Source organism: Tateyamaria sp. GN1-10 (assembly GCF_055693845.1).
The window spans coordinates 4027046-4082396 of the sequence record NZ_JBVFUR010000004.1 but is presented as its reverse complement, the minus strand read 5'-3'; the positions used below and the strand labels follow the sequence as shown (position 1 = coordinate 4082396).

Genomic DNA, 55351 nt, shown 5'->3' with positions numbered 1-55351 from the left:
TTGAATGGCTATGATGGACCCGTCGCCCTCATGTCCTTCAACCCGCACAGCGTGGCGCGCATGGCCACGCTGTGCCCGGACATCCCGCGCGGATTGGTCACCAGCGCCTACACCGCAGAAGACTGGCCGCTCAACGCAGCGACACGCGATCACCTGCGCGGCATCCCGGATTTTGACCGGGTCGGCGCGTCCTTCATCAGCCACGAGGCGGCAGACCTAGCCCGCCAACGTGTCGCAGACTTGAAAGATGCCGGTGCCAATATCCTCTGTTGGACTATCCGGTCGCTCGCGGAAGAAGCACAAGCGCGCGAGGTCGCACAAAATGTGACCTTTGAAGGCTACCTCGCCCCGCATCCCGGTTGAACCGCGCCGCGCGCGGCACACATTCAGTGGTCGAAGTGCAGGGGAAGGCCCCAGGAAAGACTCACGTGTCCGAACAAGAGATTGAAATCCGTGTGTTGCCCAGCCTGTCCGCCGTCTCGGAAACGGAATGGGATGCCTGCGCCTGCCCCGAGGCAGCAAACGGGGGCAGGCCAAACGACCCTTTCACCACGTACCGCTTTCTCAAAGCACTGGAAGACAGCAACTCGGTCGGGCCCGGCACAGGCTGGCAACCGCAATACCTGCAGGCCATGGCGGCAGGGCAGACCATCGGCTTTGCACCCATGTACGCCAAAAGCCACAGCCAGGGCGAATACATCTTTGACCACAACTGGGCACACGCGTTCGAACGGGCCGGTGGGCGGTACTATCCCAAGCTGCAAATCGCAGTACCCCACACACCCGCAACGGGTCGGAGGTTCCTGACCCACCCGGACTTTCCCGAACTGGGGATGCGCGGGCTAATCTCGGGCGCGGTGCAACTGGGGGAAAACAACAATCTCAGCTCGCTGCACGTGACTTTTTGCACGGAAACCGAGCGGGATTTCGGGGCTGACCTTGGTCTGATGGCACGGACCACGCAGCAATTCCACTGGCTGAACGACGGCTACGACACGTTCGACGATTTCCTCGCCTCGCTCTCCAGTCGCAAGCGCAAGAACATCCGCAAGGAGCGGCAGCGGGCGCAGGAGTTCGGCGGCACCATCCACGTGCTGACGGGTGATGACCTGCGGCCTGAACACTGGGATGCGTTCTGGCACTTCTACCAGGACACCGGCGCGCGCAAGTGGGGCACGCCTTACCTGACCCGCCGCTTCTTTGACATCGCGCAGGAGACGTTGGCCGATGACATGGCGCTGGTGCTGGCCGAACGTGACGGGCGCTATGTTGCGGGCGCACTCAATTTTTTTGGCGCTCAGGCACTCTTTGGCCGCTATTGGGGATGTATCGAGCATCACCCCTGCTTACATTTTGAGCTGTGCTACTATCAGGCCATCGACATCGCCATCCAACACGGGCTGAGCCGGGTCGAGGCAGGGGCACAGGGCGAACACAAGCTGGCACGGGGCTACTTGCCGACGCAGACCCACAGCCTGCACTGGTTGGGTGATCCGGGCTTTGCCGACGCGGTGGCCCGCTACCTCGAAGCCGAACGTGAGGCGGTGGAAGAGGAGATCGAAATCCTCACGGACTACGGACCTTTCAAAAAGGTCCAGATCGAGGAACAGGAATGATGGAAAAGCTGAGCGATGAGACGCGGAGCACGCTTCTGGACCCGTTGCTTGCCACCGGATGGGCCGTAACCGACGGGCGCGATGCGATCCACAAGACCTTTGAATTCGCTGATTTTGTGGATGCGTTCGGATGGATGACCCGCGCGGCCATCTGGGCGGAAAAGTGGGATCACCACCCGGAGTGGTTCAATGTCTACAAGCGGGTCGAGGTAACCCTGACCACGCATGACGTGGGTGGGCTGAGCCCGCTTGACGTGAAACTGGCGCGCAAACTGGACAGCTTGGTCGAGTAGCGCGGGCGAGGCCAATGTGATCCAAATGAAAAAAGGCCCCCGGATCGGGGGCCTTTTGCGTCATATTGATTTTGCGCGGGCTCAGATCGCGTCCAGCAGAGCCTCACCGCCGGATACGTCGCAGACGCCGGGATTCTCTTCTTCCTGCAGAACGGTCACTTTGCCGTCTTCGACAACCATCGCGTAGCGGGTCGAACGGTCATAGAGTCCCACAGGTGGGGCCGTGAACGCACGGCCCATCGCCTTGGTGAAGGTCGCATCAGGATCACCCAGCATGGTGATGCCCGCCTTGGTGGCACCTGTCGCCTCGCCCCAGGCGCCCATGACGAAGGGGTCGTTGACCGAAACACAAATCACCTCGTCCACACCCTTGTTGGCAAAGCCATCCTTGGTCCGGATAAAGCTGGGCACATGTGCGGTGCTGCAGGTGCCGGTATAGGCGCCGGGCAGGGCAAAGATCACAACCTTGCGGCCCTTGGTCTTGTCGCTCAGTTTAACCTGTTCGGGGCCTTCATCACCCAAGTGAACAAGTGTCGCGTCGGGCAGCGTGTCGCCTACAGAAATTGCCATTGTTTGCGCCTTTCTTGGAATTGCGTCTGTCTTCCTCTGCGATATAGGCTGCGCTACGGCAAAGGGCGAGGGTAAAGGTGGATGACATGAGCCATGTAGTGGTGATCGGAGCAGGGCAGGCGGGGTCGTCTTGCGTCGCCAAGCTGCGCAATGGTGGGTTCGACGGGGGCGTGACGCTGATCGGGTCCGAGCCCGCTTTGCCCTATCAGCGCCCCCCTGTCCAAGGCCTACCTTCTGGGTGACATGCCGCTGGAGCGGATGTTCCTGAGGCCCGACAGCTTCTATACCGACAACACTGTCGATCTGCGGACCGGGCAAACCGTAACGGCCATCGATACCACCGCCCAGACCGTCACGGTTGGGGATGAGGTGCTGGAGTATACTGATCTTGTGCTGACCACCGGGTCGACCCCACGCCGCCTGCCCGCCGCCATAGGGGGGATCTGGACGGGGTATTCACCGTACGTGACCTTGCTGACGTGGATACGATGGCGCCCTGGTGCAAGGCGGGTAAGACGGCGTTGATCGTTGGTGGCGGATACATCGGGCTTGAGGCGGCGGCCGTATGCCGCAAACTTGGCCTGAACGTGGTTCTGGTCGAAATGGCGGACCGCATCCTACAACGGGTCGCGGCGCCCCAGACCAGCGACTACTTCCGCGATCTGCACAAGGGCCACGGCGTTGACCTGCGCGAAGGCGTCGGCCTGACACGGCTGATCGGCGACGGGACAGTGTCGGGGGCAGAGTTGACGGACGGAACCACGCTGGATGTGGACCTTGTGATCGTGGGGGTTGGTATTTCCCCGGGCAGCGACCTGGCGGAGGCGGCCGGGATTGCCATAGACAATGGCATCGCCACGGATGCCCGGGGCCGCACCTCTGCGCCCCATGTCTGGGCTGCGGGCGATTGCGCGTCTTTCCCCTATCGCGATGACCGCATCCGGCTTGAGAGTGTGCCGAACGCCATTGATCAGGCCGAATGCGTGGCTGAGAACATCATGGGGGCAGGCAAGGACTATGTCGCCCGTCCGTGGTTCTGGTCCGATCAGTATGACGTGAAACTGCAAATCGCCGGGCTCAACACCGGGTACGACCGGGTTGTGACACGTGACGGTGGGGCGGCCAAATCCTTCTGGTACTACGCGGGTGACACGCTGCTGGCCGTGGATGCGGCCAACGACCCGCGCGCCTACATGATCGGCAAACGGCTGATCGAGGCGGGCAAGACGGCGGACCCAGCCGTGGTCGCCGACCCCGAAGGCGACCTCAAGGCGCTGCTCAAGTGAGGATCATCGCAGGCCAGTGGCGCGGCGTTCCCCTGGCCACCGTGGGCAAGGGCGATCCGGGCGCGCATCTGCGTCCGACACCCGACCGCGTCCGCGAAAGCCTCTTTTCCATGCTCACCCATCGCGGGGTGATCGAGGGGGGCATGTGCTGGACCTCTTTGCTGGGACAGGTGCCTTGGGGTTCGAAGCGCTGTCACGCGGTGCGAAGGCTGCGGTGTTCGTGGAAAATGGCTGGGTCGGTCAGAAGCTGATCGGGCAGAACATCCAGAAGCTGGACGCAGGCGATCAGGCGCAGCTGATGCGCGGCGATGCAACGCGGCCCATGGCCTGGGCGGGCGCGCCGTTCGATCTGGTGTTCCTCGATCCGCCCTACGGCAAGGGGATGGGAGAGAAGGCGTTGAACGCGGTTCGGGACTGGTGCGCGCCCGGGGCCGTGATCGTTTGGGAAGAAAGTGCCCCGATGACCGCGCCTGCAGGCTATGCGCTGCTGGATCAACGCCGGTTTGGCAGCACATATGTGACGCTGCTTGAGGGGCAGTAAGGCGGAGGTGCCCTCCGCCCGGCGCACCACAGGTACGCCTTACAGATGTTCTTCAGCGCGCCATGCAGATGCCGCTCAGGTGCAGCAAGCTGCCCCTTACGCCGATGGTAAGGCGGACGTGTCGTCCGCCCCGTGTTTAGCCATAGGTCGGGTGAAATGTGCCTGCTGGCGACAGGGTAAAGATCTCGCACCCATCCTCGGTCACACCCACCGAATGCTCGAACTGGGCTGAGAGAGACTTGTCCCGGGTCACGGCGGTCCAGTCATCGGACAGCGTTTTGGTCTCCGGGCGGCCAAGGTTTACCATCGGTTCGATGGTAAAGAACATGCCCGGCTCCAACACGGCCCCCGTTGCCGGACGGCCATAGTGCAAAACGTTGGGCGGCGCATGGAACACGCGGCCCAGCCCATGCCCGCAGAAATCGCGCACGACGGACATGCGGTGGCTCTCGACAAAGCTCTGGATCGCATAGCCGATGTCGCCAAAGGTGTTCCCCGGTTTCACGGCCTCAATTCCGCGCATCAGGCTGTCATGGGTGATCTCGATCAACCGCTCGGCCTTGCGGGGCAGTTTGCCGGCTACGAACATGCGGGATGTGTCGCCATACCAGCCATCGACGATCACGGTCACGTCGATGTTCAGGATATCGCCATCTTTCAACACCTTGTCGCCCGGAATGCCGTGGCAAACCACGTGGTTCACGCTGATGCAACTGGCGTGCTGATAGCCCTTGTATCCGATGGTGGCCGACTTCGCGCCTGCGTCTTCAACCATCTTGGTGATGATGCGGTCAATCTCGCCTGTGGTCTGACCCGGAAACACGAGGGCGGACATCGCGTCCAGAATCTCGGCCGCAAGCCGACCTGCCGCGTGCATCCCGGCAAAGTCCGAAGGGTCATAAATGCGAATGCCGTCCTTGGTCAGACGGCCGCGGGTATCATGGTCCAAAACGCGCTCCATCGGCGATGACGAATACAACATACTGCACTGCGGCAAAAAGGGCCAGTGGGTCAGATGATCACGGCCAAGGGCGCACCTACCTGCACACCCGCGGGCGTAATATGGGTGCCCAGACACAGGGTTTCCACCCCCGCCCCGGACGCAGCCGCATAGGCTACAGCATAGCCGGGATCGATATCGCTGGCGAGGGTGAAGCGATCACAATCGGTGCGTTGCACCAGATACAGCATAATCGCCCGATGCCCGGCGTCCGACATGCGGGAAAGTTCATGCAAATGCTTGGCCCCGCGTACGGTTACGGAATCAGGAAACTCGGCCAGACCGCCCTGACGGGACAGAGTGACCGACTTTACCTCGACATAGGCATCCGGTAACCCGTTTCCCTGCAACAGAAAGTCGATCCGACTGCCCTCACCATATTTCTGTTCGGGTCGCACGGTCGTGTACTCTTCGAACCCCGGCACAACACATGCCTCAAAAGCAGCGCGCAGGGCCTTGTTCGGCACCGACGTGTCCACGCCTGTGAAATGCCCGCCCTCATGTTCGACCAAGCGCCAGCCGAATTTCAGCTTCTTCTTGGGGTCGTCATTGGGCTCCAACCAGATCCGCATTCCTGGCTCTGCCAACCCCGTCATCGAGCCGGGATTGGCGCAATGGGCCACAATTTCACGCCCATCTTCCAACCGACAATCGGCCAGAAAGCGTTTGTAGCGGCGGATCAGGGTGGCGGGCACAAGTTCGGTTTGAAAGCGCATGGGGGCAGGCCTATACCGTGACTGACCGCTCAACAAGACGGGTCAAGAAGGAAGCACAAGATGCCGAACCCCACAGCCGCCATGCTGGTGATCGGAGACGAGATCCTCTCGGGCCGCACCCGCGATGCCAACATGCACCATCTTGCAGGCCAATTGACCGAACACGGCATCGACCTGAAGGAAGTGCGCGTGGTCAGCGATGACCAAGACGCGATTGTTGCAGCGGTCCGCGCCTTGTCAGGCGCGTACGACACCGTATTTACGTCCGGCGGCATCGGTCCGACCCATGATGACATCACCGCCAACTGCATCGCGGCGGCCTTTGATACGCCCATCGACATCCGCGACGATGCCCGTGCGATCCTGGTGACACACTACGCCAAATCCGGCACTGAATTGAACGCCGCGCGCCTGCGCATGGCGCGCATCCCTGACGGGGCAACCCTGATCGACAACCCGGTCTCTGCCGCACCGGGGTTCACGATCAAAAACGTCCATGTCATGGCGGGTGTGCCATCCGTGTTTCAGGCCATGGTTGCCTCTGTCTTGCCCACGCTGACGGGCGGCGCGCCCCTCATTTCGAAAACCCTGCGGATCGAGCGGGGTGAGGGCGATATCGCGGGTCCATTGGGCGAATTGGCGGCGGCCCATCCGGATCTCAGCATCGGGTCATATCCCTTCATCCAGAACGGGCGCTTTGGGGCCAATGTTGTCATTCGCGGCACAGACGGGGCCGAAGTGGACGCGGCCCTCAGCACATTGTCGGACCACTTCCCAGCATGACGGACGCGACCGCCTTCTACGCTGCCATTAATGGTACATGGCCTGCGGCAAAGATAACGCGCGCCGGACCGTGGGCCATCTGCGATGGTCAAGGTGGCGGCAAACGGGTGTCTGCGGCAACGGCGGAAGGGCCGGTAATCAAATCTGACCTCGCCACGGCTGAAATAGCGATGCGGGACATTGGCCAGACACCGCTTTTCATGGTGCGACAGGATGAGGACGCGCTTGATCATCTGCTCGATGCCCACGGCTACACCATTGTCGACCCCACCAATGGCTACATTGCACCCGTTGCGATACTGACTGACATCCCGATCCCGCGCGTCACCGCCTTCTCCATCTGGGAACCGCTGGCGATCATGGAAGATATCTGGGCCGCAGGTGGCATCGGTCCCGCGCGCCTTGCCGTGATGCACCGGGCCAAGGTGAAAACGGCCATCCTCGCCCGGCACAAGGACAAACCCGCGGGCACCGCATTCGCAGCCATCCACGATGGCATCGCCATGGTGCACGCCGTTGAGGTGCTGGCCCACCAGCGCCGACAGGGCGTCGCGCAGTGGATCATGCGGCGCGCGGCGTTCTGGGCGGCGGAAAATGGCGCAGATCGGATCGCCGTGCTGACCACAGCGGCGAATGGTCCCGCCAATGCGCTTTATCGGGGGTTGGGGTTCCGACAGGTCTGTGGCTATCATTACCGGACAGCGCCGGAGAACACATGACAGACCAGCCCACCGCCCTCGACCTGCCCATGGTCGATCCCCTGCCCGAGGCCACGCAAAAGTATTTCGATGTGTGCATGGACAAGCTGGGCATGGTCCCGAATGTGTTGAAAGCGCATGCGTTCGATATCGACAAGCTGAATGCCTTTACCGGGCTCTACAACGACCTGATGCTGGCCGATAGCGGGCTGTCAAAGCTCGAACGCGAGATGGTGGCTGTCGTCGTCAGTGCTACGAACCGCTGCTACTACTGCCTGACGGCCCATGGAGCAGCGGTGCGCCAACTGTCGGGAAACCCGGAACTGGGCGAACAACTGGTGATGAACTGGCGTGTAGCGGATGTCACGCCACGCCAACGCGCCATGCTGGAGTTTGCGGAAAAGGTCACCGTAGCCTCCGCCCGGATCGAGGAACTGGACAGACAGGTCTTGCGCGATCACGGGCTAAGTGATCGTGACATCTGGGACCTGATCAACGTGGCGGCCTTCTTCAACATGTCCAACCGCGTGGCGAGTGCTACTGCTATGAGGCCGAACCCCGAATACCATGGGCAGGCGCGTTGAACATGCGGGTCTGCTTGACTGCTTTGGTATGCCTACTCGCGGGACCTGCCCTTGCCCTGCAACTTGAACTGCCCTCAAACGCCCGCCAGACGGCTGCGCGCGACAGCGTGTTGGATCGCGTGTCGGTCGCCACCGCGCCCTATGCGGACGGGCAGGTGGCAGCAGAACGCATTGATGGTCCCGTGCAGCGGCGCAGCTACCGCATTCCATCCCCAGGCCTGACGCCCCTGCAAATCCTGGCCCCACTGCGCGCGCAATTGGCCGATGCGGGCTATGACACTTTGCTCGATTGCGACGCGAATGCATGCGGCGGTTTTGATTTTCGCTTTGGAATTGATGTGCTGCCCGCGCCCAACATGTATGTGAACGTGCGTGCTTATCACTTCCTAAGCGCGCGCCATCCGCGCACAGGGGATGCCGTGTGGCTGCTGGCCAGCACGGCGCCTGATGCGGGGTATCTGCAAGTGGTGCAGGTGGGCGCGCAAGAGGCTGCCGTACCAACGACCCCATCCCCGACTGCAGACATCCCCGTGGCTCCAACCGCAAATCTGGGTCAATCTCTTCTCGCGTCCGGATCGGCCATTCTGCGCAGCCTCGACTTCGCAACTGGCACCACTGACCTTGGTGAAGGGCGTGCGCCCGAGCTCGAACAGATCGCCCAGCTGATGGAGAACCGCCCCAACCTGCGCATCGCCATCGTCGGGCATACGGATACTGTCGGCGGGCTTGAAGCGAACATCGCCATTTCCCGCGCCCGGGCGAGCGCGGTCCGGGATCGCCTGATCGAACGCTATGATGTCTCACCAAACCGGATCGAGGCAGGCGGCATGGGGTATCTGTCACCGGTGGCAAGCAACCTCACCGCAGCGGGGCGCGAAGCGAACCGGCGGGTTGAGGTGATTGTGGTGGGGGAGGAAAACTGAGGGGCCACTCTCTGGGCTAAGCCTTACCTTCAAATCGTGGATTGAACCCAGAGCTGTCCAGCAGTTTCATAACTTCTGCTTGCCATGCCCCGAGCAGGTTCCTGGCGATTACCGAAATTGGTCGATAGCGAGGAGAGTAGATCGCATAGTAGTACCTGATCGGCTCTGCCATCGGACGAATTGCAATGCCCCCGACCATCGGCGCATCCTCGTTCATCAGAAAGACCGACAGCGGGTCCAACACGGTGCAGCATCGGCCCGCGGTGACGAAGTGCAGGATTGGCAAGAAAGTCTGGCTTTCAATCGTTGCCCGCAGCGACAAGTTCTCAGCCGCGAACCGGCTCGCAAGATCCTGGGTCTGCCGATGCGATTGCGGCAAAGTGCCCAGTGGTTGATCGTTAAGGTCCGCAAAACTGATTTCGGATTTGCGCGCGAGCGGGTGGTTCTCCGGCACGGCCACAGGGCAGTCCGCACTTATGACAACTGAACGATACAGGTTTTCCTCGGGTTGGGTGTTTGCGGCATCGGCAAAGCCAAAATCGATGGACTGCGCACGCGTGAGTTCAGCGATCTGGTTGGACGTTCGGGCCTGGATCGAGATGGAGATGCCTTCAGTATCGCTTACATTTGAAGCAATGAATTTCGGAAAGATCAGCGAGACCGGGCCTGGCATGGCAGCCACTTTCAGAGTCCCGCTGTGACCGTCTGAAAGACTGCGCATGGTCTGGCGTACGCGGTTGAGTTGCGAAAGAATTGCGTCGGCCTCGGTCAGAAGATACTGGGCTTCCGGCACCGGGATCAGTTTTCTTCCTCGTCTTTCAAAGAGTTGCAGTCCAAGTTGATCTTCGAGCGCCTTTATTGCGGCGCTCACTGCGGGCTGCGTCCGGCCCAGTTTGGTTGCTGCGTCGGACAACGAGGCGGATGTCATGACGGCTTGAAATGTCGATATCTGGGTAAAGTTCATAGTCGATGTATAAGCTAAATCTATCAAAACACAGATTAATAAAATTGGAATTTATTTATTCGGCTGTCTACGCTTCTTCGCATGACACGCTTTCAGAAGTCTGTTCACAGGGAGTATATAATGAACAAATCATCAAAACTTTTGGCTTTTGCTGTTGCTGCAACGTTGAGTGCAGGCACAGCCTTTGCACAGGACCCGACATTTTTCCGGATCGGCACTGGCAGTGCGGGCGGCACCTATTTCCCGATTGGGGGCACCATTGCCAACGGCATTTCAGCGCCTCCGGGATCGCGGCCCTGCGATGAAGGCGGCCAATGCGGCGTGCCCGGCCTGATCGCAATTGCTCAGTCGACCACGGCGTCGGTCTTCAACAATACCGCCGTGCAGAACGGCGAGTTGGAGGCAGGTATGGCCGCCGCCGACGTGACGCGCTCGATGTATCTGGGCGAGGGCAAGTTCGACGGTAAGCCGCATGAAAAGCTGCGGATCGTTGCGAACCTCTATCCCGAAGACCTCCATCTGGTTCTGCCCGAGGGCGCAAGCATCTCGTCGCTGTCCGATCTCGAAGGCAAGCGCGTCGGCATCGCGCAGGCCGGTTCGGGCACGCAGGTCGCCGTCGAGATGATGCTCGCCGAATGGGGCCTGAACCGCGACAATTACGACGAGGCCGAATTGAACAACTCGCAGTCCGCTGAACGTCTCGCCGACGGTCAGCTGGACGCCTACTTCTACGCAGCGGGCTGGCCCGTCTCGGCGATGGTTCAACTGGCCACAACGAAGGGCATGGAGCTTCACACCTTCACCGAAGAGGACCTCGCCAAGATCAACGAGGTTATCCCGGCCTACATCCCGTCGATGATCCCGGCAGGCGTATACGAGGGTATCGACTACGAGGTGAAGACGCCTGCGGTGTCAGCGCTTCTCGTCGTGTCGTCCGACCTATCCGAAGAGCTTGTTTACGGCATCACTGCTGCGCTGTGGAACGACAACACGCGCAAGCTCCTGGACAACGGTCACGCGAAGGGCAAGCAGATTACACCGGACACGGCGCTTGATGGCATCGCCGCTCTGGGCGTGCCGCTGCATGCCGGTGCAGAGAAGTTCTATAAGGAAGCTGGGCTTCTCCAGTAACCTCCCAACAGAAACGGGCGGCCACGGCCGTCCGTTTCTTTCTTGATCAACGACATTCGACCTGAGGAGGGCGCGTCATGAGCGATCCGCGATCAGAAGACGCGCGCGAGTTGACTGAAGCTGAGCTCGCGGCGATCGAAGAAAAATATGATGAAGGTGCTGCGACCCGCTCGGTCTCACCGGCCTTCGGCAAATTCCTTCGCTACGTCGCCCTCACCTTTGCCGTGTACCATTACCTTACCGCAGGTTTCGCGCTCCCGCCGGACTATTGGCACATGGGCTGGCATCTATCGGGTCTCTTTATTCTAACCTATTCCTTCTATCCGTTGATCAAAACGAAGACCTCATTTGATCTGAATACCGGCACCTTGCGCCTTGGCGGCGTGCCTTACCTTGACATCATCCTGATGATCCTCGGCGTCGCATCGGCGCTATACCTCGGCTTTGCGTGGCGCGGCGTCGCCTGGCTGGGGGTTGAGGAGATGACCTTCCGGATGGGCAATCCGAACGGCTTTGACATGCTGTTCGGCTGCATCCTGATCGTGCTTGTCCTCGACATTGCGCGACGCACCCTGGGCTGGATCTTGCCTTTGATCATCAGCGTTTTCATCTGCTACGCGCTGTTCGGACCAGTCTTTCCGGGCCTGCTCCAACACCCGGGTGTGAAGTTCAACACGTTCGTTTCGTCGATGTACTTCCCGCAAGAAGGCATTTTCGGTGTCACGCTTTGGGTCGTGTCGACCATCGTGTTTCACTTTGTCCTCTTCGGCGTGATCGCCCAACGTACCGGCCTCGGGCAGCTCTTCATCGACAACGCCACCATCCTCGCAGGCCGCTACACTGGCGGTCCGGCGAAGGTGTCGGTCGTGTCCTCGGCCTTCTTCGGCACGATCTCGGGCTCATCGGTCGCGAACACGGTTTCAACCGGTGCGCTGACCATCCCGAACATGAAACGCCTCGGCTATCCGGGCCATTTCGCGGGCGGCGTCGAAGCTGCGGCCTCGGCGGGCGGTCAGATCACGCCACCCATCATGGGGGCTGCGGCCTTTATCATGGCGGAGTTTCTCGAGGTGCCCTACACCACCATCGTCATCGCCGCGATCTTCCCTGCTTTGCTGCACTATGTCGGCGTCTTTACTGTTGTCCACCTGATGGCCCGCCGCCTCGGGCTGAAGGGTCTGACCAAGGACGCACTGCCGCAGCTTGGCGCGGTCTGGCGTGACGGCTGGGCCAACATCGTCCCGCTGGTCGGGCTGCTGGTCGTGCTGTTCTCGGGCTACACACCCTATATGTCGGCGTTCTGCGGCATCTCGTTGGCCATCATCGCCGGGATGAGCCGGATGAAAGTGCCGATCACACTGGTTTACGCCGCCGCTTTCATCGCCTTCGTCGCCTGGAAATACTTGGGCGGCGGATTTGACCTGACCATGTCGATCATCCTGATCGGCGGCGCGGTCCTTGCGACACTCAATCCGCAACATCGCACCACGCTCTCCGAAATGGCGGACACGTTCGAGACCGGCGTAAAATATGCGCTTGCGGTCGGTGCAGCCTCGGCAGCGGTGGGCATCGTCATCGGTGTCATCAACACCACGGGTGTCGGCTTCCGCATCGGCTTCATGGTCACCCAGGCGGCTACCAACCTTGGCAATGACCTGATCTGGCTGTTCCAGTTCGGCGCTTATGAACTTTTTACTGTCGAAGACCTGACCCTCTTCATTAGCCTCGTCTTTATTGCACTGGCCTGCATCCTGATGGGTGCAGGCGTGCCGACAACTGCGCTCTACATCATGCTCGTATCGGTCGCCCAACCGGCGCTGGCGCAGCTTGGCATCCCGCCGATCGCATCGCACATGTTCGTGCTCTACTACGGGGTGGTGGCCGAGATTACGCCGCCGGTCTGCACCTCGGCCTACGCCGCCGCAGCCATCGCCAACTCGAACCCGTTCCGAACGGGGATCAGCGCCTTCACACTCGGCCTTGGAAAGGTCGTCGCGCCAATGGCATTCGTCTATGCACCCGTGCTGCTTTTCGTGTCGTCCACTGGCTTCGACCTATGGGAATTCACCTATACCGCCGCAAGCTGCATCGCAGGTGTCATCTCCTTGTCGGCCGCGGTCGTGGGCTACTGGCTTGCCCCGATGGGCGGTGTCTTCCGTGTTCTGCTTGCCATCGCTGGCCTCGTGTTCATCGCGCCGTCCCTCCAGGCCGATTTGGTCGCGCTTCTGATCGCTGCGCCAGCAATCATCAGTCAGGTCATCGCACGAAGAACCGCCAATGCCGCAGCCTGACAACAGAACGCCTGTCATTGTCCTCGGCGCGGGCATTGTCGGTATCTGCACAGCGCTGTCGCTGCTTGAAAAGGGCGTGCCGGTCACGCTGATTGACAAGGGCGAGCCCGGCCAAGAAACCTCGATGGGCAATGCAGGGGTGGTATCACCCTGGTCGATCATCCCGCAGTCGCTGCCCGGCACTTGGAAATCGATCCCAAAGCTCATGTTTGGCTACGGGCGACCTTTGTCCATCCACCCAAGGTCCCTGCTGAAAATGATCCCGTGGGGCCTCAGTTTCCTGCGCGGTGGGCGTGAAGAAAATGTGCGTGCCCGCGCCGAGGCTATGTCCCATCTTTGCGGACCATCCATCGAACTGTATCAAAGGCATTTGGCGGGAACTGGGCACGAGGGGCTGATTACTGACAGCATGTATGTACATGCGTTTCGTGATGGCAGCCGCGCCAATCTTCAATCCATCGACTACCTTATTCGGAGCGAGATGGGGGCCGATCTGGAGCTTGTTGGAAAGGACCGACTGGCAGACATCGAACCCGAACTCGGTCCGGACTTTGGCGCCGCCATCCTGATAAAAGGACAAGCGCGTATGCGTTCGCCGGGTAGACTGGGCCAGGTCCTGGCGCAAAAAGCGCGCGAGATGGGTGCCACGTACAAACGGACAATGGCCAGGCGCATCCATCGCTCTGACCCGCGCCACTGGGAAGTTCAGTGCGATGACGGAACGGTCCACGCAGAGCGCGTCGTTCTTTGTCTGGGCGCATGGAGCCCCGGTCTCCTGGCCGATCTTGGCATGTCCGTTCCGCTGATGGCCGAGCGCGGTTATCATGTCGAGTTCTGCGATCCCGGCATCGAGATCAACAATTCAGTTATGGACGTAGATGCGAAATTCGTGGCCAGCAGCATGGAGAATGGTGTGCGTGTTGCCGGTCAGGCCGAGTTTGCACCTGTCGACGCACCACCAACGAAACGACGCAAACAGCAATTGATTGACGTTGCCGCGACCGCGTTCCCGAACTTGCGCACGGATGACACAACATTCTGGATGGGCCGACGCCCATCCTTTCCAGACAGCCTTCCCGTACTTGGGCCGGTCACGGATCAGCCAGGGCTTTTCGTGAATTTTGGGCATTCGCATTACGGGCTGATGATGGCTCCCAGGTCCGGTGACATACTCGCCAGGACGGTCTGCAACGAACCTCAGAACATCAGACTGGACGCCTACGCGCTGGATCGCTTCTGAACCGCGCAAACCCGGTCTCCGATCCCGGCAAAAGTTACCATTCGATTTGGTGTTATCCGCTACTGCGATTGCAAGGGGGCGGGTTTATGGACGGCAACGCCGATCATAACCAAAGCCACACCAAGCATGTCGGTGGCGCTCGGAATCTGCCGCAACACTATCACGCCAATGATCGTGGCGGTCGCAGGCAACAGGGCCAACAAAAGTGCGAAGCTGGCGCGGGGCAGGCGGGCCATGGCGAGTTGGTCGCAGACATACGGGATGACCGAGGAACAGATACCAACGCCGATCCCGACCAAAACCAGTAACGGCGCACCGAAGGCCTCAAGCGCCTGCAAGAACCCGATTGGCATGACGAAGATGAACGCCGCTGTCATGGCGGCCCCCAGACGTTCCACGCCGCCTGATGCGCCGCCTTCGGAAATCTTGTGGCCGAGGATGATGTAGAGAACAAACAGGGAGCCGTTCAGCACAGCCCAGAACAAGCCCAGAAGGTCAGACGTAAGGGCGGGTCCGCCCACCGCCAGAAGCGACGGCACGTCGATCAGAAGGGCCAAACCGATGATGGCAAAGGCGAAGGCAAGACAGTTTCGCCCGGTGCGAAGACCCCAGAGTGCGATCCCGATCGTGCCAACGAACTCGATGGCGGCGACCAGCGAGATCGGCAGCCGGTCGAGCGCCAGGTAGAAAGAGCTGTTCATCACCGCAAGACAACCGCCAAGCGCGAGCAGAAGAACGCGCTCGCGGGGCGTCGATGTCTTGAAGGTGTGCCATGGCTTCGTGATGGGGGCAAAGATCAGGGCGGCCGAAGCGATGCGGAACCAGGCGACGCCCAGCACCCCGACGACCGGAAACAACAGGACCGCAAAGGCGGGGCCAAGATAGTGGAAAACGGCTGAGACGCCGAACCATGCATGGGGCGGAACAGCCTCGGACATGCGCGACATGGCGCCCGGGGCGCTGGTCAGGGTGGGTTTTGCTGGGATGCGGTCCGACATGATATCATGCTGCAAGGTAAGAGCGGCCTGCGATATGGAGACCAAATATGTCAGCAGCAGAAATGCCCCCAGGAATGAAGGAAAAAATGCCCAAAAACCTTCGATCTGGCGAAACAGGTCTCGACAGCATCGACGCCGCGATTCTGCGGGAGCTGTGCGCAGACGCGCGCATTCCCCGCGCAGAACTGTCCCGCCGTGTGGGCCTTTCCGCCCCCAGCGTAGCGGACCGTGTGCGGCGTCTTGAGGATGTGGGCATCATCACTGGATATGGCGCGCGCATCGACCCCGCCCACCTTGGCTATGGCCTGACGCTCCTGATCCGCGCAAGACCTCTCCCGGGCGAGATGAAGAATATGATTGAGGCGATTCAGGATACGCCTCAGATCGTCGCCTGTGATCGCGTCTCCGGGGAGGATTGCTTCGTTGCACGCGCGCACGTCCGCGACGTGGCGGAAATGGAAGCGGTCATCGACCGGATCGTGCCATTCGGAGCGACCAACTCGTCCATAGTACAGTCCTCGCCAGTCGAAGAACGGTTGGTCGAGCTGTGTCGCCACGAGCTGTCATTCGGTGCAACCTGATGGATGTGCAGATTAGGCTCGGAGCGGTCGTTTGACGGCTTTGGTTAGTTGACTGGATCCAGCCCAAAGCGGACCTTGATTAAACAAACAACATTCAATGGCTTTATGCGCTTTTTCAGATACGAAAATGATGCTGTCATGATATCATGTGTCTACTGCGAAGGTCTAAGAACTAGACCTTCGCGTTCACGAAGTTCACGAGACACCATATTTGTAACCGCATGATGCTGTGAACCCGTCTTCGCACGCTCGTACAGAGTGTCAATGATCGTTTGTCGGAATGCAGGTTTCTCATTCATGTGAAGCAACCTTGCTCCCGCCAACCGCGCGCCTTCAAAATCGGGAGTATTTAGAATCGCATCCTGAAGAAGTAATCCTCCGAAGCCTTCTTGAGATCGCAGAATAAACGACGAGCATCTCTTCAAGATTTCTTTTTCCCAGAAGCAAGCCCTGCGCATGCTACGCGGTACTTGAACCTTTCATGAAACTCGCCTTCCAAAACGCTCTCTACATGCCTGTTCCTGATGTCATTCCTAGAAAGACCACGAAGGATTTCTTCTTCGAGACCTCGAGAAAACTCGACGCCGGAAATGCTTAGAAGCTCCAAAATAGAGGTGAGTGTGAAAGATTCATAGAGTTTCTCAACAACTGATGCTTTCAGCCCAATCCGTTTTGCTATCGCAAACGCGCGCCTTTGTCTATCGGACGACTCTGGTAACGAGGTAATCCAGAGCTGTAGAAAAGTCGTACTCGGTTTGGATTGAGACAGTATTTCTGCTATAGTCTCGTCGTCAAAAAGTGCCCCCAAAAAATGGTCTATTACTTGGATGGTTGTAAGCGCGCCATGTGCTTGAATGCGGCCAAACAGTTCAAATAACTTGAAAAAGAAGTCTGATTTTGGGGACATCTTTTCAAGACGCGAAAGATTTGCTAGCGTCTCACCAATGTAGTCGGGGCCGAGCTGCATGGATGGCGCGGCATCTGAATTTGTGAGGATTGGTTCTAGAAGTACTCTTTCCAGAACCAAAAAAATCTCATTTTTTTGGGAGTCAAAATATTGTTCTGGATGCTTTTCGATGAGATCTATGAAGTCACGGACATGCTGGGCCCGCGCCGTAGCAATAGATCGCCATAGTTCACTCTTATCTTCGATCGCGCGATCATTTTTTCTAAGAAAAGCTTCCTGCTCTATTGTTACGCGACAAGACCTCATAGTTAACACCTATGCCTGGCAAGAAACTGACGTCTTGCCCACTCAAATCAAGCCGCCCAAAATCAGCACCGGCATACATTTCTTGTGGTAAGAAGCCAGCCAAGCGGGCCAATTCGGCAAGGCTGGTTACCTCGGAACTAAGGATATCCTCAACTGTACGGAGCAACTTAGTCATGGAGTGGCACTAACATTTCGGACACAGTCATCTCAGAGAACACGTCTGATAGATTACCCACCCTCAGACCCTCGTTTAGCAGCTCAGTGCGGATATAGCTTTCTGCAGCTTTCAGACGAATATCGTGCCCACTTCTCCTTCGAGCAGCCTTTTCCTCTTGGTCGTCTTTGAACCTAATGTCCCGAATGTGAAGGTCTTCCCTTAGACATCTAACCTCAATCGCGGCTACTGGTGGTAAGCCTCGCTCAATATCTTTTTGGCGAAGCCGTTCATCCCGCTTGTCAATGAGTTGGAAGCGAGGTTCTTCAACAGCGTTCCAAAGTGACCCTTGCAGTGTGCCTTCATAGTCGCCTGACACACGCCAACAATGAAATCCATCCTTCGACTGGCCATGCAGCGTATGCATTACATGAATTACTTGAGTATCTGCGCTTGTTGCATCGCTGGAAATCGCGGCCTCACCCGAAACGTTTAGATCGACCTTTGGCTTGGATCCGAAGATGCCTATCGCGCCACTTATACCGCCCTTCACTTTTTTGGCCTGTTTGCGCTCTTGTGTAATCGGAGCTTTTGGCGGCGTCATAGCGACAGTCCGAGGGTCAGCTTTGAATAGATCTTTACTGCTGGACAGGACTATAACCACTTCACATTTCTTCAGTGAAATTCGAAATCGTACATTTGCCTCAGGTTCTGATCCTAAGCGTTCCTCCTGAAATGCAACATTAGCATGGAGAGAATACTTACCTGACTGCCCTTCTACGGGATCAAACCAAGCATTTATGACCGCCATTTGGCGGAGGGATTTGTGGGTGTTGTTCTCCAAAGTAGATCTCGCACATCCAAATTTCTAAACTACAGAACACATATAGGTGCCGTGTAGCAAGCTTTACTAGTACCTTTGCACCAGCAGGGAAGGTTGGCCGTCGCCCATTGGTGCGTAAGTGATAACTTACGGAACGACAACGCGACCCAACAGATTTAGGATGGGGGTGCGGTGCACCAGTCAGGTGTGAATTCAGTCCTGCGGAAAGCTGTCTTACCGACTTTGCAAAGTCTGCTTTCTGCGCGTAGCTGCCGCTGTCCACAGCGCTGCATCCTGTAAAACGGGTGCAAACCGGAACTCAACCGATAAAAAACCCCGGCGCTTGCGCACCGGGGCAGTTACATAACCGAGGGAGGTTGGTTAATTCTTACCAGTCTGTCGGGCCTTTTTCGGCAAAGGCGTGGACCAGGAAATCGATGAACGCACGGACCTTGGGCTGCGTGAAGCGACCGGGCGGGTAAACCGCATAGATGCCTTGCGTTTCCATCGGCAAATCAGGGATCGCATCCGCAACCAGGCCTTGCTCCAGCGCGTCGGCATAGAGGAAGCTGGGTAGATACGCGATGCCAAGGCCCGAGATGGCCGCATTCAGCAACGACTGCCCGTCATTCACGCTCAGCCACCCGGCCGTGCGGACCTGGCGCTTTTCACCCGACGGGGCGGTCAGCTTCCACACGTTGCCCGAGGATTGATTGGAATAGTGCAGCAGCTTGTGCTCGTTCAGATCGTCAATCTTTTCCGGACGGCCATATTGCTCGAAATACTTGGGCGAGGCGATCATGCGCTTCGTCGTTTCGGTCAACTTGCGGGCCCGCAGGGTGCTGTCTTCCAGCTCACCAATGCGGATGGCCATGTCGAACCCTTCGGAAATCAGCTCAACATAGCGGTTGTTCAGCACCATGTTCACCGTGATGTCCGGGAAATCAGCCAGGAATTCGGACAGGCGTGGCGACAAGTGATTGACCCCGAAATCCGTTGCAACCGAGATACGCAAAAGACCAGAGGGGGCGGATTGCATGGATGTGACAAGGGAATCCGCCTCACCGGCATCATTGAGAACGCGGCGGGCCCGGTCGTAGTAAGCGAGGCCAATCTCGGTCGGGCTGACACGCCGTGTGGTGCGGTTCAACAGTCGGGCGCCAAGCCGAGCCTCCAGCGACGACACGTGCTTTGAGACGGCAGATTTCGAAATCCCCATCTTCTTTGCCGCGTCGGTAAAGCCACCCTGGTCCACGACCGTGGCAAATGCTTCCATCTCGGTAAGGCGATCCATGCCTGCTGCCTCTCAATCCATGCGTTGTTGAGGCTCAGGTATGGTGGCGAATAAAGGCACGATCTGGGCGAGGGTTGGATAATATCGGGGTGATTGCAGGGATCGTTCATGGCATGGAAACGATCTGTTAACCCTCAGGTCGCGATATCCGCGCTCCAGCTTTGGAAGGTTTCGGCCTCTTGCTGCAGCGGGGCATTGTCCGTCCCACCGATCAAAAGGAAGCCATAGCCGGGCGTGTTCCAACGGGCCAGTTCCATACCTTCGGCCTGTCCCATGTTCACCGGTTTCGCATCGGAACCGGCGGGAATGATGCACAAAGCCACAGGCGTGCCGTCAGTGCGGGTAAAGGCAATCTGGATCAGCGGTTTGTCATTGAAGCCCAGCACCTGTGCGCGTTTGAATGTCAGGCCCTCGGCTTGTGGCAATCCGCTCACGTCCAGTCCCAGCGCGTCAGATACGTTCGCCAATTGCAGCGCCGCTTCGGAAGAAGACGGATCAGCAAGGACCAATGTGTCAGGCGTATACAGTGCCTGGTAAGAGGCAACAAAACTCACCCACCCCTTGGGCGCGGGCTCCGGCGTGCCAAATCCGGTGAACATCGCCACGGCCAATCCGGCGGCCAGCCCTGTTGCGAAGGTGCCTACGCCCCATGCCCAACGTCCCCGCGGGGCTGGCGCGGGGGCCACTGCCGGTTCGGGCATGGCGGGCATTGGCGGTGCGTCCTGCAAGAGTGCTTCATAGGCTTCGGCAATCGGAACCAGCGGCACATCAAGTGCGGCAAGCTGATCGACCAAGGCGGCGTCATGCTCCAGCGCGGCTTCGATCTCGGCGTGCAGGGCATCGTCCGCTTCCCCATCCAGGAAAGCGGTCAATTCCTCGTCCGAAAAGGCTCGCACGTCCGTCATTGCACCTTCGCCTTGTCCTCGGCCATCTCGGAGTTCAGCCGCTTGCGGGCAGCGGCCAGTCGGCTCATCACAGTGCCGATGGGAATCTCCATTATTTCAGCCGCTTCCTTGTAGGCGTACCCTTCAACATAAACCAGAACCACCGCCTGACGCTGGGCCTCTGGCAGTGCGTTCACTCTATTCAACACGTCACGTGCCAGAATATTCGTTTCTGGTTCAGGTTTTTTGTCAGGAAGGTCGATTTCTTCCACCGGGACCAATCCGCCCCCCGTCCGCACCTTGCGCGAGCGCAGCTCGTTCAGCCACACGCGTTGTGCCATGCGGAACATCCAGCGATCCAGATGCGTGCCCGGTTCGAACTGATCAGCCTTGTCGAGCGCGCGCAGACACGTGGTCTGCACCAGGTCATCGGCCCAATCCCGCCGACCGGTCAGCGCAACGGCATAGCGCCAAAGCCGGGGATATACGGCTGGGATGCCGTCCCGGACGATACTGACAGAGTTTTGAGACGAGGTGCGAATTGAAATTGTCCCGACGTGCTACACTTGGTGCTTACCCACCATGCCCCGGAGGAGAATAGAAATGAAATCATTTGTCAAAGCCGTGACTTTTGCAACATTGCTTGCTGCGCCTGTCTTTGCACAAGATACGCCGGCACCAGCCGATGCCAAGGTCTATTTCGTCAACATATCCGACGGCGACACGCTGTCGTCACCGGTCACTGTGATCTTTGGTCTGGACGGCATGGGCGTCGCCCCCGCCGGGACGGAAAAGGAGAACACGGGCCACCACCACCTGCTGCTCAACCGTCCACCACTGGGCGAGGGACCGGAAGGGGCGGACGAGTTGGCCTATGGTCTGCCCACCGATGGCAATCACATCCACTTCGGCGGCGGACAAACGCAGGTGACGCTTGACCTGCCAGCCGGTCAGCACACGATGCAGTTGGTGATGGGCGATCTGAACCACGTGCCACATGCAACGCCCATCACAAGTGACGTGATCACGATTACGGTCGAATGAGCATCTTGCTGACCAAGGCGGACATTACGTCCGCCTTACGGGCGTCTGGCAGGTCTTGATCCGCCTTACAGCGTTGCAGCCAGCCGTGTGCCTTGATCAATCGCGCGCTTGGCGTCCAGTTCTGCGGCCACGTCTGCGCCACCAATCACGTGGCAAGAGATGCCTGCTGCTTCCAGTGCATCCGCCAAGGATCGCTCGGGCAGTTGTCCTGCGCACAGGATGATGTCGTCGGCTTCGATCAATGTCGGGTTCTCGCGCGCGTCCCCGAAGGAGACGTGCAGGCCCTTGTCGTCGATGCGCTCGTAGTTCACGCCGCCGACAAATTCGACATCCTTCATCTTGAGAGCGGCACGGTGAATCCAGCCGGTTGTCTTGCCCAGCCGCTTGCCGTGTTTCTCGGCCTTGCGTTGCAGCAAGGTCACCGCGCGGGCGGGGGCGTCGGGTTGCGGTCCCTGCGGGGACAAGCCGCTGCGATGTTCCTCGGTGTCTGCGACACCCCATTCCTTCATCCATTCGGGCAGGTTCTCGGTCGGGCTTTCGCCTTCGTGGACGAGGTATTCCGAGACATCGAACCCGATGCCCCCGGCACCGATGACAGCAACCTTCTTGCCCGTGTCCACCTTGTGGCGCAGCAGGTCGATATAGGAGTGCACGTTGTCGCCATCTTGGCCGGGGATGTCCGGATCGCGGGGCAGGACGCCGGTGGCGATGATGACCTCGTCATATCCCTTGAGCGTGTCGACGGTTGCCTCGGTGTTCAGGTGCACGGTGATCCCGACCTCTGCCACCATGTTGCGATACCAGTCGACGAAGCCCCAGAACTCCTCCTTGCCCGGCACTTGCTTGGCCATGTTGAGCTGTCCGCCAATTTCGTCGGCGCGGTCGAAAATGGTCACTTCGTGCCCGCGCTCGGCGGCGGTCAAAGCGGTGGACAGCCCTGCCGGTCCCGCGCCCACGATGGCGACGGTTTTCTTGGTGTCCGCGGGGGCCACGACCAGTTCGGTTTCATAGCATGCGCGCGGGTTGACGAGGCACGAGCTGATCTTGCCCGAGAAGGTGTGGTCCAGGCACGCCTGATTGCAGGCGATGCAGGGCGCGATGTGAGCCGCCTTGTCTTCAATCGCTTTTCTGACGAAATGCGGGTCGGCAAGCATGGGGCGGGCCATCGACACCATGTCGGCGCAGCCTGTGGCCAGAACCTCTTCGGCCACTTCGGGCGTGTTGATGCGGTTGGATGTGATGAGGGGGATCGAGACCTTGCCCATCAGTTTCTTGGTCACCCACGCAAAGGCTGCGCGAGGCACGGAGGTGGCGATGGTGGGAATGCGCGCTTCGTGCCAACCGATGCCGGTGTTGATGATCGTGGCGCCTGCTTTCTCGATCTCTTGGGCGAGTTGCACGACCTCTTCAAAGGTCGAGCCGTTGGGCACAAGGTCGATCATCGACAAGCGGTAGATGATGATGAAGTCTGTGCCCACGGCCTCGCGCGTCCGGCGCACCACTTCGATGGGCAGGCGCATGCGGTTCTCATCAAGAGCCGCCCCAGCGGTCCTCGCGTTTGTTGGTGTGGGTGACGAGGAACTGGTTGAGGAAATACCCTTCGGAGCCCATGATCTCGACCCCGTCATAGCCTGCTTCCTTGGCGCGGGCCGCGGTGGCGACGATGTCGCTGATCTGCTTTTCGATACCTTCTTCGTCCAGCTCGGCGGGCGGGAAGGGGGAGATGGGGGATTTCACGGGCGAGGGGGCGACGCACATCGGCCCATAGGCATAGCGGCCTGCGTGCAGGATCTGCATCGCGATCTTGCCGCCGTTGTCGTGGACACGGTCGGTGACGATCTTGTGGTTGGCCACCTCTTCGTCGTTGGACAGCATGGCCGCACCGGGAAGCACGGAGCCTTCGAGGTTCGGGCCAATGCCGCCTGTCACCATCAGGCCAACTTCGCCCCTTGCCCGTTCGGCGTAGAACTCGGCGACGCGGTTCCAATCCTTGGTCTCTTCCAGCCCGGTGTGCATGGAGCCCATGAGCACGCGGTTCTTCAGGGTCGTGAACCCGAGGTCCAGCGGTGCGAGCATGTGTGGATAGGCTGTCATGGTGTCCTCCCGAGCGTGTGTTCTCTTGGTTTCAGACATAGATCGTGTGATGTCACGCGCAACGCGGCGTCATGCGAGGACGGGTGTCCCCGCGGGGACAGGTTTGTGCGGTTTTTTGCTCTTGTCACAGCCTGTTGGGGGTGCGTGCAAATATGGGACGCGCAGAGGCCCGGTTTCTTGCCATCGGCATAATGGAACGGACGGTAAAGTGATGGAGGAGGCAACGGGTATGCACGTGCGTGACATGATCGCGGGCGAGGCGGATGCGCTGGGGCGGGTCATGTTTCGAGCGATTCACGATGGATACAGCGACTACACCAAGGCCCAGAGGATTGCGTGGTGTGCCATGCCGCCTGAGGGCGAGGGCTGGGCCGCGAAACTTGCGGCGCAAGATGTTCGTGTGGCCGAAGCGTTGGGCGCACCCGTGGGCTTCATCAGCCGCGACCGCGCGTATGTCGATCTGGCCTTTGTCCTGCCGGAGTGGCAGGGGCGTGGCGTGTTTTCGATGCTGTATGACAGAACCGAAGCGGACGCCCGTGCGGCGGGGCTGCATCGTTTGTGGGTGCATGCGTCGCTGATGGCCCAGCCTGTATTTGCCGCCGGAGGTTTTGCCGTCGTGCGCCATGAGGCGGTCGCGCGGCACGGGGAAATACTGGCCCGCGCAGAGATGGAAAAAGTGTTTGATGGACTGACCTAGAGCAGATGTGTGGCGATCAATGCTGCGGCCATCAGTAGGCTTGTCGGAACCTAGCACGAGATGGATTTGATCTTAGTTTCAAACGCGGGCCCCAAATATGAACAACTGTTCGTCTCTCGGATGCCGTGCCTGTCCGCATAGAACCCAAGATGTCGCCTTGTTGTAGAGCAGCTAAGGTTCGGTTTAGACCTGTTGCGTATGGTCAGACTAATTTGCAATTGTTGGCTATGACGCGTGACCCTAAACTCACCTACCCATTGTTCGTGATCGAAAGTAGCCGCTCCAATGAGTTCACGGGGTACAAAGTGATAAGAAATCGCTTTGACTTCACCGTTTTTGGGAGAGTTCCAAATTCCGCCAAATACACAAACGGATATCTCTTCGATTGCAACGGGCGCCGTTACACCTATGAGGGCGCAGCAGGATGGCCGAGGTTCAGCCCTGCACTCTGCAAAATCCTCGATAACATACTTCTTCCGGGCCTTGTTTCTAAGATTTTGGAGGCAGCGATCTATTTTGGGCCAAAGCCAGTTGCACTGAGCGAGCCTAATCTGGAAGAGTTCAAGTCAATGGTGGTGTCTTCCATTGAGGAATATGAAGGCAAACCCCAGCAACAACTCAGAAAAGCAATCGCGAGCAAAGGTAGCTTTCGTGAGGTCATCGGAAGGATTGAGTGGTGGATTTATCACGGCGACATCCGTGATCCTGACGGTCATCCTGATGATAGTCCCGAATACAGCCCGTGAAATAAGATCACAGCACTAACATGTTCTTCCGATCGAAAGCCGTCATTGGTGCAACCGCAGCAAAAGGGCAGCTTCGTCCGCACAGCCGACTGTTTTTCAAGAATGGAAACGAAAACACCCTCTTCACATCGCTCGGAGAATAGTATTTTCCGGCTCAGGAACTGCCGGAGACACCCAAGATGACCCCCGAAGAGATCGAGAAGCTGCCCTATCGCAAGAATGTGGGGGTCATGGTGATGAATGGGGATGGCCTTGTCTGGGTGGGCCAGCGCCGGGACCGGTACAGGGAGGCCTGGCAGATGCCGCAGGGCGGTGTTGACAAGGGCGAGGATGCGCGGACGGCGGCATTGCGGGAGTTGGAGGAGGAAACCTCGATCTCTGCCGCTTTGGTCGACGTGGTGGCCGAGACCGCCGATTGGCTGCCTTATGAATTGCCCCATGACCTGATCCCGCAGCTGTGGAAGGGCAAGTATCGGGGGCAAAAGCAGAAGTGGTTCCTGCTGCGCTTCAACGGGTCGGATGACCAGATTGATCTGGAGACTGCGCATCCAGAGTTTTCCAACTGGAAGTGGATGACCCCGGCAGAGTTGCCGGAGGCGATCGTGCCCTTCAAGCGCGATGTTTATATGCGGGTTCTGGCGGAATTCGCGCCGCATTTGTGAGTGCTATTGCATAACAGGCGGTGGCGTCCCCAGATCGGTGGCATGGTTTCGATGAAAGGTCTGCCCATGTTGCGCGTTCTGAGTGTTGTTCTGGCCTGTGCCCCGCTGCCCGCCCTTGCCCTGTCCTGTATGCCGCATGGCGTGACCAACGCCTATCAGGAGGCGGCGGAGGCGGAAGAGGGGTATGTGCCGGTCTTGGGTACGCTCGACTTCGACAAGGACCTGTTGCCGGAAATGGACCTGTCAGGCCAAAGCGAGGTGCCGCCGGTGACCCTGATCCCGGCGACCTTCAAGGGCGATGCCCTGACCGTGCGGGGGTGAGTCAGCCCTTTGAGACGGATGTGGTGCTTGAGGTGCAGTGCTTTGGCCCTTGGTGCCCGCAACCGCAGCCGGGTGAGATGCTGGGTTTCCTGCGCCAGACGGACCACAGCTATGTGCTGCACACCAATGCCTGTGGCGGGTTCCTGTTTGGACGTCCGACACAGGAACAGGTCGAGCAGGTCAAAGACTGTCTGGGCGGTCGGTCTTGTGAGGCGCGTAAGCTGCCTTAGGGGTCGATAACCGGGATGTGCGGGGCCAAATCGCGGTCATAGCCGTGGGCCACGCGCGGATCGTCCGCGATTTCGATCCTGCGTCCTATCGGCGTGAAGCCTGAGCGTTGGTAGAACCCAAGGGCTTGCGGGCTGTCCATTGTGCAGGTGTGCAGGTGGAAGCGCTTGATGCCCCGGTCAAAGGCCTCTCTGATCGCTTGATCCATCAGGAACGCGCCTGCTCCGGACCCGATCAGCGCGGGTGTCAGCCCGAAATAGTCGAGCTCGCACTGGCCCTCTACGCTGAAGTCCAATTCCAGCAGCGCTTCGGGCTGCCCGTCTTTTTCAAGTGTGAAGAGACCGGTTTTCTCGTCATTGAGAATGTCCGACAGCTTTTGCTTGTCCATGAGCGTGCGCCCGAACCAGAGCCAAGGCGCGCCAACCCGGCGGAACAGCTCGAGATAGGCGGTCGTGTCCCGTGACAGCGTGGTGAAGGTCAGTCCGTCGGGGCAGGGCACGCCGCGAAATTGCGGCGTGGTCATTTCGAGATCGGTGACCACCATTGCCACCTTGCCCGGTGGCACATTGTAGTGGCCGTTTTCCAGCATCAGAGAAGACCGGCAGACGCAAATTGCTGTTTCATGTCGATCTGCGGGCGGGGGCCGATATGGCTGATCACTTCGGCGGCGCAGAGGTTGCCCATGCGTCCAGCCGTGTGCAACCCTGCCCCTGTGGCGAGGCCATAGATGAACCCGGCGGCGAACTGGTCGCCTGCGCCCGTGGCGTCCACTGGGGTGATCGTCTCGACCGGGATGTCGTGGCGTTCGCCGTTGCCGATGATGGTGACCCCATCGCCGGACTTGGTGCAGACCAGCAGGTCGATCATGTCGGCTGTCTTGTTCAGCGCCGTTTCGAGGTCGTCGATCTCGAACAGGGATTTGATCTCGTGTTCGTTGCCGATGACGAAATCCAGCTCGTTCCCGATCATGTCGAGGAAGTCAGGCCGGTGCCGGTCGACGCAGAAGGGGTCAGAAATGGCGATGCCTGCCTTGCCGCCTGCGCTACGGGTGAGGCGGGAGGCTTGGCGAAAGGCCTCTTTTCCCTTGTCCTTGTCGAAGAGGTAGCCTTCGAGGAACATGATTTCGGCTTGGCTGGCAACCTCTTCGGGAACGTCATCGGGGCCAAGCTCGGTCGAGATGCCGAGATAGGTGTTCAGTGACCGTTCGCCGTCGGGTGTGACGAAGATCATGCAGCGGGAGGTGGGCAATTCACCGTCGGGGATCGGGGCGTTGACGAAATCGGTGCCGCTTTCGGCCATCGACTCTGCATAGAAGCGCCCGAGCGCGTCGTCATGGACCCGCCCGATGAACGCTGTGGGCAGACCCAGCGCACCGACGCCCGCGATGGTGTTGGCCACCGCCCCACCCGGTGTTTGCAGCCGTTCGGTCATGGAGGCGTAGAGCACCTCGCCCCGGTCCTGTTCGATCAGCTGCATGATCCCCTTCTCGATCCCCATGAGGTCGAGAAAGCTGTCATCGGCATGGGTGATCACATCGACAACGGCGTTGCCGATGCCAGCGAGCGTGTATTTGGTCATTCGGTTTTGTCCTCAAACGGGCAGAGATCTTTGATGATGCAGGTGGGGCATTGCGGTTTGCGCGCTTTGCAGTGGTAGCGCCCGTGCAGGATCATCCAGTGGTGGGCGTGCAGCTGGAAATCAGCTGGAATGTTGTCTTCGATGGCGCGCTCAACGGCGTCGACCGTTTTGCCTGGTGCTATGCCAGTGCGGTTGCCGAGGCGGAAGATGTGGGTATCGACGGCCTGCGCCGGGTGGCTCCACCACATGTTCAGAACGACATTGGCCGTCTTGCGCCCCACGCCGGGCAGTGATTGCAGGGCGGCGCGGCTGTTGGGCACTTCGCCGCCGTAGTCGTCGACGAGGATCTGCGACAGCTTCATCACGTTCTTGGCCTTTTGGCGGAAGAGGCCGATGGTTTTGATATGCTCGGTCAGTCCTTCGAGACCCAGATCGAGCATCTTTTGCGGCGTGTCGGCGATCTGGAAGAGCGCCTTGGTTGCCTTGTTCACGCCCGCATCTGTAGCCTGCGCCGACAGCGCCACAGCCACGACGAGTGTGTAGACGTTGACGTGCTCCAGCTCACCCTTGGGTTCTGGGTCCGCCTCTTGGAAGCGGGTGAAGATCTGCCGGATCGTATGGTAGTCGAGCTGTTTTGCCATGGCGCGGGGTTATGGTGGAGATTTGAAGAGTGGGCAAGCCATGGTTGCGGTGTCCGCACCGTCGTGCGGGTGCGGATATCGGGTCATCGCTGCTTGTGCGTGTTGCCCCCTCCGGGATGACCGGGTCAGCCGACGATCAGTTGCTTGAGTTGCAGCGCTTCGTGTTCCAGTTCGTTCAGGCGGAAGTTGATCACGTCACCAATGGTGATCATGCCCATCAGCTTGCCGCCCTTAACCACGGGCATGTGCCGGAAATGCCCTTCGGACATGCGCCGCAGCACCTTGATCAATGTGTCTTCGGGCTCGCATGTCACGACGTCGCGCGTCATGTTCTCGGCCACGGTTTGGGGCAGTGTCTGACCCGGGGTTTCGGCCAGTTTGCGCACGATGTCGCGTTCCGACAGGATGCCAGCGAGTGCGTGACTGGCGTCCACCACGATCAACGCCCCGATGCGCTTGTCACGGAGAATGCCGACGGCGGTGGCAATCGTGTCGGTTTCAGCAATCGCGATCGCGTCGCTGCCCTTGCTTTGGAGCAGGTGTTCGACCCGGGCGGTTTCTGTTGTCATGTTGGATGACACCGACTGGCTTGCATGTTTGTCCTTGGCTTTGTCGCCAACCATTGGGGCCTGATATGATGCGGGCATGTCTGGAGGTCCTTTTTACTGACGATGCAAACAGTGTCTTTTTTCACGGTAGCAAAAAGTGCGGCAGGGCCGAATGAAATTCGCGCTTCGGTAGATCATCGCCGGGATTGCGCAGTAGGTGGTTATAGTTCGCTACTGACTCGAGATGGATATGCGCCACCAAGGTGGTCGACCGCCCCGGTAGGAATGCGCGGTTGGCACCAGATCGTTGCGTCCAGTGTCGTCGAATGCACCGACCAGCAAAGCGATCACCGGGTCGTCGTCGATCGCACCCAGTGTGCTGCCGCAGGTCGGGCAAAAGGCACGGCTGGAATAGTCTGACGAGCGGTAGGTTGCCGGTGCCCCGACCGCGCCGGTCCACGACACTTTGTCCGCGGCAAACTCCACCCAAGCTGTTGTCAGCGCTCCGCTATGGCGTTGACACATCTTGCAGGAACAGGTGTGTGGTTTGAGGGCTGGGCCAGTTGCCTCGAACCGGATGGCGCCGCAGAGGCATCCGCCTGTGTGAACGGCTATGTCAGACATGATGTCCCCCTTGTGGTTCGAGTAATAGCAGTGCTTGAGGCATATTTGGGAGCGGACCTGTACAGGTCCAAGTCAGCGGCGCTAGTTCACCAAATCTGCGATGTCCGCGCGCCCGATTTGCACAGGAAACGGGTCGCATGCCGTGCGCCCATCCCCTACATTTCCATCATGGAACAGATACAGCACAACGACGCCGAAACCGGCTACCACTTCAATGTCATGCGGCGCGCCATCGATCTGATCGACAGCGCTGACGGGCCGTTGAGCCTGGATGCCCTCGCCGCAGAGATGGGCATGAGCCCCGCGCATTTCCAGCGCATTTTCTCGCGTTGGGTTGGGGTGTCGCCGAAACGGTTCCAGCAATACCTGGCGCTGGGCCATGCCAAGGCGCTGCTAAATGAGCGTCTTACCACCCTTGATACCGCACATGCCACGGGCCTGAGCGGGTCTGGACGTCTGCATGATCTGTTCCTGCGATGGGAGGCCATGAGCCCCGGAGACTATGCCAAGGGTGGCGCAGGGCTGACCATCTATTGGGGGTGGTTTGACAGCCCGTTTGGCCTTGCCCTTGTTATGGGCACCGACAAGGGAATTTGCGGTCTGGGCTTCGCTGCCGAGACGGGCGAGGACTGGGCCATGGAGGATCTTGTCCGCCGGTGGCCCAAGGCGAGTTTTGTTGAGGATCCGATGCGGTTGCGCCCCTGGGTTCTGGCCGCTTTCGGGGCTGAGGATGCGGAGTTGAAGGAAGCGCCACTTTACCTGATCGGTGCCCCGTTTCAGATCAAGGTGTGGGAGGCGTTGCTGCAGATCCCGTCGGGGCATGTCACCACCTATTCCGAGATCGCCGAGAGCATTGGCAATCCGCGGGCCGTGCGTGCCGTCGGAACGGCGGTGGGCCGCAACCCGGTCAGCTGGCTGATCCCATGCCACAGGGCGCTGCGCAAATCCGGTGGGCTTGGGGGCTATCATTGGGGTTTGCCTGTCAAGCGGGCCCTGTTGGCCTATGAATCCGCGCGGGTTGAGGCCTGAGTTTCCGTTAACCCGTTGATCACAATGATGGGCAGGATGCTGCTTATCATATTTTCCCCCTATTTATGGGGGCCGTACGCACCTATCTTGCATTCCCATAAAGGGTCATGCCCGAACATGGCCCCGTTTTGGAAGGCAGTAGGACCATAGATATGCTTAGATCCCCAACCATCATCGCCATGGGCGCCATCGTTGCGCTGAGCGCATGTACCGACCCCGCAGCAATAGGCAATGTCGGACCAAGCGGCGAGCCGATCAACCAGAAACGCAACACGGGTGCGGCCATCGGGGCCGCGTCGGGTGCTGTCATTGGGGCCGTGACAGGCAACCGCAACACCGCGATTGCTGGGGCCGTCGTCGGCGGCCTTGTGGGCGGGGCCATCGGCTATGACCTTGACCAGCAAGAAGCCGAGCTGCGGCGCGAGTTGGCCAGTGGCGTGACCATCACCAACACGGGCGACCGTCTGATCGTGTCCTTCCCCGAAGCGATCCTGTTTGCCGTCAACAGCTTTACCGTGCGTCCGGGTCTGAATTCGGACATGGCGGCGCTGGCGCGCAGCCTTGAGCGCTATCCAGCGTCGACCGTGCAGGTCGTCGGTCACACCGACAGCGACGGTGATGCCGCGTTCAACCAGCAGCTTTCCGAGCGCCGCGCCAATGCGGTTGCCGATGTGCTGCTGAACCAGGGCGTGCCGTTCAACCGCGTTCAGACCTTTGGCCGCGGCGAAAGCCAGCCCATCGCGACGAACCTGACGCCAGAAGGCAAGCAGCAGAACCGTCGGGTCGAGATCGTGATCCTGCCCAATTCGCAGTAATCACCAGCGACAATTCAGTATCAGAGGCCCCGGACATGTTCCGGGGCCTCTTGCGTTATGGGGTGATCGCGCCATGTTACCCGCGATAACGATACAAGGGACAGATCATGACGACGCCAACACTCCTCGGCATTTCGGGGTCGATGCGCAAGGCATCCACCAACACCAAGCTGGTGCGCGAAGCCGCCCGATTGTTTGGCGATTGCACCTATGTCGAGGCCGATCTGCACATGCCTTTGTACGATGGTGATGTAGAAGCGTCCGAAGGGGTGCCCGAGGCGGCCCAGCTGATCGCCCGTCAGATCGCAGAGGCTGATGCGGTTGTGATTTCGACGCCTGAATACAACAAGGCGCCCCCCGGTGTATTGAAGAACGCGCTGGATTGGGTCAGCCGGGTCGAGGGGCGTCCGTGGACAGATAAACCCGTCGCCGTGATGTCTGCAGCTGCCGGACGGGCCGGGGGCGAACGCGCGCAGATGGTGTTGCGTGGCTACATGGTGCCGTTCCGTCCGTGTATCTTGCAGGGGCCGGAGATTCATCTGGCCGCGTCATCCAGCCAGTTTGACGATGACGGCCAGTTGACGGGCGAGATCTATGTCCGCGAGTTGACCCAGCTGATGCAATCCCTGCGCGCCGAGATCGGACGCTAGTCCGCCCGCACGGCGATTTCGATCAGGTTGCCGTCAGGGTCGCGGACATAGAGCGATTGCATGGGCCATTGTGCCCCGGTGCGCGGGACAGGCCCCAGCTCGATCGCTGTGCCTGTCTCTTCCAAATGCGCCTGCCAATCGCTGAGTGATGTTTCGGTCAGGAAGCACAGGTCGGCTGTGCCCACATCGGCCTTGTGCGCTTTGGGTTCGAACTCTGCCCCCAACTGGTGCAGGTTGATCTTGTGCGCGCCAAAGAACAGCGCGTGACGCGGGCGTTCGCCGGGGGTTTCGAGCACGCGATGAGTCATGCCGAGAACCTTGGTGTAGAATGCGATTGTTGCATTCATGTCTGCCGCGGTGATGACAAGATGATCGAGGCTGTAGAGAGTGGGTTGTTCCATTTTCCGGTTCCGTCGCGCAGGGTGCACCCATGCAGAGTGCCAAGAGTGATATGCTTCGTCAAAGCGATGTGATGGACCCCGCCCGCGCCCGCGCCATGCAGGTGGCTTTGGGGCGTGTGCCGGACCTTGTGCCCGGTAAGCCGATGCCGCCGTTCTTTCACCAGCTCTATTTCTGGTCCCCCGAGCCGCCGGATCGTCTGGGCCGGGATGGGCATCCGAAGGTGGGTGGGATCATCCCTGACATGGGATTGCCCCGCCGCATGTGGGCCGGTGGGCGGTTGCAGTTCGATGCGCCGCTGTTGCTTGGCGTGAGGGCGGAGAAGGTGACGTCGTGCGAGAGTGCAACCCGCAAGGAGGGGCGGACCGGGCCGTTGGCCTTTGTCACATTGCGGCACGAGATATGGCAGGACGACGCGCTGTGTGTGACCGAGTGGCAGGACCTTGTCTATCGTCACGACCCCGATCCGAACGCGCCGCGTCCCGTGCCGCCCGTTGCGGCCACGGATGAGGATGTCGCGCAGCTGCACAGCTTTGATGCCACGCTGCTGTTTCGCTATTCGGCTTTGACCTTCAACGGGCACCGCATCCACTATGACCAACCCTATGCCCGCGATGTTGAGGGGTATGATGGGTTGGTCGTGCATGGCCCGCTTTTGGCGCAGCATCTGATGCTGCTGGCGGAGGCGGGTTTGGGGCCGCTTGAGCAATTCCGCTTTCGCGCAACATCGCCCCTGATGCATCACGAGGTGGGGACGTTTTGCCGGAAGGGTCGAAAGCTGTGGGTGCGGGGGCCCGACGGGCGGCAGTGCATGGAGGCGGAGGCCTGACGCTGGGGTCTCGCCCGGCCTTTGGGCCGGGCAGCGCCGACCCGCCCCCATGGGGCGGTGCTATCACGCCAACCCGCGGGTCGACGCTGCCCTCAGTCTAAATCATTGACGGCAGCGCGTCGCTAAAGCGAAGCCGCGACCTCGAACCCTTGCGGGATGGTATCGCGTCCGTCGAGGATGAGGTCGGCCATGGTCTGGGCGACCTTGGGGGCCATGCCGAAACCGATCTTGAACCCTCCGTTCGCAATGTAGTGCCCTGGCCTTTCGGGCCATGGTCCCAGCATGGGTGCGCGACTGCGGCTGCGGGGGCGCAGGCCTGCCCATCGGGCAAGCACCTTGGCATCCTGTAGCGCTGGGATGGCGGCGCGGGCGCGGGTCAGGATGTCGTCCAATTGCGTGTCTGTGTCGGTGGGGCTGTCGTAGTCTCGTTCCGTTGTCGATCCGATGGCAGTTGTCCCGTCTGCGTGCGGGATGATGTGAAGCGTGTCGGCGAAGAGTTGGGGGGCGTCTGGTGCGGCGAAGTCCAGAAGGGCCGCTTGCCCCTTGATCCCGGCGCCGACCATGCGGGTGTTGCTTGCGGTCAATTCTTCGAGGCCTGCGACGCCGGTGGCGTGCACGGTGATATCGGTTTCCGGTGCGTCGCCTTTGATCTGGACGCCATGGGTATCGAGCGCGGCGGCGAGAGCCGCGCACGCCTGACGGGGGTGGATGCGGGCGCTGAGCGTGTCGAAGATTTCCATGCCCGTGGGGCTGTGCGCCGCCCAGTTGGGGTTTGCGATGTGTCGGACAGTCCAAGTGGCGGCGTCACCCCAGAGGGCTTTGGCCGTTTCGCTGCGTTGATGGGCGAGCGCCAGTGCCGCATCGTCGGCGATGGGTTGGCAGCGACCTGTGCGGGCGTAGCCGGGAGACATTCCGCTGGTCGTCTCAACTTCTGCCCAGAAGGTTTCTGCCATCAACAGACTTTCCAGTTGGAACTGCTTTTTCGGGTTCCAGTTTTCCGGCACGTGCGGGGCAAGGGCACCTACGATCCCGCCTGACGCACCCGCGCCAAGGCCGTTTGGATCAACCACTTGTACCCGCGCCTCGCGCTGGGCGAGGACCCACGCGATGGACAGGCCAAAGATGCCCGCGCCGCGCACGGTGATGTCTGCCGTTGCCATTCCAGATGCCTTTCGCCAAGGTCGCCGCGACACCTTCTACAGGGGCAGATGATGCAGGACCAGCGGGCAGAGCTTGAGTGGCGCGACGGGACGGTGCCGGTGTCCACGCGCTTTGACGATCCGTATTTTTCCCTCGACAACGGGCTAGCCGAGACGCGGCACGTGTTTCTGGGCGGCAATGACCTGCCCGCGCGGTTCCGAGACGGGTTTCATGTGGTCGAATTGGGGTTTGGCACGGGGCTGAACTTTTTGACCGCGTGGGCCGCATGGCGCGCTGCTGGGGTTGAGGGGCGCTTGCATTTCACCAGTTTTGAGGCGTTTGCGATGGGGTGCGATGCGATGGAGAAAGCGTTGGCCGCCTTTCCAGAGGTTGCGGATTTGGCGGCGCAGCTTGTGGCGTCGGGCGGTGGGTCGGCTGAGTTCGAGGATGCGATGTTAACTGTGATCGCAGGGGATGCGCGCGAGACGCTGCCCAAGTGGGACGGCAAGGCTGATGCGTGGTTTCTGGATGGGTTTTCGCCCGCCAAGAACCCGGAACTGTGGGGTGCGGACCTGATGGCCGAGGTGGCGCGCCATACTGTCCCCGCGGGGACAGCGGCCACATACACGGCGGCGGGTGTTGTGCGGCGTGGGCTGGAGGAGGCAGGGTTCACTGTCACCCGAACACCCGGCTTTGGCCGCAAGCGGCATATGACACGGGCGGTACTGGGGTGAGCCAAGGCAATAACACGCGGCTGGGCATTGCGCTGATGATCGCAGTGTCGGTGGTGTTTGCGAGCCAGGATGGTATCTCTCGCCACTTGGCCGGGGAGTACAACGTCTTCATGGTGGTGATGATCCGGTATTGGTTCTTTGCTGCCTTTGTCATCACCATTGCTGCGCGCAAGGCGGGCGGTGTGCGGGCGGCGGCGCAAACGCGGCAGCCCGTGGTGCAGGGGCTGCGTGGGCTGTTATTGGCCGCTGAGATTTGCGTGATGGTCACGGCCTTTATCGTGTTGGGGCTGGTGGAGAGCCATGCCGTCTTTGCCGCTTATCCGCTGCTGGTTGCTGCCCTGTCGGGGCCGATCTTGGGCGAGCATGTTGGGTGGCGGCGCTGGGCTGCTATCGGGGTGGGCTTCATTGGCGTTTTGTTCATTCTGAAACCCGGCTTGGGTGTCTTTGACCCGGCGGCGGTGATCCCGCTGGCCTCGGCCATCATGTTTGCCGTCTATGGCTTGCTGACCCGCTATGTCGCGCGGGATGACAGCACGGCGACCAGCTTTTTCTGGACCGGGACCACGGGTGCTGTCGCCATGACCTGTGTTGGCGTCTGGTTCTGGGAGCCGATGACCGGCCCGGATTGGGGTTGGATGGGCGCGCTATGCCTGACGGGGGCCTTGGGACACTGGTTGCTGATCCGCACCTACGAGGTGGCGGAGGCAAGCGCGGTGCAGCCCTTTGCCTATTTCCAGATGGTCTTTGCCGCGCTGGTTGGTATCACCGTCTTTGGTGAGGTGCTGGAGATCAATGTGATTATGGGTGCCGCCATCATCGTGGCGGCCGGCCTATTCACCCTGTGGCGCGAACGACAGCAGGGTTGAGCCGGTGAGTTCCTCGCTGAACGGGATCGGCAGAGGGTCCTTACCCAGCCGTGCCCGGTAAATAGGAAGGCTTTCAGTCACCCGCATGACGTAGTTGCGGGTTTCGCGGAAGGGGATGTGTTCGATCCAGTCGATGACGTCGAAATCGTCGCGTTCAGCGCGCGGATTGCCATAGCGCAGCATCCACTGGTTGGGGCGTGAGGGACCCGCGTTGTAGGCGGCAGACATCAGGACAACGTTGCCATCGAAGCGCCTTGCCAGTTGGCTGAGATAAGTGGCCCCGAGTTTCGCGTTGTAGGCTGGGTCAGAAATCATGCGGCCCGTTGTGTGGTCGGCGGACAGGCCAAGGCTGGCCGCAACCTCGCGCCCTGTGCCGGGCATGACCTGCATCAGCCCGCGCGCGCCGACGCTGGATTGCACAACCGGGTCGAATTCGGATTCGCGTCGGGCGATGGCAAGCGACATTTCGGGGGCCATGGGCAGGTCGGCATCTGCAAGGGGGTGCAGCGGGTAGTAGGGCGCGTGGATCGTGATGCCGCGCCGTGCGACGCGCTTGCCGATCATCACCCCGAGATGTGGCTGATCCGCGTCGACGGCGGCTTGGCCGAGCTGACCGGCTTCCGCTCGGTCGAGGCTTTCGGCGAGGTGGGTCCAGAACCGTTCAGCCAGTGAGAGTTCTCCGGAGGCTTGCAGCAGGAGGCCGGCTTCGAACAGGTCGCGGGTGGCGAGGGGGCTGTCCTGCCAAGGTTCAAATTGCTCGGAACCGTCAAGGCCGGGCTCAATGGGGAGGCCGCCCTTTTCGGCGGCGAGGAGGCCATAAAAGGAGGTCTGGTATTGCGCCCCCTCGGCATAGGCGGCTTGGGCTTCTTCGGTATTGCCCATCGCTTCGTGCGCGCGGCCGATCCAGTAACCTGCGCGTCCGCGCGAGATGGGGGAGCGGGTGGCGTTGCGGTGGTTCTGGAAGTGGCCGAGTGCGACCTCGGGGTCTTTGAGCAAACGCAAGGCGATGTAGCCCGACAGCCATTCCAGATCGGCATAAGCGGACCCTTCGGTCAGGAAGTGCCGGGTGGCAAGCTGGTAGGCAAGGGCGGCGTCGCCGTCCCGCATCTCGTCGCGTGCAAGGGCCCGGCGGCGATTGGACCATTCGTCGGGTCGACCGAGGGCTTCAACGGAGCGGGAGCGGTCCATGAGAAGTTCCTTGGCGTCGTCCCAGCGCCCTTTGCGCAGCCGCCATTCAAAGCGGGCGTGGGCGAGGCCGGGATCGTCCTGCAATGCGTCTGGCACAGCTTCGATCAGGCCGTCGACATTGTCTGCCAGCGCGCGCAGGCCGATGCGGGCGCGGGCGAGGGCGCTTTGGCCCTTGTCCACGAGGTCGAACATGCGGCGGGCGCTGGTCAAGTCTTCGGACCAGAGCAGCGAGTCGAGACGTGCGGCGTGATGGGGTTTCAGAAGGTCGGTGTGTGCGGCGAGGTAGCGCGCCTGGGCGGTGTTATCCATGGGCATCGTGCGCCATGCCAGCACGAGGTTCGCCTCTGCCTCGCCCACCCGCTCCGCACGGATCAGGGCGGTGGCGTGGGCGAGCACGCCTTCGGGCGTTTGTGGGCCGACATTTTCGAAGAAGGACAGGATGTCAGCGTCGGGTTGGTCGGCCACGACCTCTTCTGATCGTTCGCGCAGCAGCGCCTCGCCCGGCCAGTCGGGGCGTCGCTCAAGGAAGGCGACGACGTCGGCATAGGTTCCACGTGCAGCGCGCAGGCGTTGCCATTCGATAACATCTGCGGCCACCTCACCATCGCGTGCGGCCAGCGCTGCCGCACTGTCCCAGTTGCCGGAACGCAGCGCTTCCATCGCCCAGCCAAGCGGGCGGGGTCGTTCGGCCAAAGCCGCCACAGACAGTGTAAAAAACAGGGCCAAGGCGAGGGCAATCCGGGTCATGTCTTGCAATTCCTGTCGTCGCGTGGCTAGAGCCTAGAGCATATGTTCTGGGCGTGACGTTTCAACTCACGTTTCCGGGCATATGCGAAAATCATCCCAGGCCCTCTGCCTGCCAAACGTAAAAAAGGAGCGTGAGAATGTTTAAAGGTTCTATGCCTGCCCTCGTCACGCCGTTTCGTAACGGCGCTTTGGATCTGGAAACTCTCAAGAAGCTGGTCGAGTGGCATATCGGTGAAGGATCGCACGGGTTGGTGCCTGTGGGGACCACGGGTGAAAGCCCCACGCTGAGCCATGAGGAGCACGAGACGGTGATTGAAACCGTTGTGACGGCTGCTGCGGGTCGGGTGCCGGTGATTGCCGGGGCTGGGTCGAACAACACGGTGGAAGCCATCCGTTTTGTCGAGCATGCCGCGCGCGTTGGTGCCGATGCTGCTTTGGTCGTGACGCCCTATTACAACAAGCCCACGCAGCGTGGTTTGATTGCGCACTATACGGCGCTGCATGATTGCGCCGATATCCCGATCTTCATCTACAACATTCCGGGCCGGTCGGTGATCGACATGACGCCCGAGACGATGGGCGAGTTGGCCAAACTGCCCCGCATTGTCGGTGTCAAAGATGCCACCGGTGATATGGCCCGTGTGTGCGACACACGCATCACCTGCGGCACTGATTTCATCCAGATGTGCGCTGAAGATGCGGTGGCGCATGGGTTCAACGCCGTGGGTGGTGTAGGCTGCATTTCCGTGACCGCGAATGTGGCGCCAAAGCTGTTGAGCCAGATGCAGGAAGCCTGCCTTGCAGGCGACTATGCAACCGCGCTGGACTTACAGACCAAGCTGATGCCGCTGCATAAGGCGATCTTTACCGAGCCTGGCTTGGTGGGTGCGAAATACGCGATGTCCCGTCTGGGCCTGTGTTCGGACGAAGTGCGTTTGCCACTGACCGGTTTGGCGGATGAGACCAAGGCCATGGTCGACGCGGCCCTGGTGCACGCAGGGCTTCTCTGAAAGTGAAAAGGCGGGCTTCATGGCCCGCCTTGTTTTTATCGTTTGCCGTAGTAGAGGCCCACCACGTGCTCGGCTTCCGCAAAGAAGAGCCAACGTGAGGCGAGTGCACCTGCCACGTGGCTGATCACTGCCAGAAGCGCGAGGCCATGCGAGAATGGCGCGGCCGCCAGCAGCAGGACCGGCAGAACCACCATCAGCACGAATGAGATGATCCGCAGTTTCATGCTGTGCTTGCGCCCCACGACAAATGCAAATTCGCGCAGCAGGTAGTTGGTGCCGGTGTGTGGCGGTTCAAACGCGCGCACGCTTCCCCGATTGCCAAGGCCGGTGGCGGTTGCGAGCGTGGTGCCAGAGCTTTTCAGCGCGCCATCGCCTTGCATCCAAAGCACCACCTGAATGACGCCCGAGATGGCGATCAGTGCCATGGCCCATTTCACCTGTCCGGCCAACAGCGCGCCGCCTGCAAGGCTGTAACTAAGGAACATGACCGGTGTGAGGGGCGAGTTCCAGCGCGGGATGGTCTTGAGCTGGGTGTAGATCATGGAGGTGGTGAACACGGTCAGCAGCGAGAAGATCGCGCCGATCAGGCCCAACAGGCCCCAGCGTTGACCAAAGAACACGAGGCCCGCGCCATAAAGCGCCATGACGATCAAGGCAATGACAGCGCAGACGCCTTCGCGGCTGAGCCATGAGGAGCGCCATTGCGTGAACGCTTTCATCGCCCGTTCGGGGTGGCCGAGGTGGAAAGTGGACGAGATCAGCCCACCCACCGCGCACAGGTAGGCGATGACGAAGAAGGCGAAGGCCGTCCAGCCGGTGACCGCGGGGTAACCGAGGCCGAGGAAGGTTAGGAGGCCGAAACCGATGCCGGAGAAGACCGTGAAGAAGATGACGGAAGGTGCTGGATGCATCAGAGTTTCTCCAACGTCTTGTCGAGCCAGCCGAGGAAACCGGAGGCTTCCTGTGCGACAGGTTCGAGGTAGGGGGCAAGGATGTCGATGTCGCCTGCGCCTTCGGACAGCGTGTCCTTTGGGCGGGGCGGCAGGTACTTGTTGACTGGCTTTGTGCCCTGTTCCGGCATCAGGTCCATGCCGCCGCGCTCTGCGGTCAGTTTGGACACGTTGCTGTCGGGGTCCGCGAAGTCGCCGAAGTGGCGCGCGCCTGCGGGGCAGGTGCGGACGCAGGCCGGTTCGCGGTCTTCCTCGGGCAGGTTTTCGTTGTAGATGCGGTCAACACAGAGGGTGCATTTCTTCATCACCTTCTCGACGGCATCCATTTCGCGTGCGCCGTACGGGCAGGCCCATGCGCAGAGACCGCACCCGATGCAGTCGCTTTCGTTGACCAGAACGATCCCATCCTCGACCCGTTTGTAGCTGGCCCCCGTGGGGCAAACCGTGACGCACGGCGCGTCGTCGCAATGCAGGCAGGATTTGGGGAAGTGGATCAGTTGCGCTTCGCCCTGTTCCGGCTGCACCTCGTAGCTGTGCACGCGGTTGAGGAAGGTGCCCGAAGGGTCCGACCCGTAGGCGTCGGTGTCGGCCAGTGGTGCGCCGTAGTTTTCGGTGTTCCAGCCTTTGCACGAGATCACGCAGGCGTGGCAGCCCACGCATGTATCAAGGTCGATGACGAGGCCGAGTTTGCGGTCTGTGGATGTGGGAAGTGTGGTCATGCGGTTGTCCTCACTGAGAGGGCAGGACTGGGGCTCTGCCCCAGACCCCGGGATTTTTTGGAAACAGGGAAGAGTGGACGGTCGTGCTTCATCCCGATGGGCTCGGCTTTGGAGGCGTCCCAATTGGCGATGAAGTAGATGAAGGTGCCGACAGCGACTGCGATGAACGCGGCGATGGCGAGGAGGGTGCGTTGGATCGGTGTCATTTGCCCACCTTCCATGCCAGTTGCTTTGGCCCTTTGCCCACGGGTGATTTGATGGGTTCCATTGCCGGTTGGGATTCCGCTGGTGCTGGCGCTTTTTCGATGCGGACCTTGAGGTCGAACCAGGCGGCTTGGCCTGTGATCGGATCGGAGTTGGCCCATCTGAGGCCGTCACCCTTGGGCGGCAGCAGCTCGTGGATCAGGTGGTTGAGCAGAAACCCCTTGGTCGCCTCGGGCGCGTTTTCGTCCAGCGCCCAAGCCCCCTTGCGCTTGCCGATCGCGTTCCAGGTCCAGACCGTGTTTTCGTTGAGCGCTGCCATTTCGAGGACCGGCACGGTGATTTCGCCGTGGGGCGAGGTCACCTTGGCCCAGTCGCCGTCGCTGAGGCCGTTTTCGCGCATCAGCTTGGTGGGCAGGTAGAGCGGGTTGTGTCCGTGCAACTGCCGCAGCCATGCGTTCTGACTGCCCCAGGAGTGATACATCGCCATCGGGCGCTGGGTCAGCGCGGTGATCGGGTATTGGTCGCCGTGGTTGTCTGGTGCCGGGTCGTACCATATGGGCAGTGGGTCCATCGTGGCCTTGATCCGCTCGCGCAGATGATCTGGTGGCTGGCGGTCGCCGTGTCCTTCGGCGGCCAGTTGGAAGCGCCGCATCGGTTCCACGTAGAGCGTGAAGAGGTAGGGTTGCGGGCTGTCAAAGAGACCCATGCCTACCGCCCAGTCCTGATATGCGGCGTTCCAGGGTTTGTAGTAGTTGGCCCCATCGGGGATGTGTTCGACGAAGAAGCCGCCGTTTTCGATGTAGCGGTCGAGCTGGTCCGGGTTCACGTCGCCGCGGCCCGTATCACTGCCATCGCCGCGGAACCCTGCGAGTGGGCCGATGCCGGGCTTGCGTTCGTGGTTGACGATATAGTCGCCGTAATCGGCATATTTCTGGCTGCCGTCTTCGTTGGTGAAGCCGGGCAGGCCGAGTTTTGCGCCCAGTTCGCACAGCACCGACTGGAACCCGCGCACGTCGCGGTCGGGTTCGATCACGGGCCAGCGGATGGCGTCGGCTGCGGCATCCGCCTCGCAGATCGGACGGTCGAGCAGCGAGATACAGTCGTGTCGTTCGAGGTACGTGGTGTCGGGCAGGATCAGGTCAGCATAAGCGACCATTTCCGAGCTATACGCATCCGAATAGATGATGCGCGGGATCACGTAGTCGCCGTTTTCATCCTTGTCCGTCAGCATGTCGATTACGCCGCGGGTGTTCATGGAAGAGTTCCACGACATGTTCGCCATGTACATGAACAGCGTGTCGATCTTGTAGGGGTCACCCGCATAGGCGTTCGAGATGACCATGTGCATCAGGCCGTGGGCGGACATGGGGTTTTCCCAGGAAAATGCCTTGTCGATGCGGGCGGGTGTGCCGTCTTCTTTCAGCGCCAGATCGTCGGGGCCTTGCACGAAGCCCAGGTGAGGCCCGTCGAGCGGACAGTCCGGTTGCACCCCGCAGTGGGGTTTGGGGTGCGCCGTCGCAGGTTTCGGGTAGGGTGGTTTGAAGCGGAAGCCACCCGGGACTTCGACGGTGCCCAGCAGGATTTGTAGCACGTGCAAAGCGCGACACGTCTGGAACCCGTTGGCGTGAGCAGAGATGCCGCGCATCGAGTGGAAGGACACGGGGCGGCCTTGCATCGTCTTGTGCGTTTCGCCGCGGAAGTCTGTCCATTCCTGGTCCAGCTCGAATGCTTCGTCGAACGCGACGCGGGCGATTTCGGCGGCCAGGATGCGGATGCGCTTGGCGGAGATACCAACGCGCTCGGCCACGGCCTCGGGTGCGTATTCGTCGCTGAGGTAGCGTTCGGCCATGTGCTGCATGACTGTGCGGTGGCTGATGCCTGCGTGACGGTGGGTGGCGGTGAGGTCGGGTTTGACGCCCTTTTGATCGAAGGGGGTCAGCTTGCCCGTAGCACGATCAATGACCAATTCCTTGCCGTCATCGTCCCGCAACAGCAGGCCGAATTCGGGCGACTTTTCATCGCCATTGATCAGGCAGGGCGCGTTGGTGAATTGGGCCAGGTAGTTCACATCGATCTTGCCCGCCTTCATCAGGCAGTGCACGAGGCTGAGGATGAACAGGCCGTCGGTGCCGGGTGTGATGCCCACCCAATCGTCGGCCACCGCGTTGTAGCCCGTGCGGATCGGATTCACACCGATGACGCGTGCACCGCGTGCCTTGATCTTGCCGATCCCCATCTTAATGGGGTTGCTGTCGTGATCCTCGGCCACGCCGAACAGCATGAAGAGCTTGGTGTGGTCCCAGTCAGGCTGACCGAACTCCCAGAACGCGCCGCCCATCGTGTAGATGCCTGCCGCCGCCATGTTGACCGAGCAGAAGCCGCCATGGGCCGCGTAGTTGGGTGTGCCGAAGTTCTGGGCAAAGAAGCTGGTGAAGGATTGCGACTGGTCCCGGCCTGTGAAGAAGGCCAGCTTGCTGGGATCATCCTTGCGGATGGGGGCCAGCCAATCGGTGGCGATTTGCAGGGCTTCATCCCAGCTGATCTCTTCAAATTCGCCTGATCCGCGTTCGCCGACGCGCTTCAGGGGTGCGCGCAGGCGCGAGGGTGCGTTGACCTGCATGATGCCGGCCGAGCCCTTAGCGCAGAGTACTCCCTGGTTCACCGGGTGGTCGCGGTTGCCTTCGATATAGGCGACCTTGCCGTCTTTCATGTGCACGTTGATGCCGCAACGGCAGGCGCACATGTAGCATGTTGTCTTGCGCACCTCGTCCGAAACATGCGGCGACGTGTTGATCTTAGGTTGCTGGAACGTCATCTGGCCTCCCCTTCGCCTGTTGGTCAGGCAAAATAATAAATCCCCGCAAGTATCAGCGCTGCGATAAACACGGTTTCGGTGACAAGCAGGGCGATGGCGGCTCCTCCGACCGCCAGCACCCGCTTGAGGTTTGTTTTCATGCCGACGGCGGCGATGGCGACTAACAGCATCCAGCGGGATGCCTGGCTCATCAAATCGGCCACTGCCGTCGGGATCAGGCTGAGCGAATTCAGCGTTGCCAACGCCAGAAACCCGATCACGAAGACGGGTAGCAGCGGTGGACGTTTGCCGTCCTCCGGGGCTTCGGCAAAGGACCGGATCAGAATGGCCGCAATCAGCACGACCGGGGCCAGCATCGACACGCGGATCAGTTTGACAAGCGTAGCGGTGTCGCCCGCGTTTTCGGATATGGAAAAGCCCGCGCCGACCACCTGCGCCACATCATGGATGGTGGCGCCCAGGAAGATGCCCCCGGCGGTGTCGTCCATGCCCAACTGCGTCACGAGGATCGGATAGGCGATCATGGCAACCGTTGACAGGACGGTCACGCCCAGCACGGTAAAGATTAGGCGTTGTTCCGACCGTTCATCCTTGGGCAGGATCGCACTGATCGCGAGGGCGGCAGATGCGCCGCAAATGGCGACGGACCCTGCCGTGAGGAAGGCAAAGCGCCAGCCGTGGCCGAAAAAGCGTGCGATCAGCAGGCCGAAGCCGATGGTCGCCGCGACGCCGCCGATCACCAGCAGAACGAGGTTCAATCCGAGCCCGGCCATCAGTTCGAAAGAGATGCGCACGCCCAGAAAGGCGATGCCCAGCCGCAGGATCGTGCGCGCGGCAAAGGCGATGCCCTCGACCGTTTTTCCTTCGTCCCCGAGGAAGGCGACCGCGATGCCCAGCAGCAGCGCCATCAGCATCGCCGGCGTGTCGTAATGTTCGGCTAGGAATTGCGCGGTGATGGCGACAAGGATGGCAACCAGAACGCCTGGGAATAGCACGCGGGCGCGTTCCGGGAGGTTTTGGAGGAAGTTTCCTGGGGATCCGGTTATTGTCACGGCGGTGCCCCTTGCATCAGGGTGCGTGCGTCGGTTGCGATCTGGCGTTCTTCGTCGGCTTTGACCACGTGTACCGGGACATCACCGAAAAGGCTGAGATGCTCCATGATGCGGGCGCGAATGGGTTCGGCGTTTTCACCGATGCCGCCTGTAAAGGCGACGGCGTCGAGGCCGCCCATGGCGACAATGGCTGACCCAGCGTGGCGGGCCGCCCAGTAGCAGAAGTGATCGACGGCAAGCCGCGCGGCGTCGGTGTCAGCGGCCAAAAGGAGGCGCATGTCATTGCTGCCACCCAGGCCTTTGAGCCCGCTTTCATGGTTGAGCATGTGGGCGGCTTCGTCCGCGCCATAAATCTCGGCCAGCCGCAGGACGGCCATGCCATCGATTGCACCTGATCGCGTGCACATCGTTAGCCCGTCCAGTGGGGAGTATCCCATGGATGTCGCGACCGAGGTGCCGTTGTGAATAGCACAAAGTGATGCGCCGGAGCCGAGATGGAAGGCGAGCAGCCGCTCGGGCAGTGCATCGCCGAACTGTGTGACAATCCAGGCGTAGCTGAGGCCGTGGAAGCCGTAGCGGCGGATGCCCATGGAACGTGGTTCCTTGGGAAGGGCGTAGGTAGTTGCAACCTCGGGCTGGTTCGCGTGAAACGCGGTGCCGAAGCTGGCGTATTGAGGCAGAGCGGGTGCGAGGGTTTGCAGCGCGCGGATGCCGGCGAGGTTCTTAGGGTTGTGCAGGGGCGCGAGCGGTGTTGCCGCCTCAATCCCCGCGATCACGGTGTCATCAATGGCGCAGGGATCGACCAGTGATGTGCCGCCATGCACTACGCGGTGCGCGGCTGCTGTCAGTTGATCCGGGGTGATCCCTTGCCGCGTGAGACTGTCGAGGATCGTTGTCAGTGCCGCGTCATGATCGGGTGCGGTGACGTTCTGGTCTTCGTCCCCGAGTGTCAGGTGAGCCAATGCGCCGCCAATGCCGCTGACCTGTCCTGCCATCACTTCTGTCAGGTCCGGCTGGAACAGCGCGACCTTGATGGAGGAGGAGCCTGCATTGACGACAAGGATCATGCGGCGGCCATGATGGCCCCGAGGGCCACAGAAGACAGGCGGGCCGCAGGTGGGTCCGCGCGCGAGGTCAAAAGGATTGGCACCTTGGCGCCCATGACGATGCCGCCTGCGCAGCCACCGGCAAGGTAGACAAAGGATTTGAATAGCCCGTTGCCCGACACGATGTCAGGCACGATGATTGCGTCGGCTTTGCCAGCAACCGGATCGTCCGTCATCTTCTTGGTCGCCACGGATTTGGGGGACATGATCAGGTCAAAGGCCAGTGGGCCGGAGAAATCGGCATCCGCTATATTCTCGCGCGCCCAATCGCGCAGCGCGCGCCCCTCCATGGAGGACGGCACGCTTTCGATGGCGGATTCTGTGGCAGACAGGAACGCGACCTTGGGTCGGGCATTGCCCAGTTTGTGGAGCAGCTTGACCACTTCGGCCGTTGCGTCCTGGCGCGTCGCGATGTCCGGGTTTACGTTGACGGCAGCATCAGAGATGGTGATCGACCCGGTGCCGTCCGGTGTGGTGATGTGAAAGATATGGACAAAGCGGCGGCCTGTGCGCAGGCCCGCATCGCGCGACACGGCGGCACGCATGAACGCGTCGGTATGGAGCTGGCCCTTCATCAACACATCAGCGCGGCCTTCGCCACAGGCCAGTGCGGCAGCAGCACCAGAGGCCGCTTCACCCTCGGCTTCGATCAGCTCGAAACCCGAGATGTCCCAATTCAGCTTTTCGGCCTCGGCCTCGATCATGTGACGCTCACCCGTGAAGACCGGGATCATCATGTTGGCTTCGGTTGCTTCCTTGGCTGCCAGCATCGGCAGGGGCGCACCGGCGCGGGCAATGGCCACGCGGGGGCTGGCCGCCTTTTGCGCCATTTCGATGATGTGCGCAGGTGCAATTGCTGTGGCGTCAGACAGGAAGGATTGGGGCACGAAACCACCTTTCAAAAATGAAAAAGAGGGGACGGGCGCGTGCCCATCCCCTCGGGTCTTAGCAGATTAGGCCACAGTTTGCGGAACCATATCGTCTTTGGAGATGCCAGCCACTTTGACGGGCTTCTTCATCGCGTCGCGGCGGAACGGGTCGCCCAGTTCCTGGTTGATCATGGCTTCGATCAGCGTGGTGATGCCATTTTCCATCTGATCTTTGATCGCCTGGTTCAGCGCCGCTGTCAGTTCTTCCTGCGTCCGGGCAACGACGCCCTTCAGGCCACAGGCGTTCGCGATACCGGCATAGGACACTTGTTCATCCAATTCGGTGCCGACGAAGTTGTCGTCGAACCACAGGGTCGAGTTCCGCTTCTCCGCACCCCACTGGTAGTTGCGGAAGACGATCTGCGTGATGGCAGGCCATTCGCCACGGCCGATCGCTGTCAATTCGTTCACCGCGATACCAAAGGCACCGTCACCGGCAAAGCCGACAACCGGAACGTCAGGCTGGCCGATCTTCGCACCCACGATGGCGGGCAGGCCGTAGCCGCAAGGACCAAACAGGCCAGGCGCTAGGTATTTCCGGCCCTCTTCGAAGGAGGGATAGGCGTTGCCGATGGCGCAGTTGTTGCCGATGTCGGAGGAGATGATGGCTTCGACCGGCAGAGCGGCTTGGATCGCACGCCACGCCATGCGAGGTGCCATCCAGTCAGGTTTCGCTGCGCGGGCACGCTCGTTCCAGTTGGTGCCGGGATCGTCCTGCTCTTCGGTCATCGACGTCAGTTCTTGCGCCCATGCCGATTTTGTCTGAGCGATCTTGTCCTTGCGTGCGTCGCGGCCCGCGTCGCCTGCATCATCCGCCAGTTGCGACAGGATGCCGTTCGCCACTTTGGCCGCGTCACCCACGATGCCCACGGTAACTTTCTTGGTCAGGCCGATGCGGTCGGGGTTGATGTCGACCTGGATGATTTTCGCATCCGTAGGCCAGTAGTCGATGCCGTAGCCGGGCAGTGTCGAGAACGGGTTGAGGCGGGTGCCAAGGCACAGAACAACATCCGCTTCCGAGATCAGCTGCATACCGGCCTTGGAGCCGTTGTAGCCCAGCGGGCCAGCGAACAGCGGGTGGTTGCCGGGGAACGCGTCGTTGTGCTGGTAGCCCACGCAGACGGGTGCTGTCAGACGCTCGGCCAGTTCTTGCGAGGCTGCGAGACCACCCTTGGACAGGACAACGCCAGCGCCGTTCAGGATGACGGGGTTCTTCGCCGCGGACAGGATCGCCGCCGCTTCGGCAACCGAGTTTTGACCGCCGGGGGACGCTTCGAATTCGATGGGGTCGGGGATTTCGATGTCCACCACTTGGGTCCAGAAGTCACGCGGGATGTTGATCTGGGCCGGACCGGACAGACGCTTGGCCTGGCTGATCACACGGGTCAGAACTTCGGCGACACGGGTCGGATCACGGACTTCTTCCTGATAGGAAACCATGTCTTCGAACAGTTTCATCTGTTCGACTTCCTGGAAACCACCCTGACCAATGGTTTTGTTCGCAGCCTGTGGTGTGACCAGCAGCAGCGGTGTGTGGTTCCAGTAAGCGGTTTTCACAGCAGTCACGAAGTTGGTGATGCCGGGCCCGTTTTGCGCGATCATCATCGACATCTTGCCGGTGGCGCGTGTGTAGCCGTCAGACATCATGCCGGCTGACCCTTCGTGGGCGCAGTCCCAGAATTGGATGCCCGCATCGGGGAAGATGTCGGAAATGGGCATCATGGCCGAGCCGATAATGCCAAAGGCGTGCTCAATCCCGTGGCGCTGCAGGCACTTCACGAATGCTTCTTCGGTGGTCATCTTCATGGGGCAGTCTCCAATAGAGGCGGGGGCGTCGAGATCGCCCCGGAAATGTTGCAACAGACGTTACTGTTGTGGTGGATGCTGGGTTAGGGCCAGTTGTGATCTCCGAATAAGTCCAGGCTAGTGTGGCAGTGCTTGTGCGATCAGTCCAATTCCATCCTTGATCCGATCGACGTGAATTGAGGAGTATCCAAGGCGGTAGAAGCCCTTGGGTTGATCATCCCCGGAAAAGAAGGCGTGCCCCGGCTCAATCAGTACGCCTGTCTCTTGCAGGCGTTGCGTCAGTTCGCGTGTATCCACTCCATTTGGCGCGCGCATCCAGTAGGAAGAACCGCCAAAAGCGCCCTGGCCTGCGATCTCCAGTCCGTGGGTTTCGATGGCGGCTTGCATTGCATCCCGGCGGACGTGCAACGCGGCCCCCATCTTGCGGATTTGTGCATCGTAGTGGCCCATTGAAAGGAAGTAGGCCGCAGTGCGTTGAATGTGACCCGGCGGGTGGCGCAGGACGGATGTGCGCAGTGCGCGGGCTTCGCGTACAAAGGGTTCTGAGCCAACAAGATAGCCCAGACGCAGCCCTGGGAACAGCGACTTGGAGAAGCTGCCCACATAGATCACGCGCCCGTCTGTATCCATGGACTTGAGCGCGGGTGAGGGCGGGTTGAGAAACGACATCTCAAACTCGTAATCATCTTCGACAATCAGGGCGTCCAACTCGCGTGCGCGGTCCAGCAGGGCCTGCCTGCGCGCCACGGGCATCGTCGAGGTGGTCGGGCATTGGTGGCTGGGTGTAGAAAAGATAACGTCCGTATCCGGGGGAATGCCGTCTGGCGGCAGTCCGTCCCGATCCACGCGCACTGGTGCAAGGTGGCAGCGGGATTGGTTCAGAATCTCGCGTAGAGCCGGATAGCAGGGGTCTTCGAATGCGGCGGTTCGGCGTTGGGTTAGTAGGATTTGCGCGGCCAGCCATAGCGCATTCTGTGCGCCAAGTGTGATAAGGATTTGGTCGGCGTTGGCTGAGATGCCGCGGCGGGGCAGGGTGTTGCGCTGGATAAACTCGATAAGCTGAGGATCGTCCTGATCAAAGTAGTCGGATGTCAGGGCTGCAAAGTCTCTCTGCCCCAGTGCCTGCAGCGCGCATTGACGCCAGTTTGCGTGGTCAAAAAGTTGCGGGTCCGTCTGGCCATAGATGAACGGGTATTTGAAGCGTGCCCAATCCTGCGGCTTGCTGAGTGTGTGGCCACCAGAGAAGCGCTGTCCGATGGCGCGTGTCCAGTCCACCGCATCTCCAGACGTTGGTTGTGGCTGGTAGCTTGGCGGGACGGGTGCGTTCTCAGACACATAGTAGCCAGAGCGTCCACGTGCGGTCAGGTAGTCCGAGGCGACGAGTTCAGTGTACGCAAGCGTCACCGTGATCCGACTGATGCCCAGATGGGTGGCCAGTTTGCGGGTCGAGGGCAGTTTTTCACCCGATCCGAAGCGCCCAGACAGTATGCCATGTGCGATCATCTGCTGCACCTGGCTTTGCAGCGTGCCCTGATGTCCGGGCTGTAAGAAGAATGTTTCGACTGGGAGTGCCATGCCTATAGGGTATTCTGGACCTAATCAGAAATCAATCTGGCATTAAAATGCAGCGAAAAGAAAAGCGTCCACACTAGGCTTAGATGCATAAAGTGCAATTAATGAGATAATTTGTATCATTATCGCCGCAGTAATGCAAGGTGCTTAGCACAATCACTAGTATGCCTTGCGCAGGTTATGATTCTCACGAAGGGCAAGGTCTTGGAACAGCCGGCTCAGGCGTCAGCTTTCGGCTTCAACGGCTGGTATGGGCGTTATACACGTGCGTGCTGTCCAACAACGATGCCAAGGTATCCGTTCGTGAGGACAGCGCGCCTTGTCGCAAGGTTGCCAATACAAGAACCCGGCGAAGCGGCTTCGGTAAAGGTATCTTTTGCACTGACCCGGTTCGATAGCGGTCCACATCCGGTTCGGGAAGCAACGTGAAGCCAAGCCCGTTCGTGACGCACTCCATAATGGCTTCGAGATTGTCCAGAACAACCGTATTGGCGGCTGTTTGGCGATCATGTCGCGCCATTTCGTTGGCGATGAGTTTTCCGATGCCGGTGTCTGGCATGAAATGGAAGAACGGGTGTTTGGCAAGAAGACCGCGCATGCCGTCAGCCATCAACGTGGAATGGGCTGCAAAAACGAAAGGCTCCTCGCGGATAACGGTTGCTGACAGTTCGTTCGGTAGGCCATCAGCATCGGTCAGCACGGCCGCATCGATCTGGCCAGCAAGAACCCTGTTCTGCAGGGTTCTTGAGAGGCCGGTCTCGAATTCGAATGTCGCACGTGGCGCGTTCTTTTGTGCGTTGTCCAAAAAGCCGGGCAGTAGCCGCACCGCCGCTGTTGTGATGAAGCCGAGCCTGAACCGCCCAACCAATGAATCGCTTGGGCGGCAGAGTTCAATGAGGCTGTCCTCTCTTTGTAACAGCGCGGCTGCCTCACGAACGACGGACCGTCCAATGGGTGTCAGACGCGGTGGGCGCACGGACCTGTCAAAAAGCTCCACCGCCAATTCGCTCTCCAATGCTTTCATCTGCATGGAGAGCGCCGGGAGCGTCATGTTCAACTGGTCTGCTGCCTTGGCGAATGATCCAACCATTGAAATCTTGACCAGGCTTCTAAGCGCGCGTGTCTGCATAAGTTCAGAGTCTCTGAATATCTTGTTAAATCTTATTCGATTGCTCTGAACTTTGGCAAGCGTACCCTTGGCGCAAAAGCCGAGGGACCCTTCCATGACACATCCGCTTGTTGACGTTGCAAAGGAATTGGCGCCCAGTTTTGAAAGGCGTGCGGCCCATTGGGACACGACCCGCAGCTATTGCTGGCAGAATGTGAAAGAGCTTACGGATGCGGGGATCATGGGCATGTCCATCCCGCAAGAGTTTGGTGGGCGGGGCGCGAATTTCCTTGATGTGTCCATGGTTGTCGAAGAGATCGCCAAGGCCTGCACCCTGACAGCGCGTGTCGTCGTCGAAGCCAACATGGGCGGGATCAGCGCCGTCATGGCACACGGGACGAATGCGCAGAAAGCCTTCTGTGCGCCGTATGTGCTCGCTGGAGATAAACCTGCAATTTGTATCACGGAACCGGATGCGGGGAGTGCAGCCACGGAAATGCGCACAACCGCGCGCAAGAGCGGCGCCTCATATATCTTGAACGGTACGAAGCATTGGATCACCGGGGGTGGCGTGTCAAAGCTTCATCTGGTCTTTGCCCGGGTGTTGGACGAGGCAGGGACCGACCTTGGTATCGGTGGGTTCATTGTTTTTGCCGATCACGTGGCTGGAGACGTGCCCGACGGTTTTCACGTTATGGGGCGCGAGCGCACAATGGGTTTGTGCGGGATGCCAGAGGCCGAACTGTGTTTCGAGGATGTGGAGGTGGATGAGAAATGGCTTCTTGTCCCGCCGTCAGGTTTGCGACGTGGGTTTGCCGATCTGATGAGCGCGTACAACTCGCAACGCGTCGGTGCTGGCACGATTGCAATGGGCGTCGCGGCAGGAGCGCTGGGCCATGCGCAGCGGTACCTGCTCGAGCGGGAGCAGTTTGGCCGCCCGCTGGCTGAATTCCAGGGACTGCAATGGATGCTTGCGGACATGGACACTCAGGTGCACGCAGCGCGTTTGATGTTGTATGATGCTGCCCGGTCACGCGGTCCTGACGGCAGTCTCTTTCCAGATATGACAGCGGCGGCGCGGGCCAAGCTTTTTGCGTCTGAGATGGCAATCAAAGTTGTCAGTGACGCGCTTCAGATGTTCGGCGCGCGCGGCTACAGCGACCGCGAACCGTTGGAACGGATGTATCGTGACGTGCGGATGTTCACCATTGGTGGGGGAACGGCACAGATCCTGCGCACCCAAATCGCGGGGAACGTCCTTGGTATCAAAACCCCTCAGACACGCGGTGGATATGTGCAGTCCCCGAGCGTTCCGCGGTTTGTTGCGGAGTAGGTGCTCCCCCGCAACATCAGGCCGTTTTCCGGCTGATCTGCAATCCGCGGAACAGCAATGCGCCACCGATGGCTATGCCGATCAGGTCGGTTTGCCAGGACCCTGAGATCATACACAGCGCACCAGCAAGGAGGATCAGACGGATCACTGGTCCGGCCGGTCCAATGAACCAGCCCTGAACAGAGCCCGCCAGCATGTACACACCAACCAGCGCCGTCATCATGTTGCGTAGGATGATGTACCACGGTGCCTCCATCAACAGGCCGGGGCTGTAGAAGAACATGAACGGCACAATGAAAGCGGCAAGCCCGACCTTGAAGCTGGTGACCGAAGTGCGCATCGGTTCTGACCCGGCAATGGCTGCACCTGCATAGGCTGCCAGCGCAACGGGCGGTGTGATGGCTGAGACCACTGCGAAATAGAACACGAAGAAATGTGCAACCAAAGGCTCGATCCCGATCTCGATCAGGCCCGGGGCCACGACAGAGGCGGCAACTGCGTAGGCCGCAGTTGTCGGCATGCCCATACCCAAAATGATGGCGATCATCATGGCAAAGATGAGCGCAAGAAGCGTGCTTTGCTGAGCCAGATCGAACAGCAGGTTGGAAAAACGCGCGCCGACGCCTGTCAGGGAAATGACCCCGACGATCAGACCGGCACAGGCGCAAACGGTTATGATCTGGATGCACATGCGCCCGCCAAGGCCAAGTGCCTCATAAATCTGACGTGGGCCCATGCGGTATGGCGTCAGCCAACTGACGACTGCGGCGCTGGCAATGGCAAGTGTCCCTGCCCGGATCACGGAGTAACCTGCAAAAAGCGCCCCGATCAGGATGACGATGGGCAGGAACAGATACACTTGGCGCACTAGGTCCTTCAGCTTGGGCAGCTCGTCTGCCCGCATGCCGCGCATGCCTGTCCGGCTCGCCTCGAAATCGACCATCAGGTAGATTGAGGCGAAGTAGAGGATGGCGGGGATCAGGGCTGCGACGACCAGTTCAGTGTACGGAATGCCGGTGATCTCGGCCATTATGAAGGCGCCGGCACCCATGATCGGCGGCATGATCTGTCCGCCGGTAGAAGCGGCCGCTTCGATCGCGCCAGCTGATTGAGGGCGGTAGCCCACCTTCTTCATCAGCGGAATGGTTAGTGACCCGGTGGAAACCACGTTGCCCGCCGATGTACCGTTGATCATGCCCATGAGGCCAGAGGCCAGAACCGACACCTTGGCCGGGCCACCGCGCGCACGTCCAGCCACGGCGAAGAGAAGTTCACGAAATAGTCGCCCACCTTGGAGCTCTGTAGGAAGGCAGCAAAAACGATGAAGAGGATGATGTAGGTGGAGGACACCGCCGTTGTTGGACCCAACACACCGTTGTCCGTAAAGACATAGGTGAAGAAGCGTTTGGGGTCATAGCCGCGATGTTCAAGAAACCCGGGCATCCACGGCCCCATGAAGGCGTAGATCACAAACACAAGGGCGATGACGACAAGCGCCATGCCCGCCACCCGTCGCGTCATCTCGGCGATCAGCACGACGACAACAAAGGCTGCCCAGCCATTATTCGGATCGGCAAACGGGGTGCCTGCGCGCAGGCGTAGTGACAGTGTATCGAGGCTGAACAGGACAAACCCGAAGCTTGCGACCGTGGCGACGATCAGTGCGATATCGGAGATGGTGAGTTGATTTTGGCGCGCGGGATACACCCAGCCGGTGGCCACAGCCAACAGCGTTCCACCAGCCAACGTCCAGCCAAAGATGGCCATGGTCCATTCAGGTGGAGCGGATTGTCCGGGCTCAAAGAACCACATGGCCGCCAGAACAGAACCGAGCGCAAGGGACGTGGCGACGAGCGAGACCGCGCCCAAAGCGCGAGGAAGCCGACTGGGTGTGCCACCTTCTTGTGCCGGACGAACGGAAAGTGCGGAACTCAATACAAAGCCGAGGATCAGTGCCCCTGCCACGTGCATGATCCGAAATGTCCATGTTTCGAGCGGGGCGATGTTCAGCACGTAGAGGTGCCAGGCACTGTACAGCGCACACAGCAAAAAACCGACTTTCGCCAGCCATGTTGTGTTTTGCAGGTCTGGCGAATTGTCGACCTCTGAAGGCAACTTGATGTCAGAAGCGGCTTGCGTGTCGGTCATTTTTCGTATCCCTCGGCACATGCAAAAACGCACCCTGCCATCAGACAGGGTGCGCCTGCGGTGTCAATCGGCGTTCAGGCCTTAGCCCTCAAGCTCGTCGGGGATATCGAACCCGTTTTCCTCGAACCAGCGCACGGCGCCGGGGTGCCAGGGAATGAAGGTATTCTTGTCGAAGTTTTCGGGCAGTGTTTCGACGGCTGACTTGTGAATTTCGAGCATCTTTGCGTTGTTCGTCATGACCGTCTTGACGACTTCGTACACCAGGCTTTCCGGCAGATCGGCGTTCCCGACAGCAAAGTTCCACATGGATACGCTTAACTGCTCTTCGGGCAATGATGGGTAAATGTTAGCCGGGATGGTAAAGGACGCCACAGGTTGTGTGTTGATGACCGCAGCTTGTTCATCGGCAGTGAAGCCAAAATAGGTCACGTCCGTT

Annotated in this window: 56 protein-coding genes and 3 pseudogenes (2 of these 59 cut by a window edge); 27 read left to right on the top strand and 32 right to left on the bottom strand. The window is 60.2% G+C overall.

All coding sequences use genetic code 11. The features are described 5' to 3' along the window. The 3 genes from ACZ1HN_RS22555 to ACZ1HN_RS22545 form a co-directional block, all read left to right on the top strand. Nucleotides 1-363 carry the 3' portion of a glycerophosphodiester phosphodiesterase family protein gene (locus ACZ1HN_RS22555; RefSeq protein ID WP_472729113.1) on the top strand. It extends 405 nt beyond the left edge of the window, so 363 of the gene's 768 nt are visible here — the last part of the coding sequence; its start codon lies beyond the left edge, outside the window; it ends in the stop codon at nt 361-363. Between the two features lie 65 nt (nt 364-428). Beyond that, complete coding sequence (locus tag ACZ1HN_RS22550) at nt 429-1616, top strand: GNAT family N-acetyltransferase (RefSeq protein WP_472729112.1); 1188 nt, start codon at nt 429-431, stop codon at nt 1614-1616. Then, nucleotides 1613-1909 (top strand): 4a-hydroxytetrahydrobiopterin dehydratase, encoded by a 297-nt coding sequence (locus ACZ1HN_RS22545; RefSeq protein WP_299599986.1) that lies wholly within the window; start codon nt 1613-1615, stop codon nt 1907-1909. Before ACZ1HN_RS22550 ends, ACZ1HN_RS22545 begins: the two co-directional genes overlap by 4 nt. Before the next feature lie 81 nt (nt 1910-1990). Here ACZ1HN_RS22545 and ACZ1HN_RS22540 read toward each other — a convergent pair whose 3' ends face one another. After that, nucleotides 1991-2479 (bottom strand): peroxiredoxin, encoded by a 489-nt coding sequence (locus ACZ1HN_RS22540; RefSeq protein ID WP_299771115.1) that lies wholly within the window; start codon nt 2477-2479, stop codon nt 1991-1993. Between the two features lie 86 nt (nt 2480-2565). Between ACZ1HN_RS22540 and ACZ1HN_RS22535 the strand changes: the two are divergent. Both ACZ1HN_RS22535 and rsmD read left to right on the top strand, forming a co-directional pair. Further along, nucleotides 2566-3765, top strand: a pseudogene (locus ACZ1HN_RS22535) (NAD(P)/FAD-dependent oxidoreductase). Then, nucleotides 3762-4306, top strand: a pseudogene (gene rsmD / locus ACZ1HN_RS22530) (16S rRNA (guanine(966)-N(2))-methyltransferase RsmD). Before ACZ1HN_RS22535 ends, rsmD begins: the two co-directional pseudogenes overlap by 4 nt. A 136-nt stretch (nt 4307-4442) precedes the next feature. Here the strand turns inward: rsmD and map are convergent. Both map and sfsA read right to left on the bottom strand, forming a co-directional pair. Further along, complete coding sequence (gene map, locus ACZ1HN_RS22525; protein ID WP_472729111.1) at nt 4443-5267, bottom strand: type I methionyl aminopeptidase; 825 nt, start codon at nt 5265-5267, stop codon at nt 4443-4445. Between the two features lie 50 nt (nt 5268-5317). Beyond that, a complete protein-coding gene (gene sfsA, locus ACZ1HN_RS22520) occupies nt 5318-6022 on the bottom strand; it encodes a DNA/RNA nuclease SfsA (protein ID WP_472729110.1) in 705 nt (234 codons plus the stop codon). 60 nt (nt 6023-6082) lie between these two features. Between sfsA and ACZ1HN_RS22515 the strand changes: the two genes are divergently transcribed. The 4 genes from ACZ1HN_RS22515 to ACZ1HN_RS22500 are packed head-to-tail and all read left to right on the top strand — an operon-like array spanning nt 6083 to nt 9010. Next, nucleotides 6083-6805: a competence/damage-inducible protein A gene (locus ACZ1HN_RS22515; protein ID WP_472729109.1), complete on the top strand. Its 723-nt coding sequence runs from the start codon at nt 6083-6085 to the stop codon at nt 6803-6805. Next, a complete protein-coding gene (locus ACZ1HN_RS22510; RefSeq protein ID WP_472729108.1) occupies nt 6802-7524 on the top strand; it encodes a GNAT family N-acetyltransferase in 723 nt (240 codons plus the stop codon). Before ACZ1HN_RS22515 ends, ACZ1HN_RS22510 begins: the two co-directional genes overlap by 4 nt. Then, the gene (locus ACZ1HN_RS22505; RefSeq protein WP_299771123.1) at nt 7521-8087 is read left to right on the top strand and encodes a peroxidase-related enzyme; all 567 of its coding nucleotides are present in this window, start codon (nt 7521-7523) and stop codon (nt 8085-8087) included. The genes ACZ1HN_RS22510 and ACZ1HN_RS22505 overlap by 4 nt, the downstream gene beginning before the upstream one ends. 14 nt (nt 8088-8101) lie before the next feature. Continuing rightward, nucleotides 8102-9010, top strand: a complete 909-nt coding sequence (locus ACZ1HN_RS22500) for an OmpA family protein (RefSeq protein ID WP_472729107.1) — start codon at nt 8102-8104, stop codon at nt 9008-9010. A gap of 16 nt (nt 9011-9026) precedes the next feature. Here the strand turns inward: ACZ1HN_RS22500 and ACZ1HN_RS22495 are convergent, their stop codons facing one another. Further along, on the bottom strand, nt 9027-9974 hold the full coding sequence (locus tag ACZ1HN_RS22495; RefSeq protein WP_472729106.1) for a LysR family transcriptional regulator: 948 nt from the start codon (nt 9972-9974) through the stop codon (nt 9027-9029). Between the two features lie 120 nt (nt 9975-10094). On the opposite strand from ACZ1HN_RS22495, the gene ACZ1HN_RS22490 reads away from it, so the two are divergent. The 3 genes from ACZ1HN_RS22490 (at nt 10095) to ACZ1HN_RS22480 (ending at nt 14636) form a co-directional block, all read left to right on the top strand. After that, nucleotides 10095-11105, top strand: coding sequence for a TAXI family TRAP transporter solute-binding subunit (locus tag ACZ1HN_RS22490; RefSeq protein WP_472729105.1), 1011 nt, complete (start codon nt 10095-10097; stop codon nt 11103-11105). Nucleotides 11106-11182: 77 nt separating this feature from the next. Further along, nucleotides 11183-13396 carry a TRAP transporter permease gene (locus ACZ1HN_RS22485; protein ID WP_472729104.1) on the top strand — a complete coding sequence of 738 codons (2214 nt, stop codon included), beginning with the start codon at nt 11183-11185 and terminating at the stop codon, nt 13394-13396. After that, on the top strand, nt 13383-14636 hold the full coding sequence (locus ACZ1HN_RS22480; protein WP_472729103.1) for an NAD(P)/FAD-dependent oxidoreductase: 1254 nt from the start codon (nt 13383-13385) through the stop codon (nt 14634-14636). Before ACZ1HN_RS22485 ends, ACZ1HN_RS22480 begins: the two co-directional genes overlap by 14 nt. Before the next feature lie 59 nt (nt 14637-14695). Here the strand turns inward: ACZ1HN_RS22480 and ACZ1HN_RS22475 are convergent, their stop codons facing one another. Beyond that, nucleotides 14696-15634, bottom strand: a complete 939-nt coding sequence (locus tag ACZ1HN_RS22475) for an EamA family transporter (protein WP_472729102.1) — start codon at nt 15632-15634, stop codon at nt 14696-14698. A gap of 86 nt (nt 15635-15720) precedes the next feature. Here ACZ1HN_RS22475 and ACZ1HN_RS22470 point away from each other — a divergent pair, with 86 nt between their 5' ends. Beyond that, a complete protein-coding gene (locus ACZ1HN_RS22470; RefSeq protein WP_472729101.1) occupies nt 15721-16215 on the top strand; it encodes an Lrp/AsnC family transcriptional regulator in 495 nt (164 codons plus the stop codon). A gap of 421 nt (nt 16216-16636) precedes the next feature. Here the strand turns inward: ACZ1HN_RS22470 and ACZ1HN_RS22465 are convergent, their stop codons facing one another. From ACZ1HN_RS22465 to ACZ1HN_RS22445, 5 genes are all read right to left on the bottom strand, one after another. Next, nucleotides 16637-17428 carry a hypothetical protein gene (locus ACZ1HN_RS22465; protein WP_472729100.1) on the bottom strand — a complete coding sequence of 264 codons (792 nt, stop codon included), beginning with the start codon at nt 17426-17428 and terminating at the stop codon, nt 16637-16639. Nucleotides 17429-17595: 167 nt separating this feature from the next. Continuing rightward, nucleotides 17596-18426, bottom strand: a complete 831-nt coding sequence (locus ACZ1HN_RS22460) for a hypothetical protein (protein ID WP_472729099.1) — start codon at nt 18424-18426, stop codon at nt 17596-17598. Between the two features lie 367 nt (nt 18427-18793). Further along, entirely contained in the window at nt 18794-19699 is a 906-nt protein-coding gene (locus tag ACZ1HN_RS22455) for a LysR family transcriptional regulator (RefSeq protein ID WP_299207672.1), read from the bottom strand. 134 nt (nt 19700-19833) lie between these two features. Next, nucleotides 19834-20604, bottom strand: a complete 771-nt coding sequence (locus ACZ1HN_RS22450) for an anti-sigma factor family protein (RefSeq protein WP_472729098.1) — start codon at nt 20602-20604, stop codon at nt 19834-19836. Then, nucleotides 20601-21080 (bottom strand): RNA polymerase sigma factor, encoded by a 480-nt coding sequence (locus tag ACZ1HN_RS22445; protein WP_299207993.1) that lies wholly within the window; start codon nt 21078-21080, stop codon nt 20601-20603. The genes ACZ1HN_RS22450 and ACZ1HN_RS22445 overlap by 4 nt, the downstream gene beginning before the upstream one ends. Nucleotides 21081-21186: 106 nt before the next feature. Here ACZ1HN_RS22445 and ACZ1HN_RS22440 point away from each other — a divergent pair, with 106 nt between their 5' ends. Further along, on the top strand, nt 21187-21627 hold the full coding sequence (locus ACZ1HN_RS22440) for a DUF4399 domain-containing protein (RefSeq protein ID WP_472729097.1): 441 nt from the start codon (nt 21187-21189) through the stop codon (nt 21625-21627). Between the two features lie 65 nt (nt 21628-21692). Here the strand turns inward: ACZ1HN_RS22440 and ACZ1HN_RS22435 are convergent. Further along, nucleotides 21693-23721, bottom strand: a pseudogene (locus ACZ1HN_RS22435) (FAD-dependent oxidoreductase). 211 nt (nt 23722-23932) lie between these two features. Here ACZ1HN_RS22435 and ACZ1HN_RS22430 point away from each other — a divergent pair. The 5 genes from ACZ1HN_RS22430 to ACZ1HN_RS22410 all read left to right on the top strand — a co-directional run bounded on the left by ACZ1HN_RS22430 (nt 23933) and on the right by ACZ1HN_RS22410 (nt 26377). After that, complete coding sequence (locus tag ACZ1HN_RS22430) at nt 23933-24418, top strand: GNAT family N-acetyltransferase (RefSeq protein ID WP_299773063.1); 486 nt, start codon at nt 23933-23935, stop codon at nt 24416-24418. 227 nt (nt 24419-24645) lie between these two features. Next, entirely contained in the window at nt 24646-25164 is a 519-nt protein-coding gene (locus ACZ1HN_RS22425) for a hypothetical protein (protein ID WP_472729096.1), read from the top strand. Nucleotides 25165-25343: 179 nt separating this feature from the next. Continuing rightward, nucleotides 25344-25826 (top strand): RNA pyrophosphohydrolase, encoded by a 483-nt coding sequence (locus tag ACZ1HN_RS22420; RefSeq protein WP_472729095.1) that lies wholly within the window; start codon nt 25344-25346, stop codon nt 25824-25826. 42 nt (nt 25827-25868) lie between these two features. Continuing rightward, nucleotides 25869-26147 carry a hypothetical protein gene (locus ACZ1HN_RS22415; RefSeq protein ID WP_472729094.1) on the top strand — a complete coding sequence of 93 codons (279 nt, stop codon included), beginning with the start codon at nt 25869-25871 and terminating at the stop codon, nt 26145-26147. Continuing rightward, nucleotides 26144-26377 carry a hypothetical protein gene (locus tag ACZ1HN_RS22410; RefSeq protein ID WP_472729093.1) on the top strand — a complete coding sequence of 78 codons (234 nt, stop codon included), beginning with the start codon at nt 26144-26146 and terminating at the stop codon, nt 26375-26377. Before ACZ1HN_RS22415 ends, ACZ1HN_RS22410 begins: the two co-directional genes overlap by 4 nt. Here ACZ1HN_RS22410 and ACZ1HN_RS22405 read toward each other — a convergent pair. The 5 genes from ACZ1HN_RS22405 to ACZ1HN_RS22385 form a co-directional block, all read right to left on the bottom strand. Beyond that, nucleotides 26374-26964, bottom strand: a complete 591-nt coding sequence (locus ACZ1HN_RS22405) for a GNAT family N-acetyltransferase (RefSeq protein WP_299599948.1) — start codon at nt 26962-26964, stop codon at nt 26374-26376. The two genes, ACZ1HN_RS22410 and ACZ1HN_RS22405, sit on opposite strands and share 4 nt — an antisense overlap. Further along, nucleotides 26964-27953 carry an adenosine kinase gene (locus ACZ1HN_RS22400; RefSeq protein WP_299744595.1) on the bottom strand — a complete coding sequence of 330 codons (990 nt, stop codon included), beginning with the start codon at nt 27951-27953 and terminating at the stop codon, nt 26964-26966. The genes ACZ1HN_RS22405 and ACZ1HN_RS22400 overlap by 1 nt, the downstream gene beginning before the upstream one ends. Continuing rightward, on the bottom strand, nt 27950-28594 hold the full coding sequence (gene nth, locus ACZ1HN_RS22395) for an endonuclease III (protein ID WP_472729092.1): 645 nt from the start codon (nt 28592-28594) through the stop codon (nt 27950-27952). The genes ACZ1HN_RS22400 and nth overlap by 4 nt, the downstream gene beginning before the upstream one ends. Before the next feature lie 125 nt (nt 28595-28719). Further along, nucleotides 28720-29241, bottom strand: a complete 522-nt coding sequence (locus ACZ1HN_RS22390) for a CBS domain-containing protein (RefSeq protein WP_299701681.1) — start codon at nt 29239-29241, stop codon at nt 28720-28722. 132 nt (nt 29242-29373) lie between these two features. Further along, nucleotides 29374-29766, bottom strand: a complete 393-nt coding sequence (locus ACZ1HN_RS22385; RefSeq protein ID WP_299599944.1) for a GFA family protein — start codon at nt 29764-29766, stop codon at nt 29374-29376. Between the two features lie 168 nt (nt 29767-29934). Between ACZ1HN_RS22385 and ACZ1HN_RS22380 the strand changes: the two genes are divergently transcribed. The 3 genes from ACZ1HN_RS22380 to ACZ1HN_RS22370 all read left to right on the top strand — a co-directional run bounded on the left by ACZ1HN_RS22380 (nt 29935) and on the right by ACZ1HN_RS22370 (nt 32260). After that, entirely contained in the window at nt 29935-30795 is an 861-nt protein-coding gene (locus tag ACZ1HN_RS22380; protein ID WP_472729091.1) for a methylated-DNA--[protein]-cysteine S-methyltransferase, read from the top strand. Between the two features lie 152 nt (nt 30796-30947). Then, complete coding sequence (locus ACZ1HN_RS22375; RefSeq protein ID WP_472729090.1) at nt 30948-31610, top strand: YiaD family glycine zipper/OmpA-like lipoprotein; 663 nt, start codon at nt 30948-30950, stop codon at nt 31608-31610. Between the two features lie 107 nt (nt 31611-31717). Beyond that, nucleotides 31718-32260: an NADPH-dependent FMN reductase gene (locus ACZ1HN_RS22370; protein WP_299208788.1), complete on the top strand. Its 543-nt coding sequence runs from the start codon at nt 31718-31720 to the stop codon at nt 32258-32260. Here the strand turns inward: ACZ1HN_RS22370 and ACZ1HN_RS22365 are convergent. After that, nucleotides 32257-32661 carry a VOC family protein gene (locus tag ACZ1HN_RS22365; protein ID WP_472729089.1) on the bottom strand — a complete coding sequence of 135 codons (405 nt, stop codon included), beginning with the start codon at nt 32659-32661 and terminating at the stop codon, nt 32257-32259. The genes ACZ1HN_RS22370 and ACZ1HN_RS22365 overlap by 4 nt on opposite strands. Nucleotides 32662-32690: 29 nt before the next feature. Here ACZ1HN_RS22365 and ACZ1HN_RS22360 point away from each other — a divergent pair, with 29 nt between their 5' ends. Next, on the top strand, nt 32691-33488 hold the full coding sequence (locus ACZ1HN_RS22360; protein ID WP_472729088.1) for an HTD2 family dehydratase: 798 nt from the start codon (nt 32691-32693) through the stop codon (nt 33486-33488). A gap of 122 nt (nt 33489-33610) precedes the next feature. Here the strand turns inward: ACZ1HN_RS22360 and ACZ1HN_RS22355 are convergent, their stop codons facing one another. Next, a complete protein-coding gene (locus tag ACZ1HN_RS22355) occupies nt 33611-34648 on the bottom strand; it encodes an NAD(P)/FAD-dependent oxidoreductase (protein WP_472729087.1) in 1038 nt (345 codons plus the stop codon). A 51-nt stretch (nt 34649-34699) separates the two neighbouring features. On the opposite strand from ACZ1HN_RS22355, the gene mnmC2 reads away from it, so the two are divergent. Both mnmC2 and ACZ1HN_RS22345 read left to right on the top strand, forming a co-directional pair. Then, on the top strand, nt 34700-35362 hold the full coding sequence (gene mnmC2, locus ACZ1HN_RS22350; protein WP_472729368.1) for a tRNA (5-methylaminomethyl-2-thiouridine)(34)-methyltransferase MnmC2: 663 nt from the start codon (nt 34700-34702) through the stop codon (nt 35360-35362). Beyond that, nucleotides 35359-36228, top strand: a complete 870-nt coding sequence (locus ACZ1HN_RS22345; protein ID WP_472729086.1) for a DMT family transporter — start codon at nt 35359-35361, stop codon at nt 36226-36228. The genes mnmC2 and ACZ1HN_RS22345 overlap by 4 nt, the downstream gene beginning before the upstream one ends. Here the strand turns inward: ACZ1HN_RS22345 and ACZ1HN_RS22340 are convergent. Beyond that, on the bottom strand, nt 36193-38163 hold the full coding sequence (locus ACZ1HN_RS22340; RefSeq protein ID WP_472729085.1) for a lytic transglycosylase domain-containing protein: 1971 nt from the start codon (nt 38161-38163) through the stop codon (nt 36193-36195). The genes ACZ1HN_RS22345 and ACZ1HN_RS22340 overlap by 36 nt on opposite strands. Before the next feature lie 137 nt (nt 38164-38300). On the opposite strand from ACZ1HN_RS22340, the gene dapA reads away from it, so the two are divergent. Next, nucleotides 38301-39173, top strand: coding sequence for a 4-hydroxy-tetrahydrodipicolinate synthase (gene dapA / locus ACZ1HN_RS22335; protein WP_472729084.1), 873 nt, complete (start codon nt 38301-38303; stop codon nt 39171-39173). A gap of 35 nt (nt 39174-39208) precedes the next feature. Here the strand turns inward: dapA and ACZ1HN_RS22330 are convergent, their stop codons facing one another. The 10 genes from ACZ1HN_RS22330 to ACZ1HN_RS22285 all read right to left on the bottom strand — a co-directional run bounded on the left by ACZ1HN_RS22330 (nt 39209) and on the right by ACZ1HN_RS22285 (nt 51455). Continuing rightward, nucleotides 39209-40084, bottom strand: a complete 876-nt coding sequence (locus tag ACZ1HN_RS22330; RefSeq protein ID WP_299744566.1) for a dimethyl sulfoxide reductase anchor subunit family protein — start codon at nt 40082-40084, stop codon at nt 39209-39211. Next, nucleotides 40084-40842: a 4Fe-4S dicluster domain-containing protein gene (locus ACZ1HN_RS22325; RefSeq protein WP_472729083.1), complete on the bottom strand. Its 759-nt coding sequence runs from the start codon at nt 40840-40842 to the stop codon at nt 40084-40086. Before ACZ1HN_RS22325 ends, ACZ1HN_RS22330 begins: the two co-directional genes overlap by 1 nt. Next, entirely contained in the window at nt 40839-41048 is a 210-nt protein-coding gene (locus tag ACZ1HN_RS22320) for a hypothetical protein (protein WP_299208762.1), read from the bottom strand. The genes ACZ1HN_RS22325 and ACZ1HN_RS22320 overlap by 4 nt, the downstream gene beginning before the upstream one ends. Then, a complete protein-coding gene (locus ACZ1HN_RS22315; RefSeq protein WP_472729082.1) occupies nt 41045-43861 on the bottom strand; it encodes a molybdopterin oxidoreductase family protein in 2817 nt (938 codons plus the stop codon). The genes ACZ1HN_RS22320 and ACZ1HN_RS22315 overlap by 4 nt, the downstream gene beginning before the upstream one ends. A gap of 23 nt (nt 43862-43884) precedes the next feature. Then, the gene (locus ACZ1HN_RS22310; protein ID WP_472729081.1) at nt 43885-44856 is read right to left on the bottom strand and encodes a YeiH family protein; all 972 of its coding nucleotides are present in this window, start codon (nt 44854-44856) and stop codon (nt 43885-43887) included. A 53-nt stretch (nt 44857-44909) separates the two neighbouring features. After that, entirely contained in the window at nt 44910-45980 is a 1071-nt protein-coding gene (locus tag ACZ1HN_RS22305; RefSeq protein WP_472729080.1) for an acetate/propionate family kinase, read from the bottom strand. Next, complete coding sequence (locus ACZ1HN_RS22300; RefSeq protein ID WP_472729079.1) at nt 45977-46906, bottom strand: phosphate acyltransferase; 930 nt, start codon at nt 46904-46906, stop codon at nt 45977-45979. The genes ACZ1HN_RS22305 and ACZ1HN_RS22300 overlap by 4 nt, the downstream gene beginning before the upstream one ends. Before the next feature lie 66 nt (nt 46907-46972). Continuing rightward, nucleotides 46973-48754 (bottom strand): sulfoacetaldehyde acetyltransferase, encoded by a 1782-nt coding sequence (gene xsc / locus ACZ1HN_RS22295; RefSeq protein WP_299208753.1) that lies wholly within the window; start codon nt 48752-48754, stop codon nt 46973-46975. Between the two features lie 117 nt (nt 48755-48871). Continuing rightward, a complete protein-coding gene (pdxR, locus tag ACZ1HN_RS22290; RefSeq protein WP_472729078.1) occupies nt 48872-50329 on the bottom strand; it encodes a MocR-like pyridoxine biosynthesis transcription factor PdxR in 1458 nt (485 codons plus the stop codon). Between the two features lie 235 nt (nt 50330-50564). Continuing rightward, a complete protein-coding gene (locus tag ACZ1HN_RS22285) occupies nt 50565-51455 on the bottom strand; it encodes a LysR family transcriptional regulator (protein WP_472729077.1) in 891 nt (296 codons plus the stop codon). A 94-nt stretch (nt 51456-51549) separates the two neighbouring features. Here ACZ1HN_RS22285 and acdA point away from each other — a divergent pair, with 94 nt between their 5' ends. Continuing rightward, nucleotides 51550-52767 (top strand): 3-sulfinopropanoyl-CoA desulfinase, encoded by a 1218-nt coding sequence (gene acdA, locus ACZ1HN_RS22280; protein WP_472729076.1) that lies wholly within the window; start codon nt 51550-51552, stop codon nt 52765-52767. Between the two features lie 16 nt (nt 52768-52783). On the opposite strand, the gene ACZ1HN_RS22275 is transcribed toward acdA, so the two are convergent. From ACZ1HN_RS22275 to ACZ1HN_RS22265, 3 genes are all read right to left on the bottom strand, one after another. Further along, the gene (locus tag ACZ1HN_RS22275; RefSeq protein WP_472729075.1) at nt 52784-54025 is read right to left on the bottom strand and encodes a TRAP transporter permease; all 1242 of its coding nucleotides are present in this window, start codon (nt 54023-54025) and stop codon (nt 52784-52786) included. After that, entirely contained in the window at nt 53959-54915 is a 957-nt protein-coding gene (locus tag ACZ1HN_RS22270) for a hypothetical protein (protein ID WP_472729074.1), read from the bottom strand. Before ACZ1HN_RS22270 ends, ACZ1HN_RS22275 begins: the two co-directional genes overlap by 67 nt. A gap of 81 nt (nt 54916-54996) precedes the next feature. Beyond that, nucleotides 54997-55351: the end of a TAXI family TRAP transporter solute-binding subunit gene (locus tag ACZ1HN_RS22265; RefSeq protein ID WP_472729073.1), read on the bottom strand. The gene runs 638 nt beyond the window's last position; the window shows 355 of its 993 coding nt (coding positions 639-993); its start codon lies off the right edge, out of view; it ends in the stop codon at nt 54997-54999.

Coding starts and splice junctions, on each gene's coding strand:
- ACZ1HN_RS22455 (WP_299207672.1), bottom strand. CDS start 19,699: ATGGATCGCCTTACCGAGATGGAAGCATTTGCCACGGTCGTGGACCAG.
- pdxR (WP_472729078.1), bottom strand. CDS start 50,329: ATGGCACTCCCAGTCGAAACATTCTTCTTACAGCCCGGACATCAGGGC.
- sfsA (WP_472729110.1), bottom strand. CDS start 6,022: ATGCGCTTTCAAACCGAACTTGTGCCCGCCACCCTGATCCGCCGCTAC.
- ACZ1HN_RS22340 (WP_472729085.1), bottom strand. CDS start 38,163: ATGACCCGGATTGCCCTCGCCTTGGCCCTGTTTTTTACACTGTCTGTG.
- ACZ1HN_RS22540 (WP_299771115.1), bottom strand. CDS start 2,479: ATGGCAATTTCTGTAGGCGACACGCTGCCCGACGCGACACTTGTTCAC.
- ACZ1HN_RS22505 (WP_299771123.1), top strand. CDS start 7,521: ATGACAGACCAGCCCACCGCCCTCGACCTGCCCATGGTCGATCCCCTG.
- ACZ1HN_RS22360 (WP_472729088.1), top strand. CDS start 32,691: ATGCAGAGTGCCAAGAGTGATATGCTTCGTCAAAGCGATGTGATGGAC.
- ACZ1HN_RS22485 (WP_472729104.1), top strand. CDS start 11,183: ATGAGCGATCCGCGATCAGAAGACGCGCGCGAGTTGACTGAAGCTGAG.
- ACZ1HN_RS22430 (WP_299773063.1), top strand. CDS start 23,933: ATGGAGGAGGCAACGGGTATGCACGTGCGTGACATGATCGCGGGCGAG.
- ACZ1HN_RS22465 (WP_472729100.1), bottom strand. CDS start 17,428: ATGAGGTCTTGTCGCGTAACAATAGAGCAGGAAGCTTTTCTTAGAAAA.
- mnmC2 (WP_472729368.1), top strand. CDS start 34,700: ATGCAGGACCAGCGGGCAGAGCTTGAGTGGCGCGACGGGACGGTGCCG.
- ACZ1HN_RS22355 (WP_472729087.1), bottom strand. CDS start 34,648: ATGGCAACGGCAGACATCACCGTGCGCGGCGCGGGCATCTTTGGCCTG.
- ACZ1HN_RS22315 (WP_472729082.1), bottom strand. CDS start 43,861: ATGACGTTCCAGCAACCTAAGATCAACACGTCGCCGCATGTTTCGGAC.
- ACZ1HN_RS22440 (WP_472729097.1), top strand. CDS start 21,187: ATGAAATCATTTGTCAAAGCCGTGACTTTTGCAACATTGCTTGCTGCG.
- ACZ1HN_RS22420 (WP_472729095.1), top strand. CDS start 25,344: ATGACCCCCGAAGAGATCGAGAAGCTGCCCTATCGCAAGAATGTGGGG.
- dapA (WP_472729084.1), top strand. CDS start 38,301: ATGTTTAAAGGTTCTATGCCTGCCCTCGTCACGCCGTTTCGTAACGGC.
- ACZ1HN_RS22400 (WP_299744595.1), bottom strand. CDS start 27,953: ATGACCAAATACACGCTCGCTGGCATCGGCAACGCCGTTGTCGATGTG.
- ACZ1HN_RS22515 (WP_472729109.1), top strand. CDS start 6,083: ATGCCGAACCCCACAGCCGCCATGCTGGTGATCGGAGACGAGATCCTC.
- ACZ1HN_RS22450 (WP_472729098.1), bottom strand. CDS start 20,604: ATGACGGACGTGCGAGCCTTTTCGGACGAGGAATTGACCGCTTTCCTG.
- ACZ1HN_RS22380 (WP_472729091.1), top strand. CDS start 29,935: ATGGAACAGATACAGCACAACGACGCCGAAACCGGCTACCACTTCAAT.
- ACZ1HN_RS22415 (WP_472729094.1), top strand. CDS start 25,869: ATGGTTTCGATGAAAGGTCTGCCCATGTTGCGCGTTCTGAGTGTTGTT.
- ACZ1HN_RS22330 (WP_299744566.1), bottom strand. CDS start 40,084: ATGCATCCAGCACCTTCCGTCATCTTCTTCACGGTCTTCTCCGGCATC.
- map (WP_472729111.1), bottom strand. CDS start 5,267: ATGGAGCGCGTTTTGGACCATGATACCCGCGGCCGTCTGACCAAGGAC.
- ACZ1HN_RS22325 (WP_472729083.1), bottom strand. CDS start 40,842: ATGACCACACTTCCCACATCCACAGACCGCAAACTCGGCCTCGTCATC.
- ACZ1HN_RS22480 (WP_472729103.1), top strand. CDS start 13,383: ATGCCGCAGCCTGACAACAGAACGCCTGTCATTGTCCTCGGCGCGGGC.
- xsc (WP_299208753.1), bottom strand. CDS start 48,754: ATGAAGATGACCACCGAAGAAGCATTCGTGAAGTGCCTGCAGCGCCAC.
- ACZ1HN_RS22375 (WP_472729090.1), top strand. CDS start 30,948: ATGCTTAGATCCCCAACCATCATCGCCATGGGCGCCATCGTTGCGCTG.
- ACZ1HN_RS22320 (WP_299208762.1), bottom strand. CDS start 41,048: ATGACACCGATCCAACGCACCCTCCTCGCCATCGCCGCGTTCATCGCA.
- ACZ1HN_RS22370 (WP_299208788.1), top strand. CDS start 31,718: ATGACGACGCCAACACTCCTCGGCATTTCGGGGTCGATGCGCAAGGCA.
- nth (WP_472729092.1), bottom strand. CDS start 28,594: ATGGCAAAACAGCTCGACTACCATACGATCCGGCAGATCTTCACCCGC.
- ACZ1HN_RS22285 (WP_472729077.1), bottom strand. CDS start 51,455: ATGCAGACACGCGCGCTTAGAAGCCTGGTCAAGATTTCAATGGTTGGA.
- ACZ1HN_RS22490 (WP_472729105.1), top strand. CDS start 10,095: ATGAACAAATCATCAAAACTTTTGGCTTTTGCTGTTGCTGCAACGTTG.
- ACZ1HN_RS22405 (WP_299599948.1), bottom strand. CDS start 26,964: ATGCTGGAAAACGGCCACTACAATGTGCCACCGGGCAAGGTGGCAATG.
- acdA (WP_472729076.1), top strand. CDS start 51,550: ATGACACATCCGCTTGTTGACGTTGCAAAGGAATTGGCGCCCAGTTTT.
- ACZ1HN_RS22495 (WP_472729106.1), bottom strand. CDS start 9,974: ATGAACTTTACCCAGATATCGACATTTCAAGCCGTCATGACATCCGCC.
- ACZ1HN_RS22390 (WP_299701681.1), bottom strand. CDS start 29,241: ATGCCCGCATCATATCAGGCCCCAATGGTTGGCGACAAAGCCAAGGAC.
- ACZ1HN_RS22475 (WP_472729102.1), bottom strand. CDS start 15,634: ATGTCGGACCGCATCCCAGCAAAACCCACCCTGACCAGCGCCCCGGGC.
- ACZ1HN_RS22470 (WP_472729101.1), top strand. CDS start 15,721: ATGCCCAAAAACCTTCGATCTGGCGAAACAGGTCTCGACAGCATCGAC.
- ACZ1HN_RS22510 (WP_472729108.1), top strand. CDS start 6,802: ATGACGGACGCGACCGCCTTCTACGCTGCCATTAATGGTACATGGCCT.
- ACZ1HN_RS22365 (WP_472729089.1), bottom strand. CDS start 32,661: ATGGAACAACCCACTCTCTACAGCCTCGATCATCTTGTCATCACCGCG.
- ACZ1HN_RS22270 (WP_472729074.1), bottom strand. CDS start 54,915: ATGACCGACACGCAAGCCGCTTCTGACATCAAGTTGCCTTCAGAGGTC.
- ACZ1HN_RS22305 (WP_472729080.1), bottom strand. CDS start 45,980: ATGATCCTTGTCGTCAATGCAGGCTCCTCCTCCATCAAGGTCGCGCTG.
- ACZ1HN_RS22385 (WP_299599944.1), bottom strand. CDS start 29,766: ATGTCTGACATAGCCGTTCACACAGGCGGATGCCTCTGCGGCGCCATC.
- ACZ1HN_RS22545 (WP_299599986.1), top strand. CDS start 1,613: ATGATGGAAAAGCTGAGCGATGAGACGCGGAGCACGCTTCTGGACCCG.
- ACZ1HN_RS22425 (WP_472729096.1), top strand. CDS start 24,646: ATGACGCGTGACCCTAAACTCACCTACCCATTGTTCGTGATCGAAAGT.